The 47084-nt window shown below is 61.2% G+C and carries 41 protein-coding genes and 1 riboswitch; of the genes, 23 read left to right on the forward strand and 18 right to left on the reverse strand.

From position 1 onward, the window contains the following. Positions 1-736: 736 nt before the first annotated feature. The 3 genes from ASE88_RS05265 to dctA form a co-directional block, all read right to left on the reverse strand. Positions 737-2188: an alginate export family protein gene (locus tag ASE88_RS05265; RefSeq protein ID WP_235527831.1), complete on the reverse strand. Its 1452-nt coding sequence runs from the start codon at positions 2186-2188 to the stop codon at positions 737-739. 143 nt (positions 2189-2331) lie between these two features. Continuing rightward, positions 2332-3495, reverse strand: a complete 1164-nt coding sequence (locus ASE88_RS05270) for a mandelate racemase/muconate lactonizing enzyme family protein (protein WP_056476136.1) — start codon at positions 3493-3495, stop codon at positions 2332-2334. A 31-nt stretch (positions 3496-3526) separates the two neighbouring features. Further along, positions 3527-4843, reverse strand: coding sequence for a C4-dicarboxylate transporter DctA (gene dctA, locus ASE88_RS05275; RefSeq protein WP_056476139.1), 1317 nt, complete (start codon positions 4841-4843; stop codon positions 3527-3529). 161 nt (positions 4844-5004) lie between these two features. On the opposite strand from dctA, the gene ASE88_RS05280 reads away from it, so the two are divergent. Next, positions 5005-5934: a LysR family transcriptional regulator gene (locus tag ASE88_RS05280; RefSeq protein WP_056476142.1), complete on the forward strand. Its 930-nt coding sequence runs from the start codon at positions 5005-5007 to the stop codon at positions 5932-5934. Here ASE88_RS05280 and ASE88_RS05285 read toward each other — a convergent pair. The 3 genes from ASE88_RS05285 to ASE88_RS05295 form a co-directional block, all read right to left on the reverse strand. Further along, positions 5925-6668 carry an NADPH-dependent F420 reductase gene (locus ASE88_RS05285; RefSeq protein WP_056476145.1) on the reverse strand — a complete coding sequence of 248 codons (744 nt, stop codon included), beginning with the start codon at positions 6666-6668 and terminating at the stop codon, positions 5925-5927. The two genes, ASE88_RS05280 and ASE88_RS05285, sit on opposite strands and share 10 nt — an antisense overlap. 68 nt (positions 6669-6736) lie before the next feature. Next, a complete protein-coding gene (locus ASE88_RS05290; protein ID WP_056476148.1) occupies positions 6737-7453 on the reverse strand; it encodes a nitroreductase in 717 nt (238 codons plus the stop codon). A 53-nt stretch (positions 7454-7506) separates the two neighbouring features. After that, positions 7507-8814 (reverse strand): NtaA/DmoA family FMN-dependent monooxygenase, encoded by a 1308-nt coding sequence (locus ASE88_RS05295; protein ID WP_056476151.1) that lies wholly within the window; start codon positions 8812-8814, stop codon positions 7507-7509. Between the two features lie 24 nt (positions 8815-8838). Between ASE88_RS05295 and ASE88_RS18225 the strand changes: the two genes are divergently transcribed. Further along, the gene (locus ASE88_RS18225) at positions 8839-9546 is read left to right on the forward strand and encodes a TetR/AcrR family transcriptional regulator (protein ID WP_235527832.1); all 708 of its coding nucleotides are present in this window, start codon (positions 8839-8841) and stop codon (positions 9544-9546) included. Positions 9547-10009: 463 nt separating this feature from the next. Next, entirely contained in the window at positions 10010-11713 is a 1704-nt protein-coding gene (locus tag ASE88_RS05305; RefSeq protein WP_235527833.1) for an ABC transporter ATP-binding protein, read from the forward strand. Positions 11714-11798: 85 nt separating this feature from the next. Here the strand turns inward: ASE88_RS05305 and ASE88_RS05310 are convergent, their stop codons facing one another. Continuing rightward, positions 11799-12959, reverse strand: coding sequence for an FAD-dependent monooxygenase (locus tag ASE88_RS05310; RefSeq protein ID WP_200910154.1), 1161 nt, complete (start codon positions 12957-12959; stop codon positions 11799-11801). Between the two features lie 104 nt (positions 12960-13063). On the opposite strand from ASE88_RS05310, the gene ASE88_RS05315 reads away from it, so the two are divergent. Beyond that, on the forward strand, positions 13064-13672 hold the full coding sequence (locus ASE88_RS05315; protein ID WP_200910155.1) for a TetR/AcrR family transcriptional regulator: 609 nt from the start codon (positions 13064-13066) through the stop codon (positions 13670-13672). A 154-nt stretch (positions 13673-13826) separates the two neighbouring features. On the opposite strand, the gene ASE88_RS05320 is transcribed toward ASE88_RS05315, so the two are convergent. After that, the gene (locus ASE88_RS05320) at positions 13827-15107 is read right to left on the reverse strand and encodes an MFS transporter (RefSeq protein ID WP_082466246.1); all 1281 of its coding nucleotides are present in this window, start codon (positions 15105-15107) and stop codon (positions 13827-13829) included. 115 nt (positions 15108-15222) lie between these two features. Between ASE88_RS05320 and ASE88_RS05325 the strand changes: the two genes are divergently transcribed. After that, the gene (locus ASE88_RS05325; protein ID WP_056476167.1) at positions 15223-15819 is read left to right on the forward strand and encodes a TetR/AcrR family transcriptional regulator; all 597 of its coding nucleotides are present in this window, start codon (positions 15223-15225) and stop codon (positions 15817-15819) included. 175 nt (positions 15820-15994) lie between these two features. Here the strand turns inward: ASE88_RS05325 and ASE88_RS18230 are convergent, their stop codons facing one another. Next, the gene (locus tag ASE88_RS18230) at positions 15995-16114 is read right to left on the reverse strand and encodes a DUF393 domain-containing protein (RefSeq protein WP_235527835.1); all 120 of its coding nucleotides are present in this window, start codon (positions 16112-16114) and stop codon (positions 15995-15997) included. Continuing rightward, a complete protein-coding gene (locus ASE88_RS05330; RefSeq protein WP_082466247.1) occupies positions 16111-17436 on the reverse strand; it encodes an FAD-dependent monooxygenase in 1326 nt (441 codons plus the stop codon). Before ASE88_RS05330 ends, ASE88_RS18230 begins: the two co-directional genes overlap by 4 nt. 302 nt (positions 17437-17738) lie before the next feature. On the opposite strand from ASE88_RS05330, the gene ASE88_RS05335 reads away from it, so the two are divergent. The 5 genes from ASE88_RS05335 to ASE88_RS18245 all read left to right on the forward strand — a co-directional run bounded on the left by ASE88_RS05335 (position 17739) and on the right by ASE88_RS18245 (position 26311). Then, complete coding sequence (locus ASE88_RS05335) at positions 17739-18959, forward strand: tyrosine-type recombinase/integrase (RefSeq protein ID WP_156356926.1); 1221 nt, start codon at positions 17739-17741, stop codon at positions 18957-18959. Then, entirely contained in the window at positions 18956-20251 is a 1296-nt protein-coding gene (locus ASE88_RS05340) for a tyrosine-type recombinase/integrase (RefSeq protein ID WP_056476170.1), read from the forward strand. The genes ASE88_RS05335 and ASE88_RS05340 overlap by 4 nt, the downstream gene beginning before the upstream one ends. Positions 20252-20566: 315 nt before the next feature. Further along, positions 20567-23857 carry a metallophosphoesterase family protein gene (locus ASE88_RS18235; protein ID WP_082466250.1) on the forward strand — a complete coding sequence of 1097 codons (3291 nt, stop codon included), beginning with the start codon at positions 20567-20569 and terminating at the stop codon, positions 23855-23857. A 433-nt stretch (positions 23858-24290) separates the two neighbouring features. Next, entirely contained in the window at positions 24291-24740 is a 450-nt protein-coding gene (locus ASE88_RS18240; RefSeq protein ID WP_162233394.1) for a site-specific integrase, read from the forward strand. Between the two features lie 95 nt (positions 24741-24835). Continuing rightward, complete coding sequence (locus tag ASE88_RS18245) at positions 24836-26311, forward strand: Fic family protein (protein ID WP_082466254.1); 1476 nt, start codon at positions 24836-24838, stop codon at positions 26309-26311. A gap of 113 nt (positions 26312-26424) precedes the next feature. On the opposite strand, the gene ASE88_RS05355 is transcribed toward ASE88_RS18245, so the two are convergent. Then, positions 26425-26697, reverse strand: a complete 273-nt coding sequence (locus ASE88_RS05355; RefSeq protein WP_156356928.1) for a hypothetical protein — start codon at positions 26695-26697, stop codon at positions 26425-26427. A 23-nt stretch (positions 26698-26720) separates the two neighbouring features. Here ASE88_RS05355 and ASE88_RS05360 point away from each other — a divergent pair, with 23 nt between their 5' ends. The 5 genes from ASE88_RS05360 (at position 26721) to ASE88_RS19395 (ending at position 31170) form a co-directional block, all read left to right on the forward strand. Continuing rightward, complete coding sequence (locus ASE88_RS05360) at positions 26721-27209, forward strand: hypothetical protein (protein WP_056476183.1); 489 nt, start codon at positions 26721-26723, stop codon at positions 27207-27209. Positions 27210-27270: 61 nt separating this feature from the next. Next, on the forward strand, positions 27271-28569 hold the full coding sequence (locus tag ASE88_RS18795; RefSeq protein ID WP_156356929.1) for a hypothetical protein: 1299 nt from the start codon (positions 27271-27273) through the stop codon (positions 28567-28569). Between the two features lie 599 nt (positions 28570-29168). Then, positions 29169-30002 (forward strand): recombinase family protein, encoded by an 834-nt coding sequence (locus tag ASE88_RS05370; protein WP_056476190.1) that lies wholly within the window; start codon positions 29169-29171, stop codon positions 30000-30002. Between the two features lie 99 nt (positions 30003-30101). Beyond that, positions 30102-30905: a zinc ribbon domain-containing protein gene (locus ASE88_RS05375; RefSeq protein ID WP_056476191.1), complete on the forward strand. Its 804-nt coding sequence runs from the start codon at positions 30102-30104 to the stop codon at positions 30903-30905. 118 nt (positions 30906-31023) lie between these two features. Then, entirely contained in the window at positions 31024-31170 is a 147-nt protein-coding gene (locus tag ASE88_RS19395) for a hypothetical protein (RefSeq protein WP_235527836.1), read from the forward strand. 399 nt (positions 31171-31569) lie between these two features. Here ASE88_RS19395 and ASE88_RS05380 read toward each other — a convergent pair whose 3' ends face one another. Continuing rightward, complete coding sequence (locus ASE88_RS05380) at positions 31570-32988, reverse strand: YncE family protein (RefSeq protein ID WP_056476194.1); 1419 nt, start codon at positions 32986-32988, stop codon at positions 31570-31572. Then, positions 32985-33482, reverse strand: coding sequence for a DUF305 domain-containing protein (locus ASE88_RS05385; protein WP_235527837.1), 498 nt, complete (start codon positions 33480-33482; stop codon positions 32985-32987). The genes ASE88_RS05380 and ASE88_RS05385 overlap by 4 nt, the downstream gene beginning before the upstream one ends. A gap of 144 nt (positions 33483-33626) precedes the next feature. On the opposite strand from ASE88_RS05385, the gene ASE88_RS05390 reads away from it, so the two are divergent. From ASE88_RS05390 to ASE88_RS05415, 6 genes are all read left to right on the forward strand, one after another. Then, on the forward strand, positions 33627-34796 hold the full coding sequence (locus ASE88_RS05390; protein ID WP_056476196.1) for a hypothetical protein: 1170 nt from the start codon (positions 33627-33629) through the stop codon (positions 34794-34796). A gap of 46 nt (positions 34797-34842) precedes the next feature. Next, positions 34843-35826 (forward strand): malate dehydrogenase, encoded by a 984-nt coding sequence (locus tag ASE88_RS05395; RefSeq protein ID WP_056476199.1) that lies wholly within the window; start codon positions 34843-34845, stop codon positions 35824-35826. A gap of 88 nt (positions 35827-35914) precedes the next feature. Next, on the forward strand, positions 35915-36787 hold the full coding sequence (locus ASE88_RS05400) for a LysR family transcriptional regulator (RefSeq protein ID WP_055843145.1): 873 nt from the start codon (positions 35915-35917) through the stop codon (positions 36785-36787). Beyond that, the gene (locus tag ASE88_RS05405) at positions 36784-37935 is read left to right on the forward strand and encodes a TDT family transporter (protein ID WP_055843147.1); all 1152 of its coding nucleotides are present in this window, start codon (positions 36784-36786) and stop codon (positions 37933-37935) included. Before ASE88_RS05400 ends, ASE88_RS05405 begins: the two co-directional genes overlap by 4 nt. Before the next feature lie 128 nt (positions 37936-38063). Continuing rightward, complete coding sequence (locus ASE88_RS05410) at positions 38064-39287, forward strand: molybdopterin-dependent oxidoreductase (RefSeq protein ID WP_055843168.1); 1224 nt, start codon at positions 38064-38066, stop codon at positions 39285-39287. 13 nt (positions 39288-39300) lie between these two features. Next, complete coding sequence (locus ASE88_RS05415) at positions 39301-39777, forward strand: hypothetical protein (protein WP_056019371.1); 477 nt, start codon at positions 39301-39303, stop codon at positions 39775-39777. Between the two features lie 10 nt (positions 39778-39787). Here the strand turns inward: ASE88_RS05415 and ASE88_RS05420 are convergent, their stop codons facing one another. The 4 genes from ASE88_RS05420 to ASE88_RS05440 form a co-directional block, all read right to left on the reverse strand. Further along, on the reverse strand, positions 39788-41152 hold the full coding sequence (locus ASE88_RS05420) for a voltage-gated chloride channel family protein (protein ID WP_056476202.1): 1365 nt from the start codon (positions 41150-41152) through the stop codon (positions 39788-39790). 23 nt (positions 41153-41175) lie between these two features. Beyond that, positions 41176-41252, reverse strand: a riboswitch (Fluoride riboswitch). A gap of 240 nt (positions 41253-41492) precedes the next feature. Continuing rightward, a complete protein-coding gene (locus ASE88_RS05425; protein WP_051916165.1) occupies positions 41493-41933 on the reverse strand; it encodes a YidH family protein in 441 nt (146 codons plus the stop codon). Continuing rightward, the gene (locus tag ASE88_RS05430; RefSeq protein ID WP_055843150.1) at positions 41933-43018 is read right to left on the reverse strand and encodes a sulfite oxidase; all 1086 of its coding nucleotides are present in this window, start codon (positions 43016-43018) and stop codon (positions 41933-41935) included. Before ASE88_RS05430 ends, ASE88_RS05425 begins: the two co-directional genes overlap by 1 nt. Positions 43019-43719: 701 nt before the next feature. Then, positions 43720-44655: a LysR family transcriptional regulator gene (locus ASE88_RS05440; RefSeq protein ID WP_056476204.1), complete on the reverse strand. Its 936-nt coding sequence runs from the start codon at positions 44653-44655 to the stop codon at positions 43720-43722. Between the two features lie 76 nt (positions 44656-44731). Between ASE88_RS05440 and ASE88_RS05445 the strand changes: the two genes are divergently transcribed. Together ASE88_RS05445 and ASE88_RS05450 are read left to right on the forward strand one after the other, a co-directional pair. After that, entirely contained in the window at positions 44732-45370 is a 639-nt protein-coding gene (locus ASE88_RS05445; protein ID WP_056476498.1) for a DsbA family protein, read from the forward strand. A gap of 52 nt (positions 45371-45422) precedes the next feature. After that, positions 45423-46298 carry an MBL fold metallo-hydrolase gene (locus tag ASE88_RS05450; RefSeq protein ID WP_200910156.1) on the forward strand — a complete coding sequence of 292 codons (876 nt, stop codon included), beginning with the start codon at positions 45423-45425 and terminating at the stop codon, positions 46296-46298. Positions 46299-46414: 116 nt separating this feature from the next. On the opposite strand, the gene ASE88_RS05455 is transcribed toward ASE88_RS05450, so the two are convergent. After that, on the reverse strand, positions 46415-47084 hold a 670-nt coding region (locus tag ASE88_RS05455), incomplete at its 5' end, for an alpha/beta hydrolase (RefSeq protein WP_200910157.1).

Below are 47084 nucleotides of genomic sequence, written 5' to 3' on the forward strand. Positions count from 1 at the left end.
AGGTTAGCTGCCATTCCGTTTAACGGTTAGTTATCAGCATCCGGGTTCATCTCCCCGAGCACGGCAAAAAGCGTCAGACGCCGCCATGGCCTTCTCGCGATCTACGATGAGGAAGCGAAGCTCGCTCTCAGCAGCAAGCAACGCACGCTCAATCTCAGCCCTGCCAGAGCCGGAGGGCGCAGCCAGTCTCGCTGCATTGCGCGACGTTGATCTCCGGGCGGCACATCGCCCAAGTATCTCGGTCACGATCTGCTCTCGCTCCGTTCGGCCAGCAGGAAACCCCACGCCAGTTTTTTCCGGAATCGGATCGAAGAGACAGCCAAAGTACGAAAAAAGCGGCTTACTTGCTGCTATTGGCAAAGCTTGTTCAGGCGCAGACTGTGCTGCCCATATAGCCAAAAACGTCGCCAAAATCATCGCATACCCCCACAAACGAATGCGCCAGCACCTTCCGCACTGATACTGGTCAACATACTCGCCGCGCAGTGCCAGCCTCTCTCAATGTCCGCAATCGGGCTCATGCGGGATGGCGGGTATGGGAAGATCACCCTGAATGAGCGGCTGCTTTCGAAGGCCCCGATTTGCAACCCGAGTGTCCGACATTGGGCGAAGGCACCCTGCCCCCAGCTTCCGGCCAGACCCACTTGTGGACATTCAGATCGCCCTTTCCGGCCCCCAACTTCGGCCGTTCGTTAATGTGCTTTGAAGCGGTTTGAGACGCGCGTCCCGAGGCCTCTCAAAATCGAAAACTTGCCCATAGAGCCGCGTAAGACGAGTCCCGGTAACCCGCAGTCTCCAACCCACTTTTGGCGAAAGCGTGTTCCAGCCGGCCGGTCAACGACAGGCGAGGACTGACAGTCCAGATCGTTTGCAGCCGTGCGACGTCGACAGTGCGTCGACCACCAGTGCCGGCCGTGCCAGCAAAGGGCGTCCCGTTCGATCGGTAGACGGCATCGCTCGTCGTCTCGCGCCAGGTGAACTGGTACTCGCCCGTCACGCGGAGCGTCCTGGCAGGCGAGACGGTCAGGCTGGGCGCGATGGCGACCAGGTTGGTCGGGGTCAAATAGCCCTGATAGCTGTAGTAGATGTTGTTGCCGTAGGGCGCGAACGCGTTCCTCAGCTTACCCTGCCCATTAGCGCCGCCACCCGTCGCATAGTCGAAGTGAAGACCCAGGCGGGGGGCGGTGTTCGCTTTGCCCAGCCGGTACGTCCCAGCCAGAAGCACCTGCCACGCATCGAGATGCCGGCCGCCAAAGTTGCCGCCCTGATGGTTAGCCGTCCAGTCGATTGTGACCGGGCCGGCATCGCCCCAGAGATGAGCGCCGACATAGGTCCGCTCTTCGCGCGCCGTCTCGGCTCCCCATGTCGTCTCCCGGTTGCGCAGACGCCAGACGAACGGGTCGAGATACAGCTTCGAACCACCGAACAGATGCTTCGGGAGGACGATACCCGCCGTGACGCCGCTGAATCGGCGGCCCCAGTCGATGGGATCGTCGCCGATCCCGCCGTTGCCGTAGGTCGTGTAGTAGAGGTCGAATACGTCGGCGCGCAGCGTTGATCCGCGTGCCCATGCCCGCACACCGGTCAGGCTAGTCTGCACCGTGTTGTTATCGCGGTTCGCGAGCAGAAGGTTCGAGCCATCGATGAAGACCTGTCGGCCGACACGTGCGCCGACTTCGGCCTGGGCGACTTGCCACGTGCCATCGACGAACGCCTGCTGAACGAGCAGCTTGTTCGACAGGGTGCCTGAGGGCGAGCCGATGTTTTTCCCATCCATCGGTCCCCGAGCAAGTTCGCCGTACGCGCGGAAATGCTCGCCGATGTGAAGGTCGGCACCCAGAAAGATGCGGTAGCTGTCCTGCCGCTGGCGCTCGGCTTTTTGGCCTTGCGGATTGGAGAAGTAGTTTACGCGCGTGCGCAACTCGCCGGACATGGTCAGGTACACATCATCCGAACCAATCGGGATGTATTTCAGGCGGTCGAAAATGTCGTCGCGCTTGGCTGGATCGCGCATGCTGCGCCAATCCTCGGCCCATCGGAGCGGATTGTAGCCCTGTTGCGTGTTGCCGTCGCCGGCAGCCGCGTCAGGATATGGGGTGGCGACCGGTGTCGCCGGCACCTGCGTGTTCTGCGCCTCGACCTGAGACGGAGGCTGCTCCTGGGCGGAAGCGTGGTGCGTGGCGCTCAAGCCTACGATCGCAAGACCGCAGCCCCGCACTAGCGATAGCCGGTTCATGCCGTACCTCTCCGCCGACTGGTCGATGCCAAGCCGGTCCTATGTCTGCTGGAGGGAATGGCAGGGCGGCGTCGTGCCACCCTGCCAAGCCCACGTCATTCCGCGAGTTCGCGCATCACCTTGATGAGGTCGGACTTGCCCTCGAAGCCGATGCCGGGAAGTTCAGGCATGGTGATGTGGCCGTCGATGACCTTCACGCCATCCGGGAAGCCACCATAGGGCTGGAACAGGTCCGGATAGCTCTCATTGCCTCCAAGCCCCAAGCCGGCTGCGATGTTGAGCGACATCTGGTGACCGCCGTGCGGAATGCACCGCGACGGTGACCAGCCGAACTGCTTCAGCACGTCGAGCGTCCGCAGATACTCGACCAGACCGTAGGACAGCGCGCAGTCGAACTGCAGCCAATCGCGATCGGGGCGCATACCGCCATGGCGCAGCAGGTTGCGGGCGTCTTGATGGGAGAACAGGTTCTCGCCGGTTGCCATAGGCCCGGGATAATATTCCGAGATCGCAGCCTGCAGCGAGTAGTCGAGCGGATCGCCGATCTCCTCGTACCAGAACAGCGGATATTCGCGCAGCATCTTGGCGTAGGCGATGCCCGTCTCCAGATCGAAGCGGCCATTGGCGTCGACCGCGAGCTGTGCTTGCGAACCGATCTCCTTCAGGACCGCTTCGATACGGCCACGGTCTTCCTCGATCGACGCGCCGCCAATCTTCATCTTCACGACGTTGTAGCCGCGATCCAGATAACCGCGCATCTCGGCACACAACTGGCTGTTGTCCTTGCCGGGGTAGTAATAGCCACCCGCCGCGTAGACGAACACGCGTGGGTTCGCCTCACGGTCGTGGCGCTCGGCCAGCAGGCGGAACAGCGGCTTGCCCTCGATCTTGGCGACCGCATCCCAGATCGCCATGTCGAGCGTCCCGACCGCGACCGAGCGCTCGCCGTGGCCGCCAGGCTTTTCATTGGTCATCATTGCCGCCCAGATCTTGTGGGGATCCAGATTGTCGCGCTGGTCGTCGAGGAGACTTTCCGGTGCAGCCTCCAAGATCCGGTCGCGGAACCGCTCACGGATCAGCCCACCCTGGCCATAGCGACCGTTCGAGTTGAACCCGTAGCCGACGACGCGTTTACCGTCGCGAACGACGTCGGTGACGACCGCGACGAGGCTCGCGGTCATCTTGCTGAAGTCGATATAGGCGTTGCGGATGGGGGACGAGATCGGCTGGGTGATCTCGCAGACGTCGATAATACGCATGATTGCTCCTTTGATCGATGATTGTGTGTGGTCAGGAATGGGTTTCGGTGGGGCCGGCGGGATGAAGGGTGATGCTGCGTGGCACCTCGCCCTTCTGCTCCGCGATCACGGTCCGCACCGTCTCGGCATCGAGCGCGCCCTCCCATTTCGCGATCGCGATCGTGGCGACGCCGTTGCCGATGAGATTGGTGACGGCGCGCGCTTCGTTCATGAAACGGTCGACGCCGAGGAGCAGGACGAGCCCCGCTGCCGGGATGTCGGGGAAGGTGGACAGCGTGGCCGCCAGCGTGACAAAGCCACCGCCCGCAACGCCCGCCGACCCCTTCGAGGTCAGCAGCAGCACGCCGAGGATGACGATCTGGTGCCACAGCGTCAGCGGCGTATTCGTCGCCTGAGCGATGAAGATCGCCGCCATCGTCAGGTAGATGCACGTGCCGTCGGCGTTAAAGGTGTAGCCGGTCGGCAAGACCAGTCCGACCACCGGCTTGGCAACGCCGAGGCGCTCCAGCTTCGTCATCATCCGCGGCAACACCGCTTCCGTCGAGCAGGTAGCAAAAGTGACGAGTAGCTCGTCCTTAAAGTAGCGGAAGAATTGCAGGAGCGGAAAACCGGCCCAGCGCGCGACGCTGCCGATCACGAACACGACGAAGATGATCGAAGTGAGATACACCGCGAGCATCAGGTGGCCGAGTCCCCAGAGCGAGCCGAGGCCATGCTTGCCGATGGTGTAGGCGACGCCCGCCCCCGCGCCGATCGGCGCCAGCTTCATGACCATGCCTACGATGCGGAACAGCGTCTGCAGCAGGGATTCGATCACCGCCATCAGCGGCTCGCCGCGTTTTCCGATCGAGACCAGGGCGTATCCCATGAGCACGGCAATGAGGATGATCTGCAACATCGCCCCTTGTGCGAAGGCATCGGCCATCGTCTTGGGGATGATGTTCAGGAAGAAATCGACGACGCCGTGCTGTTCGTTCGCCGCGGGCTGGTATTTGGCGATGCCGCTGGCATCCAGCGTCGAGACGTCGATGTTCATGCCGACGCCCGGCTTCATCACGTTGACGACCACCAGGCCGATCACCAGCGCGAGCGTCGAGACGATCTCGAAATAGATCAGCGCGCGGACGCCGATGCGGCCGACTTCCTTGACGTTGCCCATCTTCGCGATGCCGAGCACCACGGTGCCGAAGATGATCGGCGCGAGCAGCATCTTGATGAGCTTGATGAAGGCGTCGGCAAGCGGCTGAAGCGAGACGGCAATGTCAGGGAAGACGACTCCGATCAGCGCACCGACTGCGATGCCGATCAGTACCTGAATGTATAACTGGCCTAGAAGGCGTCGCACCATGGCTTCTCTCCGGCTCTCTCGCTAAAACTGCTTTTTCTTGTTTTGTGCCTGCCTTCTCGACCGTGCGAGTATCAGGATCAAATGCCGATGCGGTTGCGCCTTATGCCGTATCGGCATAAGTGAAGCTGCGGTGCTGGACGAGGCCGTAGCGAGGAAGAGCCATGCAACTGGACTGGCTGGAAGATTTTCTGACCCTTGCCGAAGAGCGTAATTTCTCGCGCGCGGCACAGCGTCGCAACATCACGCAGCCCGCTTTCGGCCGGCGAATCCGATCGCTGGAGCAATGGGTCGGCGCTGCCCTGTTCACGCGCACGACGGCGGGCACCACGCTCAGCCCTGCCGGCGAAATGTTCCGGGGTTATATCCAGGTATCAGTACGCGACCTGTATCGCGCTCGGGCCGCAGCGCTGGAAGTCGTGGATCAGGCGGCGTCGGTCCTCACCGTCGCCGCGACCCACGCTCTATCGTTCACGTTCTTCCCGCACTGGATCGTCGAGCACGCGCCGCACGAGCCGATCAACTTGAAGTCCGACAGCATGCAGGCGTGCGAGCGGATCATGCAGCGCGGGGAAGCCTCCTTCCTGCTCTCGCATCATCATCCGCTCCTGCCGACGTCGCTCGACACGCCGGATTTCCTCCGCGTCGAGGTGGGCGAGGATCTGCTCGTGCCGCTGTGCCAGCCCGACGATACCGGCGCGCCACGATGGACACTGGACTCCCCCGAGGTGCCGTACCTGGCCTACAGTTCAGAATCCGGCCTGGGCGGAATCCTGAAGGCGGATTGGGAGGCCCGTAGCCTCGCCCCCCGCCTCGAAATGGTGCTGCAATCGCGGCTTGCAGCCGCGCTGCTATCGATGGCGATCGACGGGCGCGGTGTTGCCTGGGTGCCGCTCTCGCTGGCGCAGTCGGCGCTCGGATCGGGCAAGGTCGTGCTGGCTGCCGATGACATATATTCGACGAAGATTGCGATCGCTCTCGTACGGCCGGCTATATCGTTGTCGAAAGTATCCGAGGCGCTGTGGGCATCAGCCTGCGAACCTGCCGGTTCGAAGGGGGGGCTGCACCGCTCCCCTCTCCCACATCATCCCTGAGCCGCAGTGACCTCACGGTTTCGGGCTACGATCTGCTTGTGGCTGAGCAGAGTCTTCGTCTCCATAAACCCCTTGATCAAAACGTCGCGATCGACCGGCGCCCTTGCCTTGTCCGCAGCAGACAATACGACCTGAAGCTCGGGCAAAGTCAGTTCGGTGCAATAGGCTGGCGTTCCCGGTTGCTGGTGCCAGGAGTGCGCAAGGTCGCCAGCATCCAGCGCATCGAAACCTGTCTCGTCCACCAGACCGCGCGCCACAGCCATGGCATGAGCATCATCGGCCGCAACGGGAATGGCAATCCGATGAGCCGTTCCGCTCGGCGTACCGCCATTCGTCAGCGTCTCGGCGAGAACTGCGTTGAACGCCTTTACCACCGGCCGGCCGAGGTGCTCGCTGACCCAGACGCTCTCCGGCTTGCCGCCGTCGACGTCCGCGATGTTGCCGTCGCGCATCGGATAATAGTTGGACGTGTCGATCACGACCGTGTCGGCGGGTACATCGACAAAAACACCGGCGACATCGGGTATCTTCGCAAACGGGATCGAAAGGATGATCACAGCGACATCCTTGACTGCGTCCTTTGCAGAGACCGGAACAGCGCCGACCTCCGCTGCCTTATCGCGAACGGCTTCAGACCCTTTCGACCCGGCGAGCTTCACAGTGTGTCCCGCCGCGACGAATTTCCGCGCAAGCGTAGCGCCAATGTTTCCCGCGCCGATAATGCCGATCTTCATGGTGATACCTTCCAAATGTTATTTGAGCTTCGCCTGCGCGACAGCGACGTCTTGGCATTCGAGGTCGATTAACCGTGGAAATGCACGCTGTCGGCGACTGGTACGCGGTCCATCCGCATCCGGTTTCCCGGCGCCCCTTCGTCGGGATAGCCGAACGACATGCCGAACAGCATCTTCATCTCCGCGGGGATGCCGAGAACCTCACGGATCGTACCTGCGTAGAAACCTAGTGACGTCTGTGGGATACCGCCCAATTCTCTGGCAGCGAGCGACAGCAGGAATGTCTGGCCATACATGCCGATGTCGCCGGCTGTTCGGACATTGTCACCAAAGGACGGCATGAACAGCAGCGCGACCTGCGGTGCGCCGAAGAACGACAGGTTGAGGGCTGCAGCACGACGTCGCCCCTCCTTGTCCTCCCGCATCACGTTCATCGCCTCGTAATAGGCCTTACCCTGCGCATTCTTGCGCTCGCCGTAGCAGCCGTAGAAGGCGCCCATGTCGAACGAGAAATCGGGCGAAAAGTCCGCCGCATCGTTCTTCTCATGCAGTATCCGCGAAAGCTCGGCCAGTTTCGCACCACGGACGATGTGCACGTCCCAAGGCTGCGTATTGCAGTTCGACGGAGCACACTGCGCGTCTTGCAGAACTGCGTCGAGAACGTCGTCGGGAACGACCTTGTCAAGAAACCCGCGATAGGAGCGACGCGTGCGTGCCGTCTCCTGGAAGGGCAGCGTGCCGTCGGGCGATGTGCCGTTGTCGGAAGCGCTTAGAGTATTGGTCACGGGGTACCTCGTTGATTTTGATGGAACGGAGCCGGAGTTTTTGAGGCCGACAGCTACTGGAGGCGGGGATCCCGGCCATATTGCGCGGGCACGCCAAGATGATCGCGCAGTGTCGCGCCCTGATAGTCCCGGTGGAACAGGCCGCGCTCCTGCAGGACCGGCACCAGCTCCTCGACGAGCGGGGGCAGACCGTCCTCATAGACGTCGGGACATAGCCAGAAACCGTCTGCCGCCCCCGCTTCGAACCAGGTCTGCATATGGTCGGCTGCTTCCACCGCTGGCCCGACGATCACCGGGTGATAGTCGATGACGCCGTGCGCCAGCACGTCCCCCAACGACCAGCCTTCGCTTGCTACCTTGAGCGCGTACATCGAACGCGGGTCTTGTCGCGACGGACACGCCGCGGCGAGCTGCGCTTTCGTCAGTGGCTCGCCGAGCTGCGCCGGATCGAGCGCCAATCCGAGCATCTGCCCGAGATAGCCGACCCGTGGCTCGAAGCTGAAACCCGACATCGCGATCCGGCGGTCGAGCGCCGCACGCCGGTTCGGCGCGATCGTCGTCATAAGGCCAGCGAAAAACTTGATCTCGTCCGGATCGCGACCGGCGCGTTCGGCCGCATCGCGTAGCGCCATCCGCTGCGCTCGGGCGTCTTCCATCGTGAAGACGGCCCCGATCACGCCACTTGCATACCGTCCCGCAACCTCTAGCCCTTGATCGCCTCCACCGGCCTGGAAGATCACTGGCTGCCCCTGTTCGGACGGGGGCAGCGGCAGCGGTCCGCTGGTCGCAAGGTGGCGGCCACGTAGATTGACCGGCTTGATCTTGGCTGGATCGGCGAAACGTCCCGACGCCTGATCGTGCAGCCAGGCGCCTTGCTCCCAACTCCCCCACAGGCCTTGCACGATCTGGACGAACTCGTGCAGCCGTTCGTACTTCTCAGCGCGCGGCGGCAAGGCGCGACCGAAATTGGCGGCGACCATCGGATCGCTCGTCGGCACGGCGTTCCAGCCTGCGCGGCCGTGACTCATCAGATCCAGCGCCTTGAACTGTCGCGCCAGGTTGAACGGCTCGCTGAACGTCGACGACCCCGTGGCCACCAGACCGATCCGTTCCGTCCCGCGCGCGACCGCTGCGAGCGTCATCATCGGTTCGATGTTCAATTGCTGTGCGTCGGTGGCGATGTCAGCTCTCAGCGCCGGAAAGTCGGGCATGAACAGAAACTGGAACTTGCCGCGCTCGGCGAGCTGCGCGTAGCGCACCAGAGTATCGAAGTTGGTGAAGCCAGTGGGATCGACGCCCGGCATGCGCCACGCGCCCGCCTGAGAGCCGTAGCCGTTCCCGAAGACCATGCCGATCAGCATCTGTTTGGACGTAGTGATGTCGCGTTGCTCCCCACGACGAATGATGTCTGTTCCCAGGCACCGAATTCCATTAATGGGGATACTCCCCGCTTACAGGTCAGATATGGGGAGAATCCCCGTTTATCAAGAAAGCATTTTGTGGCGCCATCATCGACCGCTCGCACGCCTCGCAAGGACGCTCAGGAAAATCGCGCGCATATTCTGGTCGTTGCGGGTCAGGCGTTCGATACCGAAGGCATCGATGTATCCATGGATGCGATCGCGAGACAGGCAGGTGTCGGCTCTGCGACGCTCTACCGCAACTTCCCCAACAAAGATGCCCTTCTCGTTGCCCTGCTGGCCCCGCATCATGACAAATTGATGCGGGAAAGGGCCGCGATAGACCAGGAGGACGGTCATAGCGGTCATAAGCTTCAGCGATGGATCGACGCCCTGGGCGACTGGATGCTTGCCTATGACGGTCTTTCTGAGCCGTTGCGGGACGCTTGGTCCACCACGACCTCCCCTCTTAGACCGACCTGCGCAAACCTGATCGAAATCACCGATCGATTTTTACGGGGTGCGCAGACCGATGGCTTTGCTCAACCGGACTTCTCAGGTCAGGATATTTTCCTTGGAGCTCTAGCGATAGGGTGGGCAAGCGGACGATCAACCACGCATCCAGAAACGCGAAATGTCCTGCGGAACCTGTTGCGAAATGGATGGACCGTTTCGGTACAAGGGCGACGCTAAACGACGCCTGGAGGGCTACGTCCTAGCTCATGGCAGAGAAGTGCCCGCCTTTCCACGAGGCCCCATAGTCCGCCCTTCGTGCGCCCTTCCCCGTTTCCCAACTCCAAACACTCATTCATCCGCCAAGTGCGACCACAGCTCAACCCGACATCCCGGCTGGCAACGTTGAGACGAAACCGCGAGTACCCCTGATAACACCGACTGTGTATCGGGGGGCATGCAGCTGACCTCATCACCTCCAGCACTTAGGTCCGAAGCGGGCGACAGCCTGTCACCTCGGAGCAGCTGAATGGCAGACGGTGCCCGACAGGGGCGCGGCGGTGTACCCCTCCGCCCTACCACGTGGCGCGAGCGACTGGGCGCGCTGCGCAATCTCCCACCCTTCCTCGCCATGGTGTGGGGTAGCAGCAGGGCTCTTACCGCCACGACGGTCGCCGTACGGCTGGTCCGAGCGCTTTTGCCCGTGGCAACGCTGTTCGTGGGCAAGCTCATCATCGACGAGGTCGTGCACCTGAACCATTTAACGGCCCGTCCGGTCGGACTCACGGGATGGCTGGGCTCCGGACTGCTCGATCGGCTGGAGGCACTGCTACTGGCCGAGTTCGCTCTGGCGGTCGCTTCCGACCTCCTTGCCCGGATCGTGTCGCTCGTCGACGGGCTTCTCTCCGACCGTGTCAGCAACGACGCGAGCGTAAGGCTGATGGAGCACGCTGCCACCCTGGATCTCGCCGACTTCGAGGACGCCGCCTTCCAGGACCGCATGGACCGCGCGCGTATGCAGGCGAGCGGCCGCATGTCGCTGATGGGGCAGCTGTTCGGTCAGGCGCAGGATATCATCACGGTCGTGACCTTCGCCGCGGGTCTGGTCGTTTACGCTCCGTGGCTGATCGTGCTGCTCGCCGTCGCCCTGGTGCCCTCGTTCCTCGGCGAAGCGCACTTCAACGCGCTGAGCTACGCGCTCAGCTACATGCGCACGCCGCAGCGGCGCGAACTCGACTACGTCCGCCAGGTCGCCGCCAGCGCGGACACCGCCAAGGAGGTCAAGATCTTCGGCCTCAGCCCGTTCCTGATCGACCGCTATCGCACCATCTCACGCGACACCTACAGCGCGAGCCGACGGTTGGCGCTGCGCCGAGCGGTTTGGGGCTCGGGCTTCGCCGCTCTTGGCACGATCGCTTATTACGCCGCCTACGCCTACATCGCCTGGCGCGCGGTCACCGGATCGATCTCGATCGGCGACCTTACCTTCCTCGCGGCCTCGTTCCTGCGGCTCCGCGGACTGCTGGAAGGACTGCTCACCGGCTTCTCGTCGACCGCCGGCCAGGCATTGTACATCGACGACCTGTTCTCCTTCTTTCGGACCGAGCCCGGCATCCGCTCGCCTGAGGGAGCGCTGCCATTCCCCGATCCCGTTCGCCAAGGCTTTGTCTTCGAGGATGTTGGCTTCCGCTATCCGGGCGCCGAGCGATGGGCGGTGCGGCACCTATCCTTCACGTTGGGATCAGGCGAGGTGGTCGCACTGGTCGGCGAGAACGGCGCAGGCAAGACCACGCTCGTGAAGCTGCTGGCGCGACTGTACGATCCGGTTGAGGGCCGCGTCCTGCTCGATGGACGCGACCTGCGCGAATACGATCTCGACGGCCTGCGCGCCGCGATCGGCGTGATCTTCCAGGATTTCGTGCGCTACAACCTGCCTGCCGCGGACAACATCGCGGTCGGTCGCATCGAGGCGCGTGACGATCGCGGGCGGATCGAGGCGGCAGCGTCGGCCGCGCTCGCCGACGGCGTCGTCGCCAAGCTGCCGGATGGTTACGACCAGATGATCGGCAAGCGGTTCAGGAACGGCGTCGACCTGTCGGGTGGCGAATGGCAGAAGATGGCGATCGCTCGCGCCTATATGCGCGATGCCCAGGTGTTGATCCTCGACGAACCTACCGCAGCGCTGGACGCGCGCGCCGAGTACGAGGTGTTCCAGCGCTTCCGGGAACTCAGCGCAGGACGCTCCGCGGTGCTGATCTCACACCGATTCTCAAGCGTGCGCATGGCGGACCGCATCCTGGTGCTCAGCGACGGAAGGGTGGAGGCGTCGGGTACGCATGACGACCTGCTTGCTGCCGGGGGCCGCTATGCCGAACTGTTTGAGCTTCAGGCCGCGGGCTATCGTTGATCCGCAGGCGCCAAGTGTCGTGCCCAAGAGAGAGGGAGAGAGAGAGACAAAGAGGATTGTCGGGCCGATCGACGTGCGGCAACGCCTACATGTCCATCTCACCCGCCAAGAGCTTGCGATCGCGCTCCGCAAGCTCGGTCTCGTCGGCCGGAAACATCATCGCCAGGCCATTGGTAGCGGCGCGCTCCTGAACCTCTTCGACGAACGGCCGCAATTCGGTTTCGTAATGACGAAAGGCTGCAGCGTGATCGTCGGGATATCGCTCGAGCGCGTCCGCCAGCCGGCCTGCGCCGATGATCGCCATCGAGCCACCGAACCCTGCAAGCGGCGAGACGCAGTAGCCCGCGTCGCCGACCAGGGTCACACGACCGCGCGACCAGCAGGTCATCCTGATCTGATTGATCCTGTCGAAATAGAAGTCGTCGTCCCCGTCCATGCTGTCGAGCATCGCCGGCACTTTCCATCCCAAACCGTCAAACTGGTCGTGGATAAGGCGGCGTTGTTGAGCGCGATCGCGGTAATTATAGTCGATCTCGCCGATCGTCCGAAAACCGAAGCCGATGTCCGTTCGATCCTCATAGCCGTTCAGCATCGCCATACGCCCAGGCACGCTGAAAACTTGTGACATGTTGGCGGGAAGCAACCAGATGTGCGGCACCACCTTCAGAAAGAAATAGCCGCCCATGAAGTAGACAAATTGCTCGCTTTCGCCAAAAACGAGGTTGCGCGTGTTGGACCGGTTGCCGTCGCACCCGAAGACCAAAGCATAGTCGCGCCGGTCGCCGTTGCTCAAGCTCACCGACACGCCGTCTCTGCCCTCATCGAGTTCGACGATCGATTGGCCGAACAGGATTTCGACTTCGTCCTTCACCGCGGCAGAAAGGATATCCAGCAGATCATCACGGTGAATCTCGTATCGTTCGGGCGCCTCTGGTTCGTTGCCGATACCGATCGATCCCAAGGTGGCGTCATCCGCGTCCTTGAACTCAAAGCCACGCGGGGGCAGCGCCTTAGCGCGCACCGCATTTGCTAGTCCCATGCGGCTAAGGATTTCGATCGTCTCTCCTTCGATATCCACGGGCGTGCCGCCCCGCCGCAGTTCAGATGCCGTTTCGACGATCGTGACGTTGTGCCCGAGCCGATTCAGCCAGTAGGCAGTAGCGAGGCCGGCAAAGCTCGCGCCACTGACGAGCACCGATTTACGGCCTGCTTTGATCGCTGCTGGCATGACGGTTGACGAAGGCATAGGAAGATCCTCAAACTGGAGACGTTACATATCTATACCGAGTATATATTGATGTTCAAGCCATGACTGGACCGAATCCAGACCGTCGAACGCGCAAGAGGCTCGTGACCCGACAGGCGATATCCGATGCTGCCACGCGCCTGTTCATGGAGCGTGGCTTTGACCGGGTGACGATCGACGAGATCGCGGAGGCGGCCGATGTCGGACGCATGACGGTCTTCAATCATTTCCCGCGAAAGGAAGACATGTTCTTCGACCGCGAGCAGGAGGCCCATGATGTCGCTTTCGAGGCCATCAGATCGCGCTCACCGGGCACGTCGCCAATCGGGGCCCTTGGCGAGCTTGCCCATCGCATGGCCGACCAGCGTGAACCGGCCTTCCCACTGTTTGCGGATACCCAGGCCTTTGTTGAGACGGCACAGGCAAGCGAGGCGCTGAAGGCTCGCGCACGACAGATGCGGGACGATTTCATCCGCGCTCTGGCCGCTGTTTTGGCCGAAGCTGTTGATAGCCCCAGCGATGATGCGAATGCCTACCTTGCTGCCGCGCTGATTACATCGGCGTGGAGCACCGCATTCGTACAGTCGCATGCCAAAATGAGCGAAACGGGCGACCTTGATGCAGCGAAGGGCACTTTCCTGGCCATGGTCGACCGAGGAGTGCGCGGTACGCATGCTGCCCTGTATGATACACCTTACGCCCCAGGTTCTTGACCCACAGGTGGACATTTAGCCCGCCCTTCCCGCTCCCCAACTTCGGACGCTCGTTCATCGTCGCGAACGACCAGCTTGCCACCCTGGACATCCACTAACGAACGTCGTGATCTGCTGGGAAGCGGCCGCTCCGCTATTAGGAAAGCAGATGGCGTTAGCGGACGTCGTCAGGCGCTGCGGCCTTTCTCAAAAAAGGATGGGATGTTGAGCTTATCGTCGGGTCTGTGGTCAACGGTGTTCGATGACCCGGTGGGAAGGCGAAGCGGCGTGCGGCCAGGGCGATGAGGAAGGCGGCCACGGCCAGCGCGGCGACAGCGGGCGGCAGCAGCGTGGTCCCTCCCGTCGTGAGGAGCACCCCGCCAAGCGACCCACCGGCCGCAATCGCCAGGTTCCAAGCCGTTGTCACCATCGCCTGCGCCAGATCAACGCCATCACCGGCTGCGTCCGCCGACGCCGTCTGCATCATCGCCCCGGCACCACCGAAGCCAAGACCCCAGACAACGGCTGCTGCATAGACGGCAAGGCCCTGGCCGCCGATGAGCGACAGGAAAATAGCGACGGCGGCAAACGATCCGATCGCGAGCAATACCAGCATGCGCAGCATCCGATCGACTAGTCGCCCGACGATCCAGATGCCGACGAGCGAGCTGATGCCGAACGCCAGCAGGACGAGATCGACCCGCACGGACGCAGCGGTCGCGAACGGCGCGATGTAGGTGTAGAGGATGTTGTGGCCCGTCATCCAGGCAAGGATGACGAGCAGGATCGGTATGATACCCGGTGTCGCGACGACGCGGCGCAGAGAAGGACGATCGTCACCCGTCCGCCCGGGGGCATCGGGCACCTTGAAGATAATCCAGCCGATCAGCACGACACTCAGTGCCGAGAGGAGCAGGAACGATCCGCGCCACCCAACCAAACCGCCCAGGAAGGTGCCTATGGGAACACCCAGTGACAGCGCCAGCGGCACGCCGACCATGGCGAGGGCCATTGCCGGGCCGGTCTGATCGGCACGCACGATGCTGCGCGCGTAACCCGCAAGGATTCCCCAGGCGAGACCCGCCGCGCACCCGGCGACGAACCGCGCGACCAGCACGACCGTGATCGATCCGGCCCAAGCGGTCAGCGTGTTGCCGACAACGAAGCAGATGATGGTGGTAAGTAGTACCGGTCTTCTTCGAAGCCCCTGGGTCAGGCTCGTGAGCGGGATTGCTGCCAGCAAGGACCCCAGCGCATAGACGGCAACGAGTTGTCCCGCGATCGCCTCGGAGATCTGCAGGCCGGATGCGATCTGCGGGAGTAGGCCAGCAGGAAGTGTTTCGGTCACGATGCACAGAAAGCCACTGGCGGCGAGACCAGCAAGGGCCGCGGTCGGGAGTTTGGAGCGTGGAGCTACGCTCGCTTCAACGCGGCGTTTTTTGGAGGATGGAGGCATAACTGTCCTTGTGCATCGTTGATACCAACCCTGCGCCGTGACGAACCTGAGGCATGGTCATTTCTATGAATGGTCGCTATACAAATATGACTGACACAGGCAAGCGGGTTGTGTAATGACCATTAACGAAAATAAGCGGCCACGGGGGCGGCCCCGGGGATTCGCGCTTGAAGCTGCGGTCGAAGCCGGGCAGCACCTGTTTCACGAGCATGGCTATGAAAACGTCAGCGTGGCGGCGCTGACCGAGGCGATCGGGATTACTCCGCCGAGCTTCTATGCAGCGTTCGGCAGCAAGGCCGCATTCTTCAAAGAGAGCCTAAGGCTCTACTCGGCCACCGTGGTGCCGCTGGACCGCTTCCTGATGCCGGGTGCAGCGCCGATGGCAGCGCTTGGCGACATGCTGCGAGCTGCGGCGCACGCTTATACCACTAGTCCGCAGCGGCGTGGTTGCCTGATCCTTGAACACGCAAAAGCAGGCACAACGGATTGGGGCATCGCAGCCAAACAAATTGCGGGAGAAAACCGCAACAGGGTGGCGGAATTTCTGGACGATGCGGGAATTAAAGCTCCCGGACGTGTCGCAGATTACGTTGCTACGACAATGCTCGGCCTATCGGCTGCAGCGCGAGAGGGATGGGACGAGCCAAGACTGCTTGCCGTCGCCAACACGGCAGCCGAGGCTCTACTTTGTCGCTCAGGCCTTGAGGAGTGAACAGGTTTCTGCTTGGGCCGGCTTTCCCAACTGGGGACCTGCTGACCCACAAGGCGACATTCAGCGCCTCTTATCGTGTCTCCGAAAGCAGACATCCGTTCAGCCGTCCGGATCTAAGACCCGAGGCGCCGAATGCTCCAAAAATTAGACGGTTGCGTCGCCGGTCAGGTACCGATCAACGGGTATCGACGGCGAACGTGATGGCCCGACGCGTGTCGAGCCCGCGCATCAGCGCGATCTCGCGCTGGCAGAAGGGGCAGTCGCCGTCGTGCCAAACCGTGACCCGGTTGATCACCCTGCCGCCCGACCGTCACGACGGCTGCGCGCGACAAGCAGGGTCGCGACGCCTAGCCCGGCGACGAGCCCGAGTAACGGCAATAGGCGGTTCGGCGGGAACCCGTCCGCGGCGATCGTTGGCGCTTTGGACGCCGGAGCGTCGTAGCGTGACAGGTCGACGTCCTTCGAGCGGCCGCCGAACAGCTTGCTGGCGACGCCGCGCACTGCGGGGCGGCTCGCCAAGTTGAGAACGCCGTGGAGCAGCCGGATGCCGAGCTGGCTGTGCGGGTTGGCCAGCCGCGGCGCGATCTTGGGTACGCCCTGTGCATCCTCGACCATCGGCCGCATCGCCTGCTCATAGGCCGCCAGCGCCGCGAGCACTTCGGTCGAGCGGATCAGTTCTTGGGCCAGCACATAGGCGCCAGTGACCGCCAGGGTCGTGCCGTAGCCGGCGATCGGTGTCGCGCACCAAGCGGCGTCGCCGGTCAGCACGACATGCCCCTTCGACCAGCGCGGCATCCGCACCTGGCGCAGGACGTCGAAGTAGAAGTCGTCGGTCGTTTCCAGGCCGGCCAGCACGCGCGCACTCTGCCAGCCCGCATCCGCGAAGCGCTCGCGCAGCCCCACCTTCTGGCGCTCGACACTCCAATCCTGCTCGCCCCGCGGAGGCTGCTGCAGCGACAGCATCGCACGCGCGGTACCGTGCCGATCGGGGCGGAGCGACACGCTGCGGCCGCCGGGTGCATTGTACCAGCGCCACAGGCGATCGTCGTCCGGCTGTCGCGGAATGGTGAAGTAGGCGATCGTCAGGTCCATCCAGCGCGGCGCGTTTTCACCCGGGAAGACTAGCTCCCGCGTCTGCGACCCGACGCCCTCGGCGACAATGACCAACTCGTATCGCTCGGTGATGCCGCCAGCGAACTTGACGGTCGCGCCGTCATCATCCTGCGCAATATCCGCGATGCTGTCGCCGAACCGGTAGGTCGCATGGTCCTTCGCCGGCTCGTAGAGCAGGCGAGCCAGATCGCCTCGCAGGATCTCCATCTCAGCGGTGGGTCCGTCGGTGCCCGTGTCGGCGGTGAGGAACTGGGCGACAATCGTGCCGTCCTCCTCGACCCACGCCGTCCCCTCCTCGCCGGTGCCCTGCTCCAGCGCGGTCTGCTCCAGTCCCATTCGGCGAAGCACCTCGCGGCCGACTCCACGCACGTCGATGTTCTGGCCGCCATCGCGGAAGCCCGATGCTCGTTCGACCACGGTAACGTCAAAGCCAGCGCGCCCAAGCCACCAGGCGACGGTGTTGCCGGCGACGCTGGCGCCGGTGATCAGGACACGACGGGACATGAATGTGCTACTCCTCGTCTACCCAACGAACGACGGCGGATAAATCGCCCTTGGAACCTACGTAGCTAACATGCGCGCACGGCGAAGCCGGCGGCATCACGAGGACCCATAACCGGGCATTTAAGTCGGCCCTGCCCATTGTCGATACCGGATGTTCGTCCAACAGCGTGCTCGCGTAGAGCACACCTTACGCAAGCTACGCTTGCAGAATGGAAAAAAAGTCAACGAAATCAACGGCCGCTCTTCTAAGAACGCCCCGCAGTTCGGGGTGCGGCGATGGCCATATGGTCCCCAGAAATACAATGTTTTTAGCAGCTTGCGAACCGGAGTTGGTCGCTTCCGATGGCGATTTGCTCCCCAATGCGCTTGGCGCTGACAAACGGCAGTTACTCGACGGCAATTTTGCTCGGCAGAACCACCCTGCCCGCCCCTCCGAGTATACGATCTGGGACGCTCAGCTGGCCGGGTTTGGGCTTCGGATCAGGCCAAGCGGTCACGCCTTCTGGACGGTGCGGGTCCGCCATCGCGGTAAACAGCGCCGCATTACAATCAGCCGGGTCGAGGATGTGGAGGCAGCGTTCGCTCGCGCTCAGGCGCGCCGTCTGTTGGCACAAGTAGCGCTTGACGGCTTGCCGCAGCGTCGGTCGGTAAAACCTACGCCAACGCTGTCCACCTTTGTCGAGGCCTACTGGGAGGACATTGCCCGTTACTGGAAACCTTCGACTGCTAAGCGCAACCGCGAGGCATGGCGGCGCGATCTTGCGCCGGTCTTTGGCGGAATGCGGGTGGCCGAAGTGTTGCCTACTGACGTGATCCGCTGGCGTGACGATTGTGCGGGGTGCGCCGAAACCCGCTTCAATCGTGCGGTGCCGGTGCTGGCCAGCCTCCTGAAATATGCCGAGGCGCTGCATTTACGGCGCAAAGGCTCGAACCCGTGTCGGGGCCTTTCGCGCTACTCCCGCGAGCCAAAGGAGCGCTTTCTTTCGCCGCTGGAATATCGCCGTCTGGGTGCGGCGCTTCGGGACGCGGAAGAGACCCACCCAGCGCAGGTCGCGATTGTCAGGCTGCTACTCTACACGGGCGCACGGGTCGGCGAGATCCGCAATCTCCGGTGGGAATGGATTCAGCCGGCCCGTCTGGCGTTGCCCGACAGCAAGACGGGCGCGAAGACTATTTGGCTGAACAGTCAGGCAATAGCCATTCTGGAGGCAGTTCCCCGCCTTGCGGATTGCCCGCTCGTGTTCCCGGACAGAACCGGCAAAGGACCTGTCGCCGTCGCCAGCTGGTGGACGGCTCTTCGCTGCCGCTGTTCAATGCCTGACCTGCGTATCCATGACCTACGGCACAGCTTCGCATCCACTGCCATCATGGACAGCGTTCCGCTTGCGACGATCGGCAAGCTGCTTGGTCACATGCTGCCGGAAACCACCGCCCGATACGCACACCTAGCGGACGATGTCATAGGGGATGCCGCACAGCGGATATCTGGCGCGCTGGCTCAAGCGATGGGGATAACGGCATGACCGCACATGAGCTTGAAAGGATCGTGCGGTCATCGCTGGCCGAAGTCGGGATATCCTTTGAATATCCATATCTATATCGATCCGATGCTAAGGTTCGCTTGACGACCTGGTTTGAACACGAACGGGGTTTCGGTTTGCGCCTCTACCCCAGTGGACGTGAGGTCTACATCGTCCAGACCCGTATGGCTGGGCGCCTCCGCACGATCACCATCGCGCCCAGCACAATCATTAGTCAGCACCAGGCGCTAATGATCGCGCGGCGCGTAATCGCTTATGCACAAGTTGGTCATGACCCTGCGACCGATCGCGCCCGCATCCGCACCGCGCCACGCTTCGATAATTTCGTCGACGAATATTGGCGGCGTTGGTCGGCGCAGTGGAAGGCTTCCACTCTTGCGACGCACGACGTGTACCGCCGGCTCTATCTCGACCATGCCTTTCCAGGCATCTTCATCGACGAGCTGAACGAGGCTCATGTCACCCAGTGGTTCGCCGCGCTCAATGACAAGACCGGACCAGGGGCTGCTAACCGCTGCCTGACCATCCTCGCCAACATGCTGACCAAGGCAGAAAGCTGGGGCTACCGACTTGAGAACACGAATCCATGCCGAGCCGTTCGTCAGAACCGGAAGCACCGCCGCGAGCGCTTTCTGTCATCCGCGGAGTTGGAGCGGCTGGGCGAAGTGCTGGCGCAAGATCAAGCCGGAGAGGGCAAGCTAAAAGCGGTGGTGGCGTCGGCGGTAACTCTGTTGGTATTGACGGGGTGCCGCTCGGGCGAGGTGGCCGGCCTGCAATGGTCGGACGTCAAAGGCAACCGGCTGAAGCTGCGCGATAGTAAGACAGGACCGCGCACTGTTTGGTTGGGTGATCAGGCAAGGGCGGTTATCGCCGCCCTGCCCCGGCAACGGGGCGTGGCGTGGCTGTTTTGGAATTCGATGCTGTGCAAGCCGATACTGCGGATCGGCAATCACTGGCCGTCGATCCGTGACAGAGCCGGACTGCCGGGCGTTCGAGTTCACGACCTTCGGCATACGTTCGCTAGTCATGCGGCGATGAGCAGGGAAACGTTGCCAATGATTGGCCGCCTGCTCGGACACCGCAACACGCAATCGACCTCGCGCTATGCGCACCTTGATGACAATCATGTCCTTGATGCAGCGGAACAGATCGGGGCAGCTATCGAGCGAATGATCGCCGCCCTTCCCCGCCAACGGGGTGGCGGGGCTATTTTGAAACCCGGTGCTGTGCAAACCGGTACTGCGCACTGGCAATCACTGGCCGTCGATCCATGATAGAGTTGGGCTACCGGGAGTTCGAGTCCATGACCTTCGACATACATTCGCGAACCAAGCGGCGAATGCATAGGGAAACGCTGCCGATGATTGGCCGCCCCCTCGGACACTCAATACCCAATCGACCTCGCGCTATAGGCGCTGACTGCTGGATGGACGAGCGAGCACAATACGAGTGAAGCTGATCGACCGACCGATCTGGGGTAAGCGCTGAAACAGCATTGCTATCGACCGTTTTATATTTCACGAGAATGACAGTCATCCCAATACGTTCTACCCTCGTTTCAAGACAACTCGATCTTCTGAAAGGTATTGATGCTGCGCTGGCTACACCTAAGCGATATACATGTAGGCATGACAGCCCAGGGGTGGCTGTGGCCGACCATAAAGCATGCTTTTTTCGAGGACATGCGTCTATTGCTTGACAAGACGGGCTCGATCGATGTCGTGATCTTTTCAGGAGATCTTGCGCAATATGGATTGACCGCAGAATTTGACAGGTTTGATCAAATATACGCTGAGATATTAGCGGTACTGCAAAAGGCAGGGTCCAATCCAGGTTTAATCGCCTTACCAGGAAACCACGATCTTGTCCGTCCGGCACCTGGAGACATGCTAGAGCCGGCCCTTCGTCATGCACCCGAAGATGACAAAGTGGTAGACTTAATTTTCGATCCATCGAGCGAATATCGAGCTAGACTTGATCGATTATTTGAGAATTTCGTCGCGTGGCAGGAGCGTGCTATCGCTACCGGCATCCATCTTACACCAAAGCACCGCGGTCCATTAGCAGGCGACGCCGCTTATGAATTTGAAGTTGGTGAAGAAACTGTCGGGGTCGTATGCCTGAATTCAACATGGCTTCAGATTGGTGCCGGAGACTACAAAGGTCGTTTGCACGTTGATCCCCGGCAGCTTCTACCCGCCACCGGCAACGATGCGACTGAATGGTGTCGGGGTCATCAAACCAACCTGATGGTGACGCACCAGCCACCTAATTGGCTTAGTCCGACCAGCCAGATACAATGGGATGCCGAAATCGCACCTGCTGGGCGGTTTGACGTGCACTTATTTGGCCATATGCACGAGCACGACGCTACTATGGTCTCTTATGGCGGCAGCCCTGCTCGCCGCACTTTGCAAGCTTCGTCAGTTTTTGGTCTCGAACACATTGCCGGGCAGCAAGTTCGCGCTCATGGCTATTCCGTCGGACAGATTGACGGAGCAGGTTCGGCGCGTATGCTAACCAACTGGCCCCGTATTGCGGCGAAGACACGCTCGGGAAGATGGCAGATTGCTCCGGATACCGAATTAGGTCTTACCTGGAACCATAGCTTTTCGTGGCCTTTATCGGATGTACCAGCGCCAACAAAACAGCAGTTGGCGTCGGCAATTTCAGTTGACGAGGTGAGCAAACCCGACGCTCAAACTATTGCTGCGATTGAAAGTCTACGGTATTTTATTCAACCAGCCCCGGCTCATCGCGCCGTCCGCCGGATTGAGCGAGACGACGCCTTGCAAGCCCTAGCCCTTGGCGGCATTCTCTGGGTGTCGAGAGACTGGGGCCTAGGAGAGGACGGATTTCTATGGGCTGTGCTCTCCGATGAAATCACAGCTGACCCACCGTTATATCGGCTCGACCTGGAGGGATACGAGGGCCGAGATTACTTCCTAAAGAGCCTACGAGCCAATCTCGGATGTAGCTTTGAACAGTTATGTGAATATATGTCCGCGCTTCCGAACGCGACAATGCTTTTCGACAATATTCCTTACGGACCCAGCCGAGCTGCGGGCGCGTCTCCCGTCGAGGCAGAGGTTGAAGGCCTTGCTGATATCTTGCGAGAGTACTCGCAAGACACAAAGATAGTTTTGCGTGGTCGACCATTGCTTCCGGTTATTCGCCGTCCCGTTGTCGAACTAGTGCCGTTCGAAGAGGCAGATGTAGCTGACTATGTCCGAGCGTTCGAGCGCGGCAACGCCGCCCACATTTCAGCGGTCGATATCGAGCGGATGTGGCAACATACCGGAGGATCGCCAGCGCGACTCGATGCCTTGCTGGCTGACCTTCAGGTCACGTCGCTTGACGATCTGCTCAACACTGAACCGGAATATGGAGAGCTTGAGGTTGCAGACGATGCACCTGCTTCCCTCGTGGCCAGCCTCCGCGAATTATCTGCCTCTACGAACCGTAGGTGGGACCGCGCTTATCAAATGCTTGAAGCGCTAACGGCGCTTCCGCGCGGCGAGCAGTTCGATCGCATCAAGCGATTTCTTGGGGTTCACGCGTTCTATCCGGAGAACGCCAAGGAATTGGCGGCGCGGGGTCTAATTGAGACATCGCAGGTCTCGCGCGTCGAAGGAGGTGAGGCGCGAACCGCTGCGAAGACGTTGATCGTACCTCGCATAGTTCTTGATATCGTGCGCAACGCTATGACACCTGAACGGCGTCGCCATATCGATGGTCTGGCACTTGAGCTCTATTTTGGAAAAGATTGGCTGTCGGGGGAAGTGGCTAAGAGTCCGGCTGGTAAAAGATGCGCCGACCCGCTTTGCGAACCTTATGAGATTGCCAATGCGTGCGCCCTGATTGAGCGTGCTGTAGTACAAAATCGCGATGACGGGGACGCAGTAAAGCTTGAAGCGGCAGTTCGACTTGCCACAGTATTTGCGGACCTTCTTCGTCAAGGTAACCACTATATTGCAGCTGATCACCTCTGCGAGCGCACTATTGCTTTCGTCGGCACCGCTGGGTACGAGCGTCAGGTCGATCAGCTCCGCTACACCATGGCTCGTGCAGTGCGCATGCAAGGTAAACCAGAGGAAGCGATCGCCCTTTTTGGCGCGGTTAATCGCGATCATCTAAATGCAGATCAACGTCGAAGGATCAATCTGTCGTTGGCGCTTGCCTTCGATAGAAAGAATGACATTTTGCAGGCCGCGTATTGGGCCAGCGAAGCTCTTAAAGGAGGTAAAGCCGATGGTATTGGCTTACAGGCACGATCGATACTAGCTCAGCAATTGACTGACGAGTCAAAGCGCAATATTGAACTTGCTAAACTTGAGAAACTCGCCCGTCGTATTAATTTGGAATTTACGGCTAACAATATTGCCTATACTAGGGCGGCAAATTCTGGAAATGGGGCGGAGGCTGTCGAGCATCTTAATCGTGTTATCGCTAGCGCGGATACCGCAGATGACTTCAACAATGCCAGCCGAGCTATCGTACGACTTTCTAGACTTCGCATTGAACAGGGTGGGCGCAGTTCTGACGAAGATATCGGACTACTTATTCGTACGTATACCCATCTATTTAATGAGCGTGGGGGCGCCTTGTTTTCACAAGCTCATTCTGTGCTATGGCAGATATTTCAGGCGGCGGGGGAGTACAAGAACTTACTCCGCTTGTTTAGGCATAGTTCATTGATCTGGCGGCTGCAGGGTGCTGAGGATAGCGAAAACTCCTACTTGCGTGATATTGCTAGATTCGCGCCTTCGATCCCGGCATCCCCTGACATCGCGCGTGAACTCGCCTATTATCGCGCGCGCGCTGCCGCTTCGCTTGAGCGGCAAGCAGCGAACGATTTTGCGCTTTTGCCACAACTTTAATATTAACCGTTAGGGGCTATGCCGATTTGCACAGGAAATTTTCCACCATCAAATACTTGGCGGTCGTAAGTCTGGACGGTCGTTTCCCATTGCCCTTGCCCGAAATTGCCGCTCGCAAGCGGTAAGTCGGAGATCATTGTGATGAACAGATGTCCGCTCTCGGGGGCGGGAGTTGCCCCCGGCGCGTCCGATCGTTACCGGGACCGGACTAGTTGCCGTCAACCGCGGTCTGACGATTTTCGCCAATGTGCTTACCTAAGGCATAGTGCTCGGGGTACCGCCTAGGGAACACCAATCCCTGCCAGGCTGTCCGGCCCAATCGAAAGCGCCAATGCGAGCGGTTTCTATCACACGCGGAATTAGCCCGGTTGGGCAAAGTGCTCGCGGAGGATCAGGCCGGCGAAGACAGGCTGAAGGCGGTGGTGGCGCCCTGTTGCTGCTGACGGGTTGTCGTTCAGGTGAGGTGGCAAGCCTGCAATGCTCGGACGTCAAGGACAACCGACTCAGGCTGCGCAACAGCAAGACAGGGCCGCGTACCGTCTGGCTGGGTGACGAGGCTCTGGCAGTGATTGCCGCCCTGCCCCGTCAGCGTAACGTGGCATGGCCGTTTTGGAACCCGACGCTGCACAAGCCAGTGCCGCCGCTCGGCAACCACTGGCGCGCGATCTGCGACCGAGCCGGCCTAGCAGGCGTCCGGCTTCATGACCTGCGGCATACGTTCGCAAGCCATGCAGCAATGAACAAAGATACGTTGCCGATGATTGGTCGCCTGCTCGGGCACCTAAATACGCAATCGACCTCCCGCTACGCACTCCTTGTTGACGAGCACGGGCTTAGAACGGCCGAACGGATCGGAGCAGCTGTCCAGCGAATTCTCACCTAGAGTGGCTTCCCGAGTGCCTCCGCTTGGCCCCGCCAAACTTATTCTCTAAGCCTGAGAGCCCCGACCATACTTGATCGCTTTATGAAAGACCGACCTTGACCACGCAACAAGATGTTTGGCCGCCAGCAACCGGGATCACCGGCTTAGATCACGACGGTGCCGCTTTGGCCTCGTCGGAGATACCTGGCATCCAAGCGGTATGGCAGGATCAGCGGGAACGGCTTGACGGCACACAGCAGCTCGCTGATTTCACAGAGCGGCTTGGACGTGAGTGGGCCATCGAAACTGGGATCATTGAGAACCTATATGATATCGACCGCGGAATTACCCAAACTTTAATAGAGCACGGGTTCCACTCAGATATTCTGAGCCATGGTTCCGACCATAAGCCAAAAGAATATGTAATCCGAGTTCTACAAGACCAAAAGGATGCACTAGAGGGGATCTTCGACTTTGTTAAAGACAATCGCAACCTTAGCACCTCATATGTGAAGGAGCTTCACGCGGCGCTTCTTAGGAGTCAAGAAAGCACTGAAGCGATTGATCAGTTTGGTAGGTTGATTGAGGTACCTTTGATCAAGGGTGATTGGAAAGAGCGAACGAACTTTCCAGTCCGTGACGGAACAACCTATGCCTACTGTCCGCCAGAACACGTTTCGGCAGAGATGGATCGACTTATTGCTATTCACTCTGATCACGTCGCGCAATCAGTCCAACCAGACGTACAGGCGGCATGGCTTCATCATAGATTTACACAAATACATCCCTTTCAGGATGGGAATGGCCGGGTAGCGCGCGCCATTGCATCTTTAGTTCTGGTTAAGGCAGGTCTATTTCCGTTAGTCGTGACGCGGGATGACAAGGCCGCCTACTTGATAGCGCTTGAGGCAGCGGATGCGGGGCAACTTAGGCCATTGGTTTCGCTTTTCGCTAAACTACAGAGAACTCAATTAATCAAAGCTACTGCCATATCCGAGAATATCTTGGCCGCGGACGCGGATGTCTCTCAGTGGCTAAGAGGTCTCGAAAAAGCCGCTGAAAAAACGGCGGAGCAGAAGGTTGACGCACTCCGTCCGGTTTTCAACTTGGCTGAAGATCTTGAGCGTGACGTCATTGAGCAAATGCAGCGCATAGCGCCCCTAATCAAATCGTCCTTGGTGAAGGTCCATAATACTCCAACCGCGTTTGTGACCTCAGCGAATGAAGACACGGCTCACTACTTTCGGGCACAGATCGTGGAGAATGCTAAAGAAAACCTGAACTATTATGCTGACTTAAACTCCTATCGATCTTGGGTAGCATTAAATCTTGTGTGGAGTAGGAAGGCAAAGCTTGTATTTGCGTTCCACGGCGTCGGACGAAAGTTTAGCGGTACATTAATATGCTCGCCACTTTTGGAGTTCCGGGATGCCGATGAGGAGCAACAGGTGCGTGTCACGGTTGTACCTGTAACTGACGAGGGATTTGTTTTCTTTTTCAATGAATCGTCGCAGACGGTATTAGACCGCTTCCGATCATGGAGAGATTCAGTTTTCAAAGTATTTTTGCAAGAGTTGGGACAGAACCTGTAAATTGCCTGCCCTGGTCGAATGTAAGTCGTCAAATGTTCTACGTGACCCCGTTATTGCGTCTCACGCCTAACGGTGGTCATTGAAGAACTAATTTTCAGCTACCGTAGACTTTTTTACAGCGCGGCTTTCAAACCATCGAAGAAAATCGACGCAGGATTGCCAATTTTTATCTTCCACACGTTGTAACTAACTGCAAAAATGGCCTTGCCACGTAGCGCAGTTTGACGCCCGGATGTGATGAACCGTGTAAGCAACTTCGTCTTACTGTCCTCTTGAATATCGAACAGCTTACGGGCGAACATATCAAGAACGTCTATCGTTAGGTCGTCGTCAATCGTTGAGCATTCCTGGATATGGGTTGAAGCGTTGCCCGGCTTCGTTTTCAACACACGGCGGATGGAGAAACGTTTTGCATGCGATCGAACTAATTAAGGCCAAACGGGTGCATCTCTCGCGCTTGACGAACGAGCGTGGGGCCGCGGGCGAGTTGGAAGCCGTCAGCAAAATCGATAACTGGATTCCTAGGCCAAGGGGAAAAGATTTGAGGCGGCTTTTAGATGAGTTGGCTGCCACAGCTATCATCATTCGGGGGGCTAGCTTCGACGCAATCTCGTGTGAGGCAGGCGTAGATTTTGGTAGCGGTGACAGTATCCGAGCCGCACTACCGACCATGACTTTCATTGAGATCAAAACGGCGAATCAGCCGCGGGTGAAGCCCGGCTTCGATGGATTTTTCTTCGCGATAACCGAGAGCGAAATTTCAGCAGCCGATCAACGTGGGCCGCGGCATAAAGTGGCATTGTTCAATCGTCTAACCGATGAATTGCGCGTCACAAATATACCGGACATTCTCAACCGATCTAGGTCGATGACATGGCAGTTGTCGGTACAGCTGTAACCGTCGAGAAAAGCCAGTTAAGTGCTCCACCGCAACGACGTTAAGGTTTGCTGATCGTCCCATGATTGAGATCATTCCAGAGACCCATACGCTTGGGAGGTTCGACCCCCACACCCTCCTCATTGAACTAACTAGAACAGCCAAAGGGGAATTGCTCTCTGCTCGACGAGGCGAGGCGGATAGTCGCGGTTGGGAGGTGTACGAACATGAGGTGCGGCACTGGCGTGATCTATTGAGCACTCTGTGGGGGCGCCAATATCTCAACACCCTTTTTGCAGCCTATGACGCTGTCCTCAGCACGCCTTCTCATCGGCTGAATGACGCTTATCCCGCAGTCCTCCGTCTATTCGATACCGACCGGTCGATCCTGTTTCCAACGTACTACAAATACGTCGTGCCAGAGGCTCCCCGGCAGTCCAAAACCAGCCCTTGGTCGATGTCGTTTTCAACTGGCGTAAAGATTAAGCCCGATGGTTTCCCGGACGAGTTACAACCATTTTGTTTTGTCAATTTTCAGGCCGGACAGATGCCGGTTGCTCGCCAACCGCTGACAGATGGTGCTCTGCTAGAGGTAAGGGCACTGGCAGCGGAGTTAGCGACTATTCGGCCATGGGGCTCGATGCGCCCCCCCGGCGAGGGCACAGCGGCTTATTTAATTCGGCGCTCTGAATTGATTGATCAGGTATATGATCCGGAACTGACGACCTACTCTGTCGCGGCCCACGTCGCTAGTTATGCAACGGGCATCCCCTCGATTGAAACCGCGTTATCGGTCGGGTTCAAACTCGCCGATATCGCCTTCAATCTCGACGAGAGGGCGTTCCGAAATATTACTCCGCCAGCGGCTTTTCCTGTACCTCCGGGACAGCGTTTGCAGGGCTTTCGCAAGAGCGCCAATCGCGGTTACGCCGTAGCCTGTTTGGCATTCGCGTTGCGCGGTCGTTGCAGTCCCGAAGGGCCGGATCGATCTGAGATCGAAACGGCCCTCAAGCAGGTCGGTTTGCCGTCATTAAATTCAATCTACGGTAACGCTAAAACCGGACTGCAAACCGTGCCGGGCCGAATGGCGCGTCATGGACGCCTCGCGGCGCTAAGATCACGTCTTATCGACGCGGGGGCAGCCCTTCACGTGATGCCCGACTTTGACGCTCCCAATATCTCGATAACGGTGGACGAAGGGCTTGTAAGTCCCCTGGTCGGCGATTCCGAATGCGAGGAGTTCAGTCTAGGCCCTCCCCTTTTTGACACCGATGACACAGCGTTTCTCTACGAATGTCATGAGGGGTATCGGAAGGTTTTACGGTCTGCGCTCCGAGCCGCTCGAGGTGTCGACTTTGAGTTCACCGATTTCGTCTATTAGTGGATTGGGTCTCTCCAGCCGCTACGATGGCTATTTGCTCCCCAATCGAGAACGTTATGAGAACAGAAGCGGCTTGCGTGTACAATCATACGCGACTAGGCGCGCTGTCTCGCGCGCCTAAGTCCCCCATTTGAAAGCAAAATCTTGGTACAATCTTGGCGAAAGTTGTGGGCTCAGAAACGTCGGAAATCTTAGTGTTTGACAGCACACCTTACGCAAGCTTTGGAATGACTGAGCTGCCGCATGCTCTCGACAAGTTGATGAACGAACGGCTGTTTTTTGCGATCGCCGCCCGATAGCGGACAGGCTGCTTTCCACCATAAAAGACAGCGGCAGATCGGCCAACGGCCGCGTCTCGATGCAGACCGTAACTATGTGGGAAGGTCGGAGTCGGCGTGACGCCGCGCGCCCCAGATGGCGTGGATGCCGTCGCAGCCCCCCTCCCCGCTCCACGATCTCGCGCTGCACCTCGCGCGTCTACTGGCGCGCGACCTGGCGCGGCAGCATAGATCCCAGAACAATCAGGTCGCCCCGAAAACGGGTAGGCGACCATCATGACGACCTTTGTTGCGAGTGCAGGAAGCACGAATGGAGGAAAGATGAAGCGGTGTGCGATATATGCGCGGTATTCGACGGACAAACAGGACGTGCAGTCGATCGAGACGCAGCTGATGATGTGTCGGCGCGAGGTCGCGCGCGCGGGCTGGCAGGAGGTGCTCTGCTTCACAGACGCAGCGGAGTCGGCGGCTACGATGCACCGCCCGGGTATGAAGGCGCTGCTGGCGGCCGTTGCCGCAGGCGGCGTCGACATCGTCTACGCCGACGCGATGGACCGGCTGTCGCGCAGTCAGGCCGACATCGCGACATTGTTCGACCGTCTCCGGTTTCGCGGCATCCTCCTGGCGACGCGCAAGGAAGGCATAGTCACGCCGCTACACATCAGCATGATCGGTACGATCAACGCCGAGCAGTTGAGCGCTACCAGCGACAAGACGCGCGATGCACTGGTCCGTCGTCACGCGATGGGGACGAATCCCGGTGGCTCGGCGTACGGGTATGAGAAGCGCATCGAGCACTACGGCAATGGCGAACGCATTCGCGGTCTGCAGCAGATTGTGCCTACCGAGGCGGCGGTGGTGGTCCGGATCTTCGAGGACTATGCGGCCGGCCTGTCCCCCATCGTCATCACGCGCCGCCTCAATGCTGACGGCGTACCCTCACCGCGTAGCGGCAAAGCGAGCAGACATCCGCTCGGCAAGGCCGCGGCATGGACGCCGAACACGCTGACCGGCAATGCCGCACGCGGCACCGGCATTCTCAACAACCCGCTGTATGTAGGCCGACGGCCGTACGGCAAGCAGACGTATCGCAAGAACCCGGAAAACGGGAAAACGCCACGCCTTCATCAATACGGAAGACAAGCGATCCGATGACGTCAGTCCCCGGCTCTCGGCATCGTGCCCCTCGAGCTGTGGGATCGGGTCAAATCACGCCAGGCTACGCTCGCCCGCACAACGAAACCGCGTACCGAGATGACCAGCCTGCCCTTCTTCGCGCAGCAGCGCCCGCGGTATCTGCTGACCGGCAAGATAACCTGTGGCACCTGCGGCGCGAGTTATGCCAAATCGGGCAAGACGCGGTTCGGCTGCCAGGGCGCCGCCAAGAAGGGCCCCACCTGGTGCGACAACCAGCTGACGATCCGCCAGGACGAACTCGACACCCGCGTGCTGGCGGGCCTGTCGAGCGAGATGCTGCGTGACGACGTCGTTGCAGCGTTCCTCCTGAAATATGAGGCAGAGACCCGTCGCCTGACGGCTGAAACAGTCAGCGCCCGCCCCGAGCGGGAAGCCGAACTGGCCAATCTCGATCACCAGCTTGCGCGCGCCAAGGCGGCCATTCTCAAAGGCGTGGATGCGATGGTGTTCGTCGACGAGATGAAGGTCTGGGCCGAGCGGCGCAAGATCCTGCTCGCCGAACTGGAACTTCCCGGACAGGATACCACAGAGACGGTTTCCCCGGAGGCCGGGCTGCTTACCCCGGACCTGGGCCGCGTGTACCATGAGAAGGTCGAACAGCTCACCGCGGCATTCAAGGACGATGCCGTAAAGGCGCAGGCGTTCGAACGGTTGCGCGCGCTCATCGAGGCGGTGGTGCTGACGCCGGAAGGCGGCGATCTCGCCATCGACCTGCGCGGCGAGCTTGCTTCAATGGTGTCGCTATGTGCTGACGCGGAAACGCAAAAAGACTCCGCCGGTGTGACCGAGGAGGTGTTACGAATCAAATTGGTTGCGGGGACGTGCAGCCACTTTGATTTGTTGACCCACGGTCGTTGCTGACGCCATTTTTGGCTCAATGTATACTGTACACCATCATCACTTAAGGCCGACACATAACACCGGCATAGTTAGCAGCTTCGCCGGTGCCGTAGCCTAACGCGGGACTTTTAGTCAGCGCATGGGTCATCCGCTGGTACTGGATCGAATGGACGAGGTGCTGCGCATCTTCCGCAAGTCTGCTCCCCCAGCGGTATTCCGAAGCGCGTTCACCGCGACAGGCATCACCAGCGTGCCGCCGCTCGTGCATCGACTACGCATCCCGTGATTGCCCTCCAAACGCATGGGCTGAGCAAGCGATTCACGCGGGTACGTCAGAAACATCCCTAACGGGTTCAATCTCGCTGTTGCCGACCCTGCTTGAACGGGATTTGTGTTCCAAACCAAATGCTCAATCAGTTTACACCCGGATTGACGATAAGCGTGACTTCCCGCCCTTTTGGTAGGTGACGGAAAACCTCCGGATTTTGGTTTCCGCACAGTCGAACAAAGCGACAGGGTTTGTCGCATGTGCCACGCATACGCTGGGGCAACCCTGGTCGCCTGACCTACCGCCTGACGACAATCATGTGTTTTCCGACAGTCTCAAAACGCTGCGGCAGCCTATACCAGCGTCATGACCAAGATACCGGATACGCACAAGAGATCGCAGGTTTCACCGGAATCCTCATTTTTGCACCTGAACGACAGCGCCCGGCATCATCGGGTCGCCCGGAGCAATGACGAGGTAACGGCGCATGTCGCCTTTCGCGTCGCTGACGATCTGGCGGAGCGGTCCGAGCGTGTTTACTATCGCGCCGCCCGCCGGATTGGTCATGAACTTCGCCAGAGGCTGGATCACGCCGCTGCCATCAGCGTGGGAGGATAGTCCAAGGACATAGGGCATCTTTGGGCTGAGGCCCGCAACCGCCGCCTGCAAAATCTGGACCTGGCCTTGATCGAACAGCGTGACCTGGCTGCGCCCAGTCCCGGATAGAGTCAGCTGGATCTTCATGCCGGCCTGCGCGAGCGGCACCAGGTTTGCACGGCCATCGCCTACCGGCACCGCGCCGGAAACATATGCCACGCCTTGCGGCCCCTGACCGATCGGAATTGTCTCGATGACGGTGTTGCTGGCGGTATCGATCGCCGCGACCGAATCGGCGTTCTCCAGCCCGACATACATCCGCGTGCCGTCGCCCGACGGCCAAAGGCCATGAGGAAGCGCGCCGACCGGAATGCTCGCGACCTGCACGAAGTCGGTAGTGCGGAATACCTTGACGACGTTCTCGGTGCCGACCGTTACATAGGCGAACTGGCCGTTCTTATTGCGGGCGATATTGACGTGGTTGGTGATCGCGCCGGTATCGAACGTCTTCAGCACTGCGAAGGGCGGCTTGGCGTCAAACACCATGACCTTGCCGACGTCCTTCAGCGTCAGCCAGACCTGCGTGCCATCGGGCGTCGCGGCGATGTCAGGGCAGAACGGGCTCGCCTGCTTGACGCGACCGACGATCTTCTTCGAGGCGGTGTCGATCACCACGGTCTCGGGTGTGAAGCTCGAACAGACGTAACCGTATTTTCCGTTCGGCGAGAAGATCGTCATGCCGGGGCCGTTGGGGACGGGGATGCGCGTGGTCGGCGCGAAGGTCTTGCCGTCGAGCACCTGGATATAATCCTCGCCGCGCACCGCGACCCAGACTTCGCGACCGTCGGGGCGGAAGAACGCTTCGTGCGGCGATCGGCCCACATAGGTCGTGTGCTTCACGGCATTGGTCGCAGTGTCGATGAACGTCACCGAGTTCGAGCCGATCGAGATTACCGCCAGCGTCTTGCGATCAGGCGAGAAGCCCATGCCGTGCACGAGCAGCTGTCCTTTGTAGAGCGGGCTGAGGTTCGAGGGGGTCTGGTCGCCGAGCTTTATCACGCCGAGCAGCGTGTTGGTCGACGGATCGATCACCGACACGGTGTTGGAGAACTGGTCCGAAGTGTAGAACCGATCGTGCGCGCTAACAGGGATGTCGGGGGTCGCGTTCGGTACCTGCTGCGCAAATGCCGGGGCCGAAAAAGACAGGGCAGCACAGGCGGTTAAGGTAAAACGCTTCATGGACGGTCTCCGTGATGGGGGTGACCGGTCGCGGTCGGTTCAGTGTGAAGCGGCAACGCGCCGCCTTCGGATAAGATGCCCTGCATCACCGCGATTTCTTGACGCTGTTCGACGATGATTCCCTGGGCGAGCCGGCGCAGGCGTTCATCCTTGCCGAACCGCAGTTCGACTTCGGCCATGTCGATCGCGCCCTGATGATGCGGGATCATCATCTTTGCGAAGTCGCGATCGGGATCGCTCGAATAACCGGTCATCATCGCGCCGTGCATCCGCGCCATCGCCGCATCCATTGCGGACGCGAAACCGTCCGTTTGCGCTAAAGCACCCGTCGATACGGACACGGCTATCGCCGTTAGCAAGGCCGTGCGAGATTTCATCGTCATGCCTTTAGTGTTCCCATTTATGACACGCGAGCGATGAATGCCGAGCGTGACAGCGTAAGTAATTGCGGCGCAGCCGCCGGTCCAACGCATAAGCATGGTCGTTCCGATCATCTAACAAGAACGGTAGGCGATCTATGATCGCGTTTTCGTATTGAAACCATCGCGACTATGCGTTGGACGCGAGGGACATATCGGTCGATCTAGCGGCATCGGACTGGCACGATCACCCGCCGGATCCGCGATAAGGATCAAACGATGAAAGCCACGATCGTTCTGGTTGCCGCGATGTTGGCCTCCGTAGCGCCAGTCCCGGCGATCGCTCAGGCCTATTGGGCTGCACCTGCGGCGGACGACTTTCCCTGCGATATCAAGGCGGTTCAGGCACCGTGGTCGAAGGCTGATATCGACCTTAGTCATCATGACCGGATCTATGTGTCTGACCCGACATCGACGAAGATCGTTGTCATCGATCCTGCAGCGGGCAACGAACTGGGACGCATCGACCTCGCCAAAAGCGCGATAGCTGAGCCCAGCTTTTCCAGCTCCAAAGTCCAGCACCTGGCTGCAACGCGTGACGGGCGGACCCTGGCGGTATCGGCATTAGCGCAGCACAGTGTGACGCTCGTAGATCTGGCCACGAACACGGAACGAGGCCGGACCGTGTTCCAGACGTCGCCTACCGCCGTCGCGTTTACGCCCAATGGGCACGAACTCTGGGTTTCGCTCGGCGATGAACATGCCATCGCGGTCGTGGATCCTAAGACCGCGCGGGAGATCACCCGCGTACCAGCAAGTGGCGGAGCGGGCGCGACCATCCTGTCGCCAAACGGACGTTATGCCTTTGTATCGCTTACTGAAAGGCCGTCCATCCTGGTTGTCGACGTCGAGCATCGGCGCGTCGTCGGACACGTTGCCAGCAACGGTGCAGGTGCGGGAGCAATCGCGGTCTCGCCAGATGGCAAACAAATCTGGGCAACACGCCGCGAGAGCGGCACGACCACGGTCTTTGCTGCCAAACCGCCGTTTGCGGTACGCGAAGTGATAAACACTGGTCCAGCAACGGGCGCGGTCAACTTCGCCCAGCGCGCGGACGATTCCTTTGCCTATGTCAGCGTTGGCGGCGATCAACCTGCAATCAAGGTCTATAGAACCGACAGCCTGGAGGCTGTGACAACCATCCCGCTACAAGCGGCTCCGAGTGCGGTTTGGCCGTCGGGCGATGGTACGAGGATCTATGCCAGCCTGGCCGGAACCAACAAGGTCGCTGGGATCGACACGCTGACGTACACCACCGCGTCGACGATCCCGATCAGTACGGATGCGCAAAGCCTGATCTACGTTCCTGGTGCCGTGCGATCAGGAAAAGGTCTCGCCAATCTAGTGCCATCCGGGCGCGATGCGGCGCTTGCCCTGGCGGCGCGTTGATCGGTCTTACACCGTCTGTAATCTTCCAACGAAAGCCCTTTCCAAAATGACCAAGCCCCCCGTCAGGATCGCGATCAGCGGTGCCGCAGGACAAATTTGCTATTCGCTGCTCTTCCGGGTCGCGCAGGGTGACGTGTTCGGACCGGACCAGCCCGTTATCCTTCAACTGCTCGACGTGCCGCAGGCGATGGACGCAGTACACGGCGTGGTCATGGAACTGGAGGATTGCGCGTTCCCGCTGCTGGCAGATGTGATCATTACTGATGATCCGATGGTGGCTTTCAAGGACATCGATGCGGCCATGCTGGTCGGGTCTCGTCCCCGCTCGAAGGGCATGGAGCGCCGTGATTTGCTCGCTGCCAACGCAGCGATCTTCAAGACGCAGGGCGCAGCGCTGGACGCAGTGGCCAAACGCGACGCCAAGATCCTGGTCGTCGGCAATCCCGCCAACACAAATGCCTGGATCCTTGCGCAAAGCGCACCGGGTTTTCCTGCCGAAAACATCACGTCGATGATCCGCCTCGATCACAACCGCGCGCAAGGACAGCTTGCGGCCAAGGCGGGTGTCGGTGTCGATGCGATTACGAAGCTCGTCGTCTGGGGAAACCATTCGCCAACGATGTTTGCCGACTGGGGGAATGCCGAACTCGATGGCCAAAAGCTTGCCGACCGTATCGGAGACGAGCCTTGGTACCGCGAAACGTTGATCCCCACCGTTGCGCAGCGCGGAACCGCGATCATCGAAGCACGGGGTGCGTCCTCGGCAGCGTCGGCCGCAAATGCAGCGATCGACCATCTGCGCGACTGGGTGCACGGCGCAGGCGATAATTGGGTGTCGATGGGCGTGGTGTCAGATGGCTCCTACGGTATCCCGCAAGGACTGGTGTGCGGCGTGCCGGTGCACTGCATGAGCGGTGGGTATGCGCTTATCGAAGGCCTTACCTTCGATCCGTTCCAGCGATCGATGCTCGATCGCACGATTGCCGAACTGGTCGATGAACGTGAGGCGGTTATCGACATTCTGAAATGACCAATCGGTATATCTGATTGGAATGACCGTAATCTTTGGTTGGTTCGATTGATCTCCTTTCCCTATCATTGGGGCAAGGAGATCGGGCATGACCCTCGAACAACTCAGGATTTTCGTCGGTGTCGCAGAGCGCGAGCACATGACGCGCGCTGCCGAAGCGCTCAATGTGACGCAGTCGGCCGCAAGCGCTGCCATCGCCGCGCTAGAAGCTCGGCACGGCGTGCCGCTGTTCCACCGGGTCGGCCGCGGGATCGAACTGTCCGAAGCGGGCCGCATGTTTCTGATCGACGCGCGCGCCGTCCTTGGCCGTGCGGCGAGCGCGGAACTTGCACTGGCCGAATATGCCGGGCTGGAGCGCGGCACACTGCGGCTGGTCGCAAGCCAGACGATCGCGGGCTATTGGCTGCCCCGCCAGCTAGCGGCGTTCCATGCGCGCTACCCCGCGATCACGATCGAACTGGCGATCGACAACACGGAAGGGGCCGCGGCGCGCGTGCTCGACGGCGCAGTCGAGCTCGGCTTCGTCGAAGGTGTGATCGACGAGCCCGCGCTCGCGCATTGGACGGTCGCGAACGACCGCATGGTGCTGGTTAGCAACCGCGCTGCCGACACGATCGACGAGGACTGGATCCGCGCCGCGCGCTGGATTATCCGCGAGCAGGGATCGGGCACGCGCTCGTCGTTCGAGGAGGTGTTGCGCCAGCGCGGCGTCGATCCGTCGGACCTCACCACCGCGCTGACCCTGCCGTCGAACGAGGCGGTCCGCAGCGCGGTCGAGGCTGGCGCAGGCGTCGCGGTCCTGTCGCAGCATGTCGTCGCACCTGCAATCGCGGCCGGAACGTTGCACGATCTGCCGCTCGGTCTGCCGCGGCGTCCGTTCTACGCGCTGAGGCACAAAGAGCGCTATCGTACCCGGGCGGCCGATGCGCTGACCGATCTCATCAAGGAGACTGGCAAGTGACCGCCGATTTGAAACCCGTTCTCGATGGCCTGAAGCCGCTCAGCCGGCTCGACTCTCCACGCGAGATGATCCGGCAGTTCACCCCCAACTGGTTCGCCGCGACGATGGGCACCGGCATCCTCGCGCTGGCCTTGCCGCAGGTTCCGGGGGTCGGCGCATCGCTGCACCCGGTCGGCGAGGCACTGTGGTATTTCAACATCGCGCTCTTCACGCTGTTCGCCGGGCTCTACACCGCGCGCTGGACCATGTTCGGGCACGAGGCGCGGCGGATCTTCGGGCACAACACCGTATCGATGTTCATCGGTACGATCCCGATGGGCCTCGCGACGATCATCAACGGGTTCCTGGCGTTCGGCCTGCCGCGGTTCGGCGCCGGCGTGATCCCGATCGCCGAGACATTGTGGTGGATCGACGTCGCGATGTCGCTCGCCTGCGGTGTAGCGATCCCCTACCTCATGTTTACCCGGCACGAACATTCGCTCGACGGCATGACCGCGGTGTGGCTCCTGCCAGTGGTCGCGGCCGAGGTCGCAGGCGCGAGCGGAGGCCTGCTCGCACCGCATCTGGCGGACGCCCATCATCAGTTCGTTGTGCTGGCGACCTCCTATGTCCTGTGGGCCTATTCGGTGCCGGTCGCGTTCGGCATTCTTGCGATCCTGATCCTGCGGATGGCTCTCCACAAGCTGCCGCACGAGAGCATGGCCGCCTCGAGCTGGCTCGCGCTCGGTCCGATCGGCACCGGTGCGCTCGGGATGCTGGTGCTCGGTAGCGACGCGCCCGCGATCCTCGCCGCCAACGGCCTCGGCCAGATCGGCGCAGTGGCGCAAGGAATCGGCACGATCGCCGGGCTGTTGCTCTGGGGCTTCGGCCTGTGGTGGCTGGCGCTCGCGACGCTGATCACGATCCGCTACTGGCGCGCGGGCATTCCGTTCAACCTTGGGTGGTGGGGCTATACCTTCCCGCTCGGCGTCTACACGGTCGCGACCTTCAAGCTCAGCACGACGCTCCAGCTCGGCTTTTTCGGGATCGTCGGCACCGTCCTCACGATCGCACTCGCCGCGATGTGGCTGCTGGTCGGCGCCAAGACGGTCGCAGGCGGCTGGCGCGGAAACCTGTTCGTGTCGCCCTGCATCGCCCAAGCCAATTAAAGGGCCGAACTGATCGTCCTGCCGGATCGAACCGGCGCATCCGATCGACCCGTACCGGGCAGACCGGCGGACAGGTCGCGCATACAGATCATGACAGAAACGGGAGAATGTTGGTGGACAGCCTGGATATGAAACTGGCGCAGGAGACGAACCGCCGTCGCTTTCTCGCAGAGGCTGCGATCGGCAGCGGCGCGCTGATCGCCGCACCCGCGCTGGCGCAGAGCATGGTCGACCTGCATCTGCCGGGTGGCCCATCGGAACGGCCGATGACCAGTGCGTTCCCCGGCAAGGGCAGCATGATCCTCCAGCGGATCCACCCGCCGCTGCTGGAAACGCCGATGAGCGTGTTCAATGGCGACGTCTTTACGCCGAACGACCAGTTCTTCGTCCGCTGGCACTGGGCCGACATTCCGACCGCGATCGATGTCGAGGCATTCCGGATCAAGGTGCACGGCGCGGTCACGCGGCCGCTGTCGATCTCGCTCGCGCAACTGCTGAAGCTGCCGCGCGTCGAGCTGGCGGCGATCAACCAATGCTCGGGCAATTCGCGTGCGCTGTTCCAGCCGCCCGTCGCGGGCGCGCAGTGGCGCCACGGGGCGATGGGCAACGCCAAATGGCTAGGCGTGCGGCTGCGCGATGTGCTCGACATCGCCGGCGTGAAGCCGGGCGCGGTCGCGGTACGGTTCGGTGCGCTCGACCAGCCGGTGGTTGCGGGCGCACCGGATTTCGCCAAGTCGCTGTCGATCGACCACGCACGCGACGGCGAAGTGATGCTCGCCTTCGGGATGAACGGCGAACAGATGCCGCTCCTCAACGGCTTCCCGGTCCGGCTAATCGTACCCGGCTGGTATTCGACCTATTGGGTCAAGATGCTGAACGACATCGAGGTGCTTGCCGCGCCCGACGACGGTTACTGGATGGCTAAGGCGTACAAGATCCCTGACACTCCAGGCGCGAACGTGCGGCCTGGCCAGAAGGATTTCCCGGCCGTCCCGATCAACAAGATGATCCCGCGCAGTTGGGTCACGAGCCTCGACGAAGGGCAGGCGATCGCGTTCGACCGGTCGATCCCGCTGGGCGGCATTGCGATGGGCGGCGATTGCGGCGTCGCCAAGGTCGATGTGTCGACCGACAACGGCAAGACCTGGTACAAGACGACGCTCGGCCCCGATCACGGCAAATACAGTTTCCGCCGCTGGGACGCGCAGGTGCCGCTCACGCATGCGGGTCCGACCAGACTGATGTCGCGCTGCTGGAACACCGCCGGCATCGCGCAGCCGATGACGCCGATCTGGAACCCGGGCGGGTTCATGCGCGGCAACATCGAAACCACCAACATCGTCGTCGGCTGAGGAGCGCTCCCCCATGAAAACGCCTTCCATCGGCACGCTGTCGTTCGGGTTCGTCGGCGCGACCGTCGTTCTTCTGCTCGCGATCGGTGCCCCGAACAGCCGCGTCGCCCCGCCGCCTGCCGCCCCGACCGCACCACCGCCGCCAAGCGTCTCGGCGCGCGGCTTCTCGCTGGTGTCCACTACGGTCGATCTCCCGACCGACGAAGGCCAATATCCCGCCGGCCCGCATGCCGACGTCATCAACGCCAACTGCACCTCGTGTCATTCGGCGAGCATGGCGCTGAACCAGCCGCCACTCTCTTCCGATCAGTGGACCGCGGAGGTCACCAAGATGCGCGAGGTCTACAAGGCTCCCGTTGCACAGGCTGACGTGCCGGCGATCGTTGCTTATCTGACCGCCATGAGCGCAAAGCAGCCGGGCGCCGCGAAGGGCAAGGCGCAAGACCCCGATCCGAAGGCTGCGCCCGACGTATCGGGGGGATCAGGCTAGGCCCATCAACTCACGGCACGCGGTTCTGCGCGCGAAGTGCTGTGCAGCGTGTACGTGTCTCGCGCAGTGTTGCATTGGGGGCAAGGCCGTTCGCGGGCACCTTGGGTATCGCAACGCGCTGCGACAGGTAGATGCCGTTGTGGCCCGAGCAGAGATAGGCCACGAAACAGGCGACGGCGATCGGCACCGCATAGCCGGCGCCGAACAGTTCGATTCCCATGAAGGTGCAGGCGAGCGGGGTATTGGCGGCCCCGGCAAAGACCGCGACAAAGCCGATCGCGGCGAACAGGCCCGTCGGCACGCCCAAGAAAGGCGCCAGCGCGTTACCGAGCGCTGCGCCGATGAAGAACAACGGCGTGACTTCACCGCCTTTGAAACCCGCGCCGAGCGTAACGACGGTAAACAGGAGCTTGATCGCCCAACTCCACGGATGCGTGTCCGGTCCGAAGAAGCTGGCGATGGTAAGGCTGTCGGGCCTCGCTGCCAGGACACCCAGGCCCAGATAGTCGCGCGTGCCGAACAAGAAGACGAGCGCGATAACGAAGACCCCGCCGATCACTGGACGTAGCGGACCATAGGGAACAATCCGCTTGAGCCATCCCCCGACCAGGTGGTTGGCTTCGGCGAAGGCCAGACCAACCAGTCCGAATATGATCCCCGCAACACCTGCCTCCGTCACGAGCAGCGCATCGACCGGTATCGACGCGCCGATCGGGTAGACACCGTGATGGATACCCCAGGCGAGGCACGTCCAATCTCCGACCAGCGCCGCAACGAGGCAAGGCACTAGCGCGGAGTATTCGACGCGGCCGATCGCCAGCACTTCGAGCGCGAAGACCGCGCCTGCGATCGGCGTGCCGAAGACCGCGCCGAACCCGGCTGCGATACCCGTCATCAACAGGATGCGCGTGCCGCCCGCATCGAGGCGGAGCGCGCGGCCGAAACCGCTGGCAAGGCTTCCGCCCAATTGGACGGCGGTGCCCTCACGTCCGGCCGAGCCACCGAAAAGATGCGTCACCACTGTGCCGAAGAAGATGAGCGGCGCCATCCGCAGAGGCACCCCGCCACCAGGCTCGTGGATCTGCTCCACGATCAGGTTGTTGCCGCCCTCCACCGAGCGCCCGGTGAGATGGTACAGTAATCCGACAACGAACCCGCCCACCGGCAGCAGATAGAGCAGCCAAGGCGACGCAAACCGCAGTCGCGTAACGGTATCGAGACTCAGCAGGAACGCCGCACATAGCGTCCCGACGAGTGCCGCCATGGGCAGCAAGATCAGCGCCCAGCGCAGGACAGAGATCGCATGGTCGTGACGATCGCGCATGAATGCCGCGACGTTCAGCGTGCCGACGAGATTGCGAAAGGTAGCGCGCACAATTCCTCCTTGCTGCCTGAAGGCGCCAAGTAGGAATCATCAGCTCTTATCAGAGCGGTTCGGCCAAATTGCCCGGCAGAAATCCATTGCCAAAGTCGATCTATGAGACGTTTGCCCCAACCGTCAATGGGCATGTTGGTCGGGCAAATGCTCGGACCGGGCAGTCGGCAGCGTCTATCTAAGCCCGTTATTATGTACCGACCCCGGGTACGCTGCATGCGGGACCGATCGGCTTTGGCCCACGTCGTTTTTGGGCTTCGTCACAAGGGGGTGATACCGCACGAAAGCCGCGGATGCGCTGCGGGGTCTGATCGGCTCGCAGCAAACCTAGGGATGGCTGCTACGAGCGTGCCGTCCAGATGCCGACGAGCGCGGCCAGTGACACGAGCATGAGAAACCCGTTCATCACTAGGAGCAACGTCGCTGGCAGGCGCTTGATGTCCGGTCGTGGCGGCGGGGCGCCTGCGCCCATCTCTCGCCACACCGCAGCGGCGAAGCAAAAGGCGCTGAACAAGATCAGCATGGTCCCGGTCGCCGTCGCCAGCCACGGGAACACGACGTCCTTGAGCAGCGCGCGCGCGCCGATACCGGAAGCGAGCGCCGCCAGTCCGGTACGTACCCAGGCAGCATAGGTGCGTTCGCCGGCGAGGATTGTGCGGTCCGCGGCAAGCTCTGTGCGACGGTCGGCGCTGTCCACCTGCTGGACTGCGCTGTCCTTCAGCTTGCTCGCGCTCTCCGCCAGCTTCGCATGGGCCCGATCGGCGTCGTGCGGCGCGTCCATCAGCCAGCGGTAACGGCGATGCGATGCCAGGCAGTCGAGAGATAGCCGGCGAAGTTCCAGATCGCCTCGGGCCGTTCGGGCTGCATCTGCCCGGCACCGTCAACGGCGCGCACGATCAGGACGTGGAGTCCGGGAGACAGATCGACCGTGACGTGCCACTGCGTCCAGCTCCAAGGCGCATCGGGTTTTGCAGTCAGTTCCGCCTGCAGCCAGTCGGTGCCGCCATTGACGGAGACCTCGACGCGCGAGACCGCTCGGCCGAAGGCGACCGCATAACCCGCGATTTCGCACGCGCCGGCGCTGACATGCGCGCCGTCCACCGGCGCGCAGATCGCAGCATTGAGCGGCATCTCCTCGATAGTCAGACCCCGATCCCAGTCCGCGTCCTCCTTCGCTACCGATGCCGGAAAGAGCTTGTAGTCCTTGGCCTGGATCGGCGCATCGGACGGGCGATCGCGCACCTCGATGCGCGTCAGCCACTTGGCGCTACGAACGCCCGCATAACCCGGCACGACGAGCCGCAGCGGTGCGCCATGTTCGGGGGCCAGCGCCTCGCCATTCATGGCCCAGACGATCAGCACGTCGGGCTCTAGCGCCTTGGCGATCGAGATCGAGGCACCGAACGGTGCTGTCTCACCATCGACATCCACGTTGTCGGCCCCCGTAGTGCCGACGAACGACGCGCCGTCCTGGATGCCGGCTGCGGCGAGCACGTCGCACAGTGCGACGCCGGTCCACGCCGCATTGCCGATCGCGCCCACGTCCCAGGGATCGCCCGAAGTCTTTTCCACGTCTTGAAGATGTGCCCGACGATTGCCGGCGCACTGCATGGTCGCGGTCACTGTCCGGGTCGCAAATGCCGTTTGAAGTTCGGCAACCGTGTAGGAGCGCGGGCGGTCGACTAAGCCGTCCAGCGCTATACGATGATCGTCGGCCAGTTCCGGCGTAGGTCCGTGGCTGCGGATGTAGAAGTTCGCCTGCGGCGTCAGGAAGGACGTGATCAGTTTATCCGGGGGCGTTTCCGCATTGAGCGGCTCCGGACAGCGGAGGATCAGATTCTGTTCGGCGCGATCGGATGCGGTCATGCAAGCGGCCTACCATGATGAAATCAATAGCGAAATCGATCGTTTTGCTAGGCGATGTCACCCAGACTCTTTCGATAGCTTATCCCTTTCTAGACGGCGGTGGAGCGATCACTATGCCGTCGCGCGAAGGCGCCGAGCGCCAGACAGCCTTTCCCGTAGATCGTCGCGATGTGGCTGGACTTGCTACGACGGCTTTGTCCCAAAAGTCGTCGCTAGGTACTAGGGATGACGGAAAACCCTGTCGCCATCGCAGATGCGCGACAAACGGGTGTTTTCGGACGCCAGCCTCTCAAGCGTCGCAAAACGCCGTCGCCAACCTCGACAAGCGACTATCGTGTGTTTTCGGACAGCGCAGGGCGAGCAGTCGGCGATGAGAAGCAGCAGGGCCGTTTTCGCCCACTTGCAGGCATTCGGGGCTTATATACGATGAGCAGATGCAGCGCCGCGTCCTATACCTCATTCTCATGGTCGGATTGCCGGTACTGGTCGGACAGTTCGCATTCGACTGGATCAACAGCGACTTAAACTCCGCCGTCAGTCATCTTCCTACGAGAGCCATACTCATCCTTGCTGTATTGCTCGTGTGGACCGCATTCCGGGAATACCGCGACCGTAAAAAGCGGACCGTCCGCTAACCTACCCAACTTAGTCATTCCCGAAAGATGGTGGCTTTTCAAAGCCCGGCACGCTGCCAATCCGCTCTAAGATCGTCGGCGTTCGTGATCGGCTAGAATATCGAGGAAAGCGGTCACACGCGCAGGCCGGAACCGGGTATCTGGCATTACCGCATGAATTCCGCCGCTATCGAGATGCCATGTCGGCATGACCCGTACCAGCCGGCCGGTGGCCAGATCATCGGCAACTGCGAAGTCGGGCAGCACGGCGATGCCGGCCCCTGCCCGAACGGCTTGAAGCACACCCAGCGTGGCACTAATCGTGAGCGTCGCCGCAAACCGAACCAAATGTTGACGCTCGTCTTCGGTACGGAACGTCCATCCCAGCGGGTCGCGCAGATTGCCGTTTGCAACAAAAGGCATTTCGGCCAATTCTGCGACGTTCGGGTTGGACGACAGGGTGCCAGCTACCGCAGGACTCGCCACCAGTATTTGCCCGAAGGTGCCGATCCGCCGCGATCGCAACGCACTGTCGGCCAGCCAACCGACCCGGATCGCAAGCTCGATGTCGCTGCCGACCGGATCGAGAGTCGCGTCCCCGATAAGGAAGTCGACCGTACAGGTCGGGTAGCACCGCTGGAACTCAGCGATGACGGGCACGACGATGGCAATCCCATAGTCGAACGGCGCGGTCAGGCGCAGCGTGCCGGTCGGCGCGCGATCGTCGGTCGCCAGACCGTCAAAGGCATCCTGTGCTTCCGCCAGCACACGCGCACACCGTTCGTAAAACGCCCGGCCCTCCTCGGTCGGACGGACGCTGCGCGTGGTGCGTATCAGCAGCGTAGTTTCGAACGCGCGTTCGAGCTTGGCGACCTGCTGGCTGACCACTGCCTTGGTGATCCCCAATCGCTCGGCTGCGGCCGTGAACGAACCAGTCTCGACCACCTCGGCGAAATAGGCGAGCCGCTTCAGATTGTTGACGCCGCGATTGGCTCCGGCACGCGCATTGTATGCTTCTGACATACGGTCCGTCTAGATCTTCGGTCTACACGTCGCAATCCGGACGGCGCATATAATGGTCATCAAGGAGGCACCGACAATGACCACCTACTTCCTCTATCTGTTCGATCCGCTTTGCGGCTGGTGCTACGGTGCCTCGGCCGGGATCGCCACGCTGGCGGACCAGGCCGGCGTTACCGTCGAGCCATTGCCCAGCGGCCTGTTCGCCGGCGACGGCGCGCGGGCGCTCGGCGGCGACATGCGCGACCATATCCTCGCCAGCGACCGCCGCATCGCGGCATCGACTGGTGCGGTGTTCGGCGATCCCTATCGCGATCGGATCGTGCGTGGCGCAAGCCTGACCCTCGACAGCGGTCCCGCGACACTCGCCCTGACCGCGGTCGCGCAGACTGCACCGGACCGTGAATTGGGCGCGCTTCGTGCGATCCAGCGCGCGCGGTATGTCGACGGGCGCGATATCACCGATATGTTCGTGCTGATCGACCTGCTGGTCGACGCCGGCCTCGACGCGGCTGCGGTCATGCTCGCCAATCCCGAACCGGCCTTGCGCGAGGCGGACCGGCAACGTCTGGAGCGGGCACGATCGGTGATGCGGCGCTTCGGGATCAGCGGCGTCCCAGCGCTGTTCCGCATCGACGGCACCGTGCTGACGCCGGTCGATGCGACCAGCCTGAACCAGAATCCGCTCTCACTGATATCCTCCAACCACCTTGCGTGATCGCGCCGGGCCCGACCGGATTACCTTTCCCATGCCCAATCGGAGACAGATAATGACGATGATCGCAGGCGGCGCCGCCGCATCCATGATCGGCCAAGGCGACGCACTCGCCGCGGGCAAGGCGCTCCAGTGGAAGTCGTTTCCCGCCGGCGAACACGGATTTTTCCGCGCACCGGTGCTGATCTGGGGCGCGACCGAGGCGGTGCTGGTCGATGGCGGCTTCACGCTGCCCGACGGCCGTGCGCTGGTCGAGGCGATCAAGGCGACCGGACGAAAGCTGACGACGATCTATGTCAGCCAGAGCGATCCCGATTATTATTTCAGCCTCGGCCCGATCAAGGCCGCCTTCCCGGATGCCCGCGTACTGGCCGCGCCGGACACGATTTCCGCAATCAAGGCCAATGTTGATAAGAAGCTCGCGACCTGGGGGCCGCAGCTCGGTGACAATGGTCCGAAGACGCTGGCAGACATCGTCATGCCCGACGCATTTGAGGGTAAGCCGATGTCGGTCGACGGACAGGCGATCGAGATCATCGCTGCGACGGGCCTCGCCAACCGCCGCTATCTTTGGGTGCCGTCGCTGTCGGCGATCGTTGGCGGCGTGCTGATATTCTCGGGCGTGCACGTCTGGACCGCGGACACCGCTGGCGCTGAGGCGCGCGCGGCCTGGATCGCGCAGCTCGATGTGATGCTGGCGCGCAAGCCCACGGTCGTCGTGCCGGGCCACATGACCCCGGACGCGCCGCTTGGCGAGGCAGCGATCGCCTATACGCGCGACTATCTGCGCGCGTTCGAGGAAGAGCTGGCCAAGAAGCCCGACAGCGCGGCGCTGATCGCAGCGATGACCGCGCGCTATCCGGACGCCGGCATGGGCGTGGCGTTGCAGGTCGGCGCGAAGGTCGCGACCGGCGAAATGAAGTGGGGCTGAGCACGGACAGCCTCGAGCAATCCCGGCACCAACCTCCCTGCATATGAACCGCAGGGTGTGCCAAGCGGTTAATCCGGGGTAGCGCCACCCCGTGGAAAGGGTGGCGCGATGGCTGACTAGGCAGCAGACGCCTTCTCGACAGCCTGACTCAGGAACACGGCCACATTAGCGATGGCCTCGCGTCCTTCGGCCAGCTCTGCTTGGAACATGTGCCAGACGTGGAACATGCCCGGCCATACCTCCAACGAGACCCGCACACGGTTCTCACCCAAATGGCCCGCAAGCCGGATGGCGTCGCTCAGCATCAGTTCGCCTTCGCCGATCTGTACGAGAATAGGCGGCAAGCCACGAACGTCCGCGAAGACTGGTGATGCCTCGGGGCTGTTCGGCAACGCACCACCCAGAAAGGTTTTGGCCATCAGGTCGAGGCCGGCCTTGGTGTTCAGCTTGTCCAGGCCTTCGCGATTGAACATCGAAGCACCGGTGTGCTCGAGGTTCGCCCAAGGCGAGAGCGCGGCGCCACCAGCCGGCAGCGGTACGCCGGCATTTCGGGCCATGACCATCACCGAGACGACCATCGCACCGCCCGCGGAGTCGCCGGCGAACGTCACCGACTTCGGGTTCTGCCCTTGTTCGATCAGCCAGCGATAGGCAGCGAACGTATCCTCGATCGGAACGGGGAATGCATGCTCCGGCGCCAGTCGGTAGTCCGGCAGGTAAACACGCGCCTTCATCGCCTTTGCGAACGCAGCCGCCAGCCCGTGATAGCCACCCGGCCCACCGACG

Source organism: Sphingomonas sp. Leaf38, from assembly GCF_001421825.1.
Taxonomy (GTDB): domain Bacteria; phylum Pseudomonadota; class Alphaproteobacteria; order Sphingomonadales; family Sphingomonadaceae; genus Sphingomonas.

What these genes read in the sequence shown, in the direction of transcription:
- ASE88_RS18235 (WP_082466250.1), top strand. Translation starts at nt 20,567, where the DNA reads ATGCTGCGCTGGCTACACCTAAGCGATATACATGTAGGCATGACAGCC.
- ASE88_RS05335 (WP_156356926.1), top strand. Translation starts at nt 17,739, where the DNA reads ATGTTTTTAGCAGCTTGCGAACCGGAGTTGGTCGCTTCCGATGGCGAT.
- ASE88_RS05450 (WP_200910156.1), top strand. Translation starts at nt 45,423, where the DNA reads ATGACGATGATCGCAGGCGGCGCCGCCGCATCCATGATCGGCCAAGGC.
- ASE88_RS05425 (WP_051916165.1), bottom strand. Translation starts at nt 41,933, where the DNA reads ATGGACGCGCCGCACGACGCCGATCGGGCCCATGCGAAGCTGGCGGAG.
- ASE88_RS05415 (WP_056019371.1), top strand. Translation starts at nt 39,301, where the DNA reads ATGAAAACGCCTTCCATCGGCACGCTGTCGTTCGGGTTCGTCGGCGCG.
- ASE88_RS05380 (WP_056476194.1), bottom strand. Translation starts at nt 32,988, where the DNA reads ATGAAGCGTTTTACCTTAACCGCCTGTGCTGCCCTGTCTTTTTCGGCC.
- ASE88_RS05280 (WP_056476142.1), top strand. Translation starts at nt 5,005, where the DNA reads ATGCAACTGGACTGGCTGGAAGATTTTCTGACCCTTGCCGAAGAGCGT.
- dctA (WP_056476139.1), bottom strand. Translation starts at nt 4,843, where the DNA reads ATGGTGCGACGCCTTCTAGGCCAGTTATACATTCAGGTACTGATCGGC.
- ASE88_RS05385 (WP_235527837.1), bottom strand. Translation starts at nt 33,482, where the DNA reads ATGATCGGAACGACCATGCTTATGCGTTGGACCGGCGGCTGCGCCGCA.
- ASE88_RS05340 (WP_056476170.1), top strand. Translation starts at nt 18,956, where the DNA reads ATGACCGCACATGAGCTTGAAAGGATCGTGCGGTCATCGCTGGCCGAA.
- ASE88_RS19395 (WP_235527836.1), top strand. Translation starts at nt 31,024, where the DNA reads ATGGGTCATCCGCTGGTACTGGATCGAATGGACGAGGTGCTGCGCATC.
- ASE88_RS05270 (WP_056476136.1), bottom strand. Translation starts at nt 3,495, where the DNA reads ATGCGTATTATCGACGTCTGCGAGATCACCCAGCCGATCTCGTCCCCC.
- ASE88_RS05410 (WP_055843168.1), top strand. Translation starts at nt 38,064, where the DNA reads ATGAAACTGGCGCAGGAGACGAACCGCCGTCGCTTTCTCGCAGAGGCT.
- ASE88_RS05440 (WP_056476204.1), bottom strand. Translation starts at nt 44,655, where the DNA reads ATGTCAGAAGCATACAATGCGCGTGCCGGAGCCAATCGCGGCGTCAAC.
- ASE88_RS05330 (WP_082466247.1), bottom strand. Translation starts at nt 17,436, where the DNA reads ATGTCCCGTCGTGTCCTGATCACCGGCGCCAGCGTCGCCGGCAACACC.
- ASE88_RS18795 (WP_156356929.1), top strand. Translation starts at nt 27,271, where the DNA reads ATGATTGAGATCATTCCAGAGACCCATACGCTTGGGAGGTTCGACCCC.
- ASE88_RS05375 (WP_056476191.1), top strand. Translation starts at nt 30,102, where the DNA reads ATGACCAGCCTGCCCTTCTTCGCGCAGCAGCGCCCGCGGTATCTGCTG.
- ASE88_RS05400 (WP_055843145.1), top strand. Translation starts at nt 35,915, where the DNA reads ATGACCCTCGAACAACTCAGGATTTTCGTCGGTGTCGCAGAGCGCGAG.
- ASE88_RS05325 (WP_056476167.1), top strand. Translation starts at nt 15,223, where the DNA reads ATGACCATTAACGAAAATAAGCGGCCACGGGGGCGGCCCCGGGGATTC.
- ASE88_RS05285 (WP_056476145.1), bottom strand. Translation starts at nt 6,668, where the DNA reads ATGAAGATCGGCATTATCGGCGCGGGAAACATTGGCGCTACGCTTGCG.
- ASE88_RS05430 (WP_055843150.1), bottom strand. Translation starts at nt 43,018, where the DNA reads ATGACCGCATCCGATCGCGCCGAACAGAATCTGATCCTCCGCTGTCCG.
- ASE88_RS05295 (WP_056476151.1), bottom strand. Translation starts at nt 8,814, where the DNA reads ATGCTGATCGGCATGGTCTTCGGGAACGGCTACGGCTCTCAGGCGGGC.
- ASE88_RS05395 (WP_056476199.1), top strand. Translation starts at nt 34,843, where the DNA reads ATGACCAAGCCCCCCGTCAGGATCGCGATCAGCGGTGCCGCAGGACAA.
- ASE88_RS05390 (WP_056476196.1), top strand. Translation starts at nt 33,627, where the DNA reads ATGAAAGCCACGATCGTTCTGGTTGCCGCGATGTTGGCCTCCGTAGCG.
- ASE88_RS05445 (WP_056476498.1), top strand. Translation starts at nt 44,732, where the DNA reads ATGACCACCTACTTCCTCTATCTGTTCGATCCGCTTTGCGGCTGGTGC.
- ASE88_RS05320 (WP_082466246.1), bottom strand. Translation starts at nt 15,107, where the DNA reads ATGCCTCCATCCTCCAAAAAACGCCGCGTTGAAGCGAGCGTAGCTCCA.
- ASE88_RS05370 (WP_056476190.1), top strand. Translation starts at nt 29,169, where the DNA reads ATGAAGCGGTGTGCGATATATGCGCGGTATTCGACGGACAAACAGGAC.
- ASE88_RS05310 (WP_200910154.1), bottom strand. Translation starts at nt 12,959, where the DNA reads ATGCCTTCGTCAACCGTCATGCCAGCAGCGATCAAAGCAGGCCGTAAA.